We start from the raw sequence: 49,033 nt of genomic DNA on the forward strand, positions 1-49,033 counted from the left end.
ATCACGGTGACAGCGCCTGCGGACATCGTTCGACCGACAGTTGCCTTGTCAACCGAGGTAGAGCAGCACGACGGGAATGCTGAGGTGTCCCTACGTGCGCTCTTTTCGGAAACTGTGACAGGTTTTGCCGCCGCGGATGTTACCGTTGAAGGTGGTCTGGTGACCGGCGTCATAGGTAGTGGTGCTGCCTATGAAATCCGGGTGCAGCCAACAGATGAGACGCGAGACATCGTTGTCGCAATTCCCGAAGGGGTAGCGACAGACGGCTCTGGAAACCTGAACGAGGCGTCATCTCGGGTTATCATCCTCGGGCGGAGTGTCGAAGTTGCGCAGGAAGAAATCAAAGCTATGATGTCACAGCGGGTTCGCATGACTTCAAGAGCGCAACCGCGTCTGACAAAGTTCTTCGTCGACGGTGTTGGTTTCCTCAATGCTTCGGCCGTGCCGACGCGTGGGCAGCTCGCCTTTGGGACCGGTTCAGATGCGCCAGTCTGGGTGAATGCCACAGGTGTTTGGAGCGAAGAGAACGGCGATAAGCAGTCCTACACTCACCTTAGCTTTGGCTCGCATGTTGTGCGGACTGACAACTTGATTATCGGTGCAATGCTGCAAGTTGATCGTTCGGTCGCGACGCAAGACAATGCCGACATCACAGGCGAAGGCTATATGGTTGGTCCCTATTTCGTCGGAAAGCTGGCAGATCAACCGTTGACGTTCTACGCAAGCCATTTGCGCGGTGGCACCGACAACGAGATCACCCTTTCAGGCGCCGAGACCGATCGTTTCGACGGTGACCGTCACCTGACAACTTTGGGTGTCGAGGGGAGCGTGTCTCTCGATAGTGGTCTGGTTGTGAAACCGTCGGCTGATGTCGTTCACATTTACGAGCACCAGCAATCCTACATTGATAGCTTTGATAATGTTGTACCGGGGCAAAGCGTCACCTTTACCGAAGCGACATTGGGGCTGGGGCTTGAGTATCCGGTCAAATTGGACGCTGCGGATATCTTGCTGACATCTGGCGTGAATGCTGGGTTCTCTCGATCCAAGTCCGCAGACGCGACTGATCAAAACATGCAATGGGGCGTGGATCTGGGGGCGGTGGTTGCGCTGTCACCAAATGCATCGTTAACTGCAGATGTTTTCTACAGCGGTGTAGGCCAGTCAGATATCAAGACCTATGGCGGTAGCCTGACCTACGAAATGCGGTTCTAGTACCGCATTTCCAAAATAAGACCTAAGCGCCTCATGTATTCCGCATGGGGCGTTTTTTGTGGCGAGCATTTTCCCGTCACAGCGATCATGCAGCCTTAGTTGTTTATCTTACGCTTGAGGACGCTAGGGGAACACTGCGGTTTCAGACGTCACTGCAGCGCATTCATTGCATAGCGGTGAAGATTGGGTACAGGCGGGCGAGTTTTCGCCGGGGACGTGATAACTGACCGCGCGATGCTGCTACTTACCGTACTGGCAGTGCAGGTAGACGACACGCCGCAACTGGTGCACAATCTCGAAATTGGCGGAGCGCATACGTATTTCGCCGGAGATATGGCCGCGTGGGCGCATAATATAAGTCAGAGGAAACAGCGGCAGATGTGGAGCGACAGGTAACCCAATACCGCCCTCAACCGATAAATTTACACCTCCCGCAGATAGGGGCACACTTGAGCACAACTCGGCACAGTCGCGAGGTGGTAGGGATGGTTTTGGCCGAAATACTTGCTATTCTGGAAGGGAAAACTCTCGATATGGCAATCGGGATGAACAGAAACCGCCAAATCCGAACACCGAACTGTGGTGAAGAAGAATGAAACCCTCTGTTTTGATATGTGAGCACGTTAGGCGAGGAGAACGAATTATCCACATTGGAAATTCAGAGGGTGACCTTATTGCTTGTTGCAGTTGTGAAAAGCTTTTCAACGGCGGGGGTTTCAGCTTGCAAGACGATATTGTGTCGTTGGACTTTTTGGAGACAGATGAAGAGGCTATGGATATTATCCAAATGCTACCCGTTGACAGTGCCGCTTCTAGAACTCCCGACCTAGGCTGGACCGTTTCGCATTTTACCGGCTCATCTGCAGATATAGAGAGCGACGAATATCCGGTGGGCACACTGTTCACGCCCAAACAGATTGATTTCTTGCAGACTTATTCGGGTCGCGAATTATTTACAATTTGCGACGACGCTGATCGAGTTGTTATCGGTCGCTTCGTGAGCGGTTTGGCTTACATACCTGTTTTTTTGTCGACAAGTGATGCTTATGATGCAGCTAGGAGTAGCGATTTTTCCCTACGCGCCAAACCGCTGCTTAAACACCACATATTGGATGTCGCTAAAATAGCCTACTTTGCGGACATTCAAGACGAAGCACTACGCTATAAAACAGTTGTGCCCTTAGACTATCTTCGTAGATTATTGATATCGCCCTTGTCAGATTAATAATTATGTGAGCGCTAGGTGAAGTGCGACTCTTGTTAGCCTTAGGGTGGAGTGCTCATCGCATTTCCTCCATTATCTTGTAGCGGAAGACTTCGGCGGGTGTTTTCCACTCAAGGCATTTACGAAGAGCGTTATTGAGGCGATCGCATATCTCTTTCATGTCCTGATCCGTCATTCTCCGGATGTCACGCTTGCGCGGATGCCAGCGCCTGGCGCGACGGTTAGTGTTCTCGACGGCTACTTTTTGCCAGAGTGAGGAGGGATCGGAGAACCGAGTGGTGATCACAGGGGCCGTGGGGCGAATTTTGGGAGGTAGATTGATGGTTGTTAAGAGATTTAGACCGGCCGAAAGTCCGTGGGAAATCGAGGGTGGTATGGAGCGGCTTCGATATCTTTGTGACCATTTGGTTTGGTATGGTTCAATATTTCATGCATTAGTCGATAAATCGTGGCTAGTCGCCAAAAATGACTCTGGTGCGCAGGTAATACCGGTTTGGCCAGATCTAGCTTCGGCAAAAAAGTTTTAGGGCAAAGCCTAGAAAGCTATGAATGTGTAGAACTTAGGAAATCAAACTTATCCGACAGCGTAGCACAAAGCCACATGTGCGGCGTGGTGTTCGATAGTGGCGACCTTAGTGGGGTTATGGGGTGCCAATACACAAGAGCGATTTGGGGCGGTCTTGGCTTAATGTGCGCAGCATTGCATAGCCAGTGCCCGCCAGGCCAAGCATCAAGCTCGGCGGTTGATGCTGATTTCCGCCGCCGTAGGCGATTGGACGATCTTCGTCGATAAATGTCTTTCCTATCAGTTCTTGCGTCGCGCGGACCAACTGGGCGCGTCCGCAGTGATGCGCGTTCACGAAGAGCTCAACATCTCCGCAAACGCCGTGGCAAAGGCACATGTTCGTTTCAGGTCGCAGGCGTGACTGCATTGCGCGTTCGGTCAGCGCATAGGCTGTCTGCGCCTCAGTTAAGAAGCGCGCATCGCCTGTCAGCACATGTGCACGTTGACGCGCGAGGCCGATACCGCTTGCACCGTGACACCACGCGACCTCAGTCACGCCCTTGGCGTCTTGGTCGCCGTGATAGCGCAGGTCCGGCCAACAGTTGCGTGTTTGGTCGAACCAATGGCTTTCGTAGTCAAATGCGCGGTAGGCGGCATTGGTGAATTTTGACTCATTAAACGCGACGCCAAGTTCCAACAAAGCGAGCCCAATACCAGACGCGCCATGGCCATAGCCCAAAAGGTTTGGCTTGCGCATTTCGCCAGCTTGCATCCAGTCGGCGCCATCTGCGTTCACTTGCATTTCTGCTGTGGTGTCCCAGGATAGGCCCGCATCATTCTCATGGGCGCTGGCGATGATTTGTTCACCCCAATGCAACAGGGGGCCCTTAATCGCGTCACGGCCCAACGTGTCCTGAACTGAGATGATGGCAGGAATTGACGCAGAGACCCCCAGCATGACGTCCAAAATGCATTTGTCTTTGGTGTCAGTAGCGAGAACCTCGGTCAGGATGTCCACGCCTTTGGTGATAAACGTCGGACGGTCAAGGGCATGTCCAATCTCGATCGCGGCATAACCCACGCCAACGTGCCCCGTATAAAAAGACAACGAAACGGTTGGCGCACAATCTTGATATCGGTCGACAGCGTGATTGATCGCACCCAATGCCGTCTTTTTGATGATGGGGTCACCTGAGATTTGCCCCAAATGTGCGAGAAACAATGCGATCCCGGCTGTGCCGTCGTAGATGCTCGGGCCTAGGGCGCCGTAGCCCGACAGCATTGTTCCCATGAAACGATCATTTACAGGGCCAAGCCAATTGCACCGGTCTTGGTCCCAAATCGCGTCGCGCGATAGGCGTTTACCAATTGCTAGCGCTGCACGAAGGGCGATGTCATCGTTCATTATATCGCCTCATCTAGCATTTGTGGGAAATCATAGCTCTCGCGTGAACCGGGGTTGAGGTGCAGCCGTCTTACATCCAGCTTTTCTTGGTCGCAGATGCGCTGAAACGCGCTCCAAAAGGCATCAGGGCAGATCGTGCCATCTTGACAGGTTTGACCTATCGCACGCGCGATCATCCCGCTACGCGACGCGCCAAAACTAACGGCATCAGCAGGATCTTCGGCCAGACCGATTCCACGCGACAGTGGCTTGGTGAACATCGGTTGGTCGTCGCCAAGAAGGGGGTCAATCAACGAAATTTCAGATCCGAGCGCCATGGCTGCTATCTCGTAAAACCTTCGTGGCAAGTAGAGCACCGCGGTATCGGTGCGCGAATAGTCGCACAGCCGCACCGATGTTTTGTAGGTAAACGGAATCCCATAGGCATTTAGGGCAGTGGAAAGGTATTTTGCCAGTGGTGCAGCCCCGGTCGGTGCAGCAATGTTAAAATACAATCGAACGATCTGCGGAAGTTCAGCAAGATCGAGCTGCGCCTGGCCAAAGATGTGAAAGAAGCCGGGTTGTACCGTTTTTGAACCGGCAAGATGGATGGCTGTCACTTCGGATCCTGCCTGAATTGGTGCGCAGCCACCGTTCGCCATGAATTGACCGGGTATGAATTTGCGGGTCACCCCAAACCGTTCTGCGATGATGGCCCCATCTGGTTGCGGGGTACGAACGACCCAGCCACTTTGAACGGTTGGCTGCGTATTATTTGCCGCGATGAGCGCTGCAATCAACTCCTCATCAGGCGGCACCGCGCGAAAGGCGTCACCAATATCGCCTATTGGATGCGTGTACAGATATTTGTAGATCATCTCGGTTAATTGCAATTGTGCATCTGCGTTTGGTGTTGCCGATTGCTGTGCCGGTCGGCCGCGAAACATAATCTGGCCGCTGTCCAATAGGCGCAGGTCTGACACAAACTTTTGCAGCGCCATTTTCATGCTGCGCACCGCGTGTCATTGTCCAAAGCAGTCAAAAGAGTCGATCGCATTGGTGCGGAAATCAAATCTGCTGCTGCGTGGAATAGCTGTTTTGCAAGTGCAGGGGGCTGGTCCAGCCCATAACAATGCTCATACGCTGCCACCAGAAGTCTTGCGACCATCATATCAGCACATTTGCCAAAGAATGCGTTTCCGCGGTCAGGCGCACGCCCGGTGATATAGCTTTGCCAGAAAGGTTGCATTCGCTCAAAAACAGGCGTGAGGTCAAAGCGATCATCTGATTCTGGCCGACGCATCATGTCATGAATAACAAAAGCCGCCAGTCCACATCCCACGTCCCAAGCGGCATCTCCGATGTCTGCGCGTTCCCAATCCAACAGCCTGAGCGCACCTTTGGCATGTGGGTCCGATAGAAAATTCTCCCACTTAAAGTCAGCGTGGATCAGCGTATCAGTTTGCCATTCGGCTTTGCGTCTTGCGAGCAGATCACAAAGATCGGCGTGATCTAGCAACATATCAATAATCGTAGCGCTGGCTTGACTGCGGGCACGCAGCGAATCCAGCGGACTCGGGTCTTCACGCAGTCGGAATATCCAATGTGGTTTGCGTTCAAAGGCGACGTCGATGTGATCAATGTCATCGACTGCAACGCGATGGTAAAGCGCTGCGATTGCACCCATCTGTTTGGCGCAGCTTGTCGGCAGCGTTTCATGACGATGGGCGATTGCGCTCAGGTTCTCGGCATCCTTTATGAGTTCGAGCGTTAGCGTTGCACTAGCTTCGTCAAAGTGGCGTAGCTGTGGGATGATATCTCTGAGCGGCGCGAGGCTGTCATGCGACTGCACTGCCGTGTATATCCGTGCTTCGTTGGTGACTGACGCGGCGGTGCCGGGTTCGCCCTCATGGGCTTGCTTAATAAAGTACGAAGGCCCGTGAAGCTGTTTAAATACAAAGAAACGGTTGCGCTGTCGCCCCATCATGAACACGCTGGATCCGTCTACCAGTTCCTTACGCGACAAAAGATTTTGTGACATCAAAGTCTGGATAATATTGCGGGCGATGGGTTCCACGGTATGTCCCCTAAGCAAAAAGAGAAAAGAGGCAGCAGCGTCCTACTGCCTCTCTTGAATGGATTAGACGGTGCAAACAGCGGTCCAAGCTGTGCTGACGCAGCCCAGCTTAGATGCACCCAGCGCATCCATATGTTGTTGGGCTGCGGCTTGTGCTTCTTTGACGTCGCCAAAAGAGCAACCCGCTGTGAACAGAACGCTTACGCAGCCTTCGGATACTTCGACCGGCTTTTCAGCGGCTGCCTTTGTTGCTTCTTCGACGCTGCTGAAAGTACATCCTGCGGTAAAAGCTACACTTACACACATAATTTTGGTCCCTTTGTTGGTTGGTTGAAACGCGCGACGCATTGATCGCCGCGCAAACAGTGAAATAAGGGTAGGTAGGGGGTATTACTGTGCGCCAGAGCACGAGAATGCGAATATGGGGAATTTATTTGCAAAGTTGCGCGATTGGTCATCGGCAACACCCAAGACAAACGCGAGCAAAAGTACCATGTTAGGCCAAGACGTGGCGCATCAAAGGCACTAATCGCTTCATGCGCTTAATTGTGTAAAATACTCGCCTAAAAATCGTCCTAATTGGTTTCTATGCAGTTCTCACGAGGCAAAACTGCCTTGTTTTTGGGGATAGACGATCAAGGGTAATTTTCATGAGAGCAATTCTTGTTGCGGCTGTTGGCGGCGCTACGGCGGTCACGTTCTATGTGGCGTCCGTGCTGACCACGTCCAAGGTAGAAGCCATCACCGCGGATCAAGTGGCAACACAAGATTCGCTCAGCACCGAGATATCCGCACTGCAAAGCAGCAACACCACATTAGAAGATGAGGTTGGTTCACTGACGCAGTCATTGGCTTTTGCCAACGAAGAGCGGGATAGTTTGACTGCGGCGCTTGATGGCGCAAAATCAGAGCTACAATCGATTGGGGCGACATTTGAGGCGCAACTTGCCGAACGGGATGTCGCGTTAGAAGATGCGAACATTGTCATTGCAACACTGACCGAAACTGTCGAAACGACAGAAGGGGCATTGGAGAATGCAAACGGCCAGTTGACGGCCCTGCAACAAGGCGCGCTAAGCGCGGCAACACGTATTGCTGAGCTTGAAAGCGGTTTGCGTGCGGCTGGCGAAGATGCGGTCATTGATGTTGATGAGCGGGTCAGCGCGCTAGAGGCATCTCTTGCTGAACGGGATACATTGATCGAAGAGCTTCGTGCGGCGACACAAGTCGCAGCCGAAACCACAGAAACGGACGGCGCAGCAGATGAGCTGCGCGCCGAGATTGCCGCTCTGACCGAGACGATCGCTGAACGTGACGCACAAATTGCTTCATTCGAAGACCAATCAGCGGAAACCGTCGAGGCAAGTGCAGTAAATTCCGAAGAGATTGCAGCCCTGACTGCGGATATCGCTGCACGCGACGAAACAATCGCATCACTTGAGGGCGCGCTTGAAACCGCGGCCGCAGAGACCGCAGAATTTGCCGAAGCCGCCACAGAGGTCGAGAGCCTAACAGAAACTGTCGCCGCACGTGACGCAACAATTGCAGAGCTTGAAGCGCAATTGGCAGCGAATGCGCCTGCGGAAGATACCGCTGACTTGGATGGGCAAATCGCCGATCTGACAGCGCAATTGGCCAAGCAGGATCAAACGATTGAAATGCTGCGTCTGGGGATCGGCGACGATGCCATGCCTGCCGACGAATTGGCCGAGGTTTGCATGGGCTGGGCGCGTGGGTTGTTGGATAGTTCACAAATCACATTTGCCACCGGCACCACAACGATCAGCGATAGCTCTGTCCAAACGCTAGAGCGTCTGCGTGATCTGGCAATTGGATGTAAGAACGAAGGTCTGATGATCGAAATCGGCGGCCACACTGACAGCCAAGGCGGAGAAGCTGAAAACCAACGCCTCAGCGAGGCACGGGCGCAAGCGGTTCTAGACTATATGGTCGATTTGGGTGTTGAGGCATCTACGATGCAAGCCGTCGGATTTGGTGAAACGAACCCGGTCGCAACGAATGATACCCGTGAAGGGCGCGCCGCAAACCGTCGCATTACCTTTGAATGGAAGCTTCACAACGTCGCCGATGAAACCGCGCAAGACGAAGCCACCGACGAAACGACCGCTGACTCTGCCGAGGCCGAGACAGCAACAGTAGACGAATAAGGAGCATCCAATGTCTGTAGTATTGATCCAACTCTTCGGCTTTATGCTTGTGACCTTTGGGCTTGGTCTGCTCTTGGGGTGGGTGATCTGGCGCTATGATGATGGCACCGCACCGACGCAAGATTCCCACGAAACAGAGCTGGAATTCTGGCGCAGCAACCTAGAGCAATGCCGCTTTAAGCTAAACAACGAGCAAAACAAGGTTGAGACACTGCGCGAAGAAAAAGCGCGGCTCAAACGCCGGCTTGAGGCGCTCAGCAAATAGCAAATAGAAAAACACCCCATGACAGCGATGCCATGGGGTGTTTTTCGACCTAGGCCGAGGCCAGAACTTCGCCCGGTGCGTGGTATGGGCAAGCCACAAAATGTTCGTTACCCAAATTCTCCATCGCAGGGCGTGCGTCGGCGCAGCTGCTGACGGCTTTGGAGCAGCGCGTGCGAAAGACACATCCCGATGGCGGCGCAAGCGGAGAGGGGAGTTCCCCTTCGAGGATTGGACGCGCGCGTGCCTTTTCCAGTGCAGGATCAGGAATTGGGACCGATGAAATCAGCGCTTGGGTATAGGGGTGCTCTGGATCGGCGATCAGCGTGTTTGCCTCTGCGTGTTCCATTGTGCGGCCCAGATACAGCACCATGATCCGATCACTGATGTGTTTCACGACGCTTAGGTCATGCGCGATAAAGATCACAGATAGCCCCAAGTCACGCTGAAGCCCCATCAGAAGATTAACCACCTGCGCCTGTACAGAGACATCCAACGCAGACACAGGTTCATCGCAAATCAGCAGCTTGGGCTTAAGGATCAGCGCGCGGGCGATACCAATACGCTGACATTGCCCACCAGAAAATTCATGCGGGTAACGGTTAATCAGATTTGGCAATAAACCAACACGTTCCATCAACTCGGTAACGCGCTTTTTGACCTCGGCACGCGGCGTTTTGGGTTCATGCGTGATGAGCGGCTCTGCGATAATTTCGCCAACAGTCATTCTTGGGTTCAGCGCGGCAAGCGGATCTTGAAATATCATCTGTACGTCGCGCCGATGGACCCGGCGTTCAGCGGGCGTCATGCTGGCGAGGTCAGCGTCTTCGAACAATATCTCTCCACCAGACGATGGCACCGTGCCAACAATTGCCCGCGCGAGCGTGGACTTACCAGAGCCAGATTCCCCCACAATTCCCAGGCATTCACCCGCTTTCAGGTCAAAGCTGACCCCATTAACGGCATGCAGCTTTTGCGGGGGCGTCCAAGGCCATGCACCTTGGCGGCGGATATCAAAGGTGACCGTGAGATCTTTGACAGATAGAATGGTCGACATCATGCCACCTCTGCGATTGGTTTGTGACAGGCGCGGCGATGTCCGGCGTCAAGAGTTTCAAGCAGCGGGCGTTGGGCACCGCAGTTTTCCAGCGCAACTGCGCAACGTGGCGAAAACGGGCATCCCGCTGGCAAGCGCGACATGTCAGGTGGCTCGCCCGCGATCGTGGCGAGCTCGGCTTCGTCGCGATCCAAACGTGGTACCGCTTGCAGCAGGCCCAATGTGTAAGGATGTGTCGGATTGGCAAAGACAGTTTGGGTTTCGCCCTCTTCCATCACTTGCCCACCGTAAAGCACAAGTGTCCGATCACAGAACCCGGCAACAACACCCAGATCATGCGTAATCAAAATAATCGCAGTGCCGAATTCACGCCGAATATCGCCTAGCAATTGCATGATTTGGGCCTGAACTGTCACATCTAGCGCAGTGGTTGGTTCATCTGCGATCAGCAGCCGCGGCCGACACAAGAGCGACATGGCAATCATGATCCGCTGACGCATCCCACCCGAGAATTCATGCGGGTAATTTGTGACCCGGTTGCGTGCATCCGGAATACGCACAGCGTCTAGCATGCGCGCCGACTCTGCGATGGCGTCACGCTTGGACATGCCTTTGTGCAGCATGAGAACCTCGGCCATCTGATCGCTGATCCGCAGATAGGGGTTCAGCGAGGTCATCGGGTCTTGGAAGATCATACCGATGTGCTGGCTGCGGATTTTGTTCAGGGCTTTGGTCGACATGCCCAATAGGTTTTGCCCATCGAAGTTGATCTCGCCTGAGGCGGTACCATTTTTCGCAAGCAAGCCCATGGTCGCAAAGGCAGTTTGGCTTTTGCCAGAGCCGGATTCACCCACAACGGCCAGTGTTTCGCCCTCGTTTAGGCTGAGGTTCAGCCCGTTGACGGCGTTGACCTGTCCCTCGGGGGTCGAGAACGAGACTTTCAGGTCTTTGATGTTAAGCAGGCTCATATCAGCGGTCCTTTGGATCGAGCGCATCGCGCAGGCCGTCGCCAACAAAGAAGAAGGCGAAAATCGTCACGACAAAGAAGAATAGTGGGAATAGCAATTGCCACAACGTGCCGTACTGCATGGTTCCTGCGCCTTCGCTAATCAGCGCCCCTAAGCTGGTGTTCGGTTCTTGGACGCCCAGACCAAGGAAGCTGATGAAGCTTTCGAAAATGATCATGTTTGGGACCAAAAGGGTCGCATAGACCACAACGATACCCAGTAGGTTTGGGATGATGTGCCGCAAAATGATCCGCAAGGGATGCACACCGGTGGCGACTGCGACCTCGACGAATTCTTTGTTCTTGATGGTCAGCGTCTGACCCCGCGCGATACGGGCCATATCCAGCCAAGAAATAAGCCCGATCCCGATAAACAGCATCAGGATGGAACGGCCAAAAATGACAAGCATCAGGATCAAAACGAACATGAAGGGGATCGACATAAGAACATCGACAGTTCGCATCATGATCCCGTCAACACGGCCACCGAAATAGCCCGCAGTCGCCCCGTAAAGCGTACCGACCAAAACCGCGACCACCGCGCCAACTATCCCGACCATCAGCGAAATTCCTGTCCCTTGCACCGTCCGCGCAAAGAGGTCACGCCCGCTATTGTCGGTTCCGAAATAGTGGCCGGTTTCAAACGAAGGCACCCCAAGATGGGCGTTCCGTCCCATCAGTGAAAAGTCGACGAAATCGCGTTCCCATTGGGCAAAGAAACCGCCAAAGATTGCGAATGCCCCGACAAAGATAAGAACGATCAGCGAGACGACCGCGGCCTTGTTGCGCATGAAACGTGCGCGTGCCGTTGCCCACAGCGACCTGCCTTGTACCTCGGCGAGGGCGGCTGCGTTTTCGATTGTTTGGACGTCAGTTTGATTAGTGAACATCGCACAACCCCCTTAGTAACGGATTTTGGGGTCAATCCACGCGTAGAGGATATCAACCACCAAGTTAAAGAGAATGGTCAGCGCGCCCACCAAAATGGTGATGCCCATCATGACCGAATAATCGCGACTAAACGCTGAGTTCACAAAGAACGTGCCGATCCCGCCAGTCGAAAAGAAAGCGTCGATTACAACGGAGCCTGTGATCATGCCGACAAATGCAGGCCCCAAGTAGGACAGCAGGGGCAGCATTGCAGGCTTCATCGCATGACGTAATATGACACGGCGCATTGGGATGCCTTTGGCGCGGGCGGTGCGGATAAAGTTGGTATTCAACACCTCGAGCATCGAAGACCGCATAATCCGTGCAATCGACGCCATGTAAGATGTAGAAAGCGCAAGGACCGGCATGACCAGATAGGGCCATTCGCCGCCGTTCCAGCCGCCGCCGGGCAGCCATCCAAGCCATAGCGTAAAGACCAAGAGCAGAATTGGTGCCATGACAAAGTTTGGTAGAACTTGTGCCCCGACGCTAAATCCAACGGCAAGATAATCAAGCCAACTGTTTTGCTTGATGGCTGCGGCTGTGCCCAAGGTGACACCGACCACGGTGGCCACGACAAATGACCAGAAACCATAGGTCAATGTGACCGGGAAACCTTGCGCGATGATATCGTTGACCGAGCGATCTTTGAATTTGAACGATGGTCCAAAATCAAAATGCGCTACGACACCCCAGATGTAGTCGGCAATCCGTTTCCAGAACGGTTGATCGAGACCGTATTTGGCTTCGATATTGGCCAGTACTTCGGGGGGGAGGGGTCTTTCGGAATTGAAGGGGCCGCCGGGCGCTGCATACATCAGCACGAACGACAAGATCACGAGGATCAATAGGGTTGGAATCGCCACCATGAGGCGACGAACGACAAAGCTGAACATGTTGAATATTCCAAGCGATAAGCTGTGTGTGTCGCGCCCCGATTTGGTAAGGGGGCGCGACGAACGAGGTCGGCGAAGTAGAATTACTCGGCGACGATGTAAAGGTCGCGTGCGTACCAGTTCTGCTGGAAGTTATTATACGGCCAGCCTTTGACGTTGTGACGTAGCATTTTGTCAGCCGCATAGTGGTAGATCGGGATGATTGGCACATCCTGCGCGATCAGTTGCTCGGCAGCCGTGTAAGCCGCCTGCGGGTTATCTGACGTTTTGGCATCAGCCATTAGCGCGTCATATTCGGCGCTTGCGTATTTTGCGTCATTATAGCCAGACTCAGACTGCATCAGGTCGAGGAAAGTGGACGCCTCATTGTAGTCGGCACACCAACCAGCTCGGGCGACTTGGTAGTCTTGGTTGCCACGTGTTTCGAGGAAGACTTGCCATTCTTCGTTACCAAGCGTGGTCTCAACACCGAGTGTCTGTTTCCACATCTGGCTGATCGCCACAGCAACCGACTCATGTGAAGCAGAGCTGTTGTAGATCAGATCCAGTGACAATGGGTTGTCGCTGCCGTAACCGGCGGCTTCCATCAGCTCGACCGCTTTTTCATTGCGCTCGGCTTGGGTCATTGTCGAGATTGGGGTTTCGGGTGTCTCAAACCCAGCAGTCGCCCAGTGCGTAAAGGTGTAAGCAGGTTTTTGACCACCAGCCAGCACGTTGTGCACAATGATGTCACGGTCAATGGCCAGAGATAGCGCCTGACGCACGTTGACGTCCAGCAGGGCTGGGTTCGTCGTGTCGGTCAGGTTGAAGGTATAATAGTAGGAACATGCATTCGGCACGGACATCACGTCTTCGGGGTACTGTGCCTGGAGTGATGGGAATTGGCCCGCTGGGATATCGGTCCGATCCAGTTCACCAGCAAGGAATCGTGTTAGCGCAGTGTCTTCGTCATTGATGACCAGCGAAACTACTTTTTCGATGATGGTGTTTTCGTTATCCCAGTACATTTCGTTGCGTTCACGCACCAGCTTCTCTTGGGGGACGTGTTCGGTCAGGATGTATGCACCGTTTGAGACCATGTTGCCGGGCTTCGTCCAATCTGAACCGAGCTCTTCAACAACCTGCTCAGGCACGGGGAAGGTTGTGTAGTGGGTCAGCATCTGTGGGAAATAAGGCAGCGGCTGCGTGATCTTGACGACAACGGTTTTATCATCGGGTGCACTGATGCCCAAAGCATCTGTCGGCATATCGCCAGCAATGACCTCAGACACGTTTTCAATCGCCATCAGTTCTAGAAACCACGAATATGGCGATGCCAATTCTGGGGATGCCGCACGGCGCCATGCATAAACAAAGTCGCTTGCAAGTACGGGATCGCCATTCGACCATTTCGCATCACGCAGGGTGAATGTGTATGTCAGCAAGTCCTCGGAAACTTCGTAGCTTTCGGCAACGCCTGGAATGATGTTGCCGTCTGCATCTTGGTTCAGCAGGCCTTCGAACAAGTCACGGACGATGTCGCCGCCAGCACTGTCTTCAACCATACCCGGATCAATGGATGGGCTTTCGTCCAGATCGCGATAGGTAAAGGTCTGATCCGCTGCGAGCAGTTCACCAGTGACCGGATGGGTTGCGTGGTCATCTGCGAAAGCTGCGCCAGCAACGATTGAAAATGCGACAGCCGTCGAGGCCATCAGTGACGATTTACACTTCATAGTTTTTCCCTGTTTTTTGCCCGCTTGCCCAACGGGCTGTTAAAATTTTTCGTGCGCCTTTTGCGTCGATCCTTAATCCTTTGACCAGAGGGTCAAATTGGCAAGTAGCATCAGTCGTGACGTGACGACAATCCAAGCAACTTCCCAAATTTTAGGCGTTTTATGAAACGTGGTACTGTGAAATCGATTACCAACAGCGCGTTCGTGCTAAACGCTGCAAGAAAAGTCTAAGATTATTTTCTGCAAAAGTAACTGTAAATTCGCGCATTTTTGCAGGGTAACGCGATAAATTGCACGCATTTCGCCTTGGCGCAGAGGGCGGTGTCGAAAAATGATGATCGATGAAAAAATATACGAAAATTATTTTCGTAGTGCCTAATTTTTCTGCAAGGAACACGAAAACGTGATAAGTCTACTGCATTGTTTCTAAGCGCACAGACGATCACGACGTGACGTTGTTTAAGTGTATTGAATTACCACATTTCGCGTCAGAGTATTTCATGTGACTGTTACCGAACAATGAAAATCAAATGAATACACATTGCTATCAGGGGGTTAATTTATGAAACATTGGAGTTTGAGTAGGGGCGCACAGCGCCATTCATTTTCTTGGCCAAACTTTGAATTCGGAGGGCGTGGAGATGATTCTCTGACGGGTACCGGTCGGAGTGATTTCATCTTTGGTTTTGGTGGTGACGACACGATCGCGGCCTCTGCTGGATTGGATTTTATCGACGGCGGACGCGGTTTTGATACGATGACCTTCGCTGGGTCCATTTTGGATGCGAATATCTCGCAGTTTGGATTCTGGTGGTGCTCTACCGCGATTGTCACGATCTATGACGCCGCTGGTGGTGTGTCGGGTGTGTCGACGCTCACTGGGGTTGAGGCGCTATATTTCGCGGCCGACGACTATACCTATTACCTTGATGGTACGAACAATGCGGTCCTTGCTGGCGATGATATTCTGGCCGCTCTCGAGGACGAGACTGTCGTGATTGCGTCAGAAGATCTGTTGGCCAATGACAGCGAATTTGACGGCGATACAATCGCGATCACTGCTGTTGATGCGGTCTCTGCAATGGGCGCAGAAGTTAGTTTCGTAGATGGTGAAATAAGCTATATCGCAGGCACTGTATTCGATGCTCTGGCCGAAGGCGAAGTCGTCACCGATACCTTTACTTATACCGTCGATGACGGCAAGGGCGGCACTGATGTTGCCACCGTAACCGTGACAGTTACCGGTGTGAATGATGCGCCCGTTATTTCTGTTGATGATGCCGCGATTGTCCTGACGGAAAATACCACAGATTTTGACGCAGGGATTAGCGCGGCTGATGTCGATAATGGTGCGGTGCTGACCTACAGCCTGACTGGCGCGGATGCGCCGCTCTTTTCTGTGGATGCGGATACTGGGGTTGTCTCATTTATCTCCAGCCCGGATTTCGAAGCGCCAGCCGATGCGAATGGTGACAATGTCTACGAAATCACTGTTGTTGTGACTGATGAACATGGCGCGAGCGATAGTGCCGATTTGACGGTCTCTGTCGAAAACGTTTGGGAACCCATCTCGCTTACCCAAGGGTTTGAAACCGAAGCGTCAGGTTCAATCTATACTGCCGCTGATACGGACGGATCGCTGCTGCCTGATGGGGCAGAGGTCGATTTGGTCAACAACGGTCAGGCCGTTGTCGATAGCACAGACGCATCAGACGGTTTGCTTGGTTTTGATTTGTCGTGGGTCAACACCCGTGGCGGAACAGGTATTTCCGACGGCGATTTTATTGGTGTCACTGGCTACACTGGCGATGTTGGGCAATTCGCAGAAGGCACCCAAGGCTACGAGCTACAGGACGCAGACGGTCTGTTGCGACTGACCTTTGACACGATTGATCTGTCGCAGCGGGGTGATGCCTCGATTATTAAGCTGTCACTCGATGCCTTTGTGAATGAAACTGGCTGGGAAGCCGATGATCTGGTGCGCATTTATGTCGAAACTGATCAGGGCACGATTGATCTGCTGAATACAACGGGGTCTGATATCGACGACCTCGGCATCGAGGATAGCTGGCAAACCCTATCCACGACACTGGGTGCCGATATTAATGAAGCAACTCTGATCGTCGAACTCGACAGCAACGCATCTGCAGAGAGCCTCTATGTCGATAACATAGCTGTCCAAGAGGTGTTCTACATCGCCCAAAGCTTTGAGACCGAAGCGACCGGTGATCGGTATGACTTTGACGCGGCGGACGGGCGCATTTTGGAACTGGGCGAAACTGTCGATTTGCTGAACGTTGAAGGGCTATCCACGGTTGATAGCACTGACGCGTCCATGGGGCAGCTTGGGTTTGACCTGACATGGACTAACACGCGCGGCGGCACAGGGATCGCCGATGGTGATTTCGTTGGGGTACAAAACGACACGGTGACAGTTGGCGCTTATACCGATGGTCTGCAGGGGTATCAGTTATCTGACCCAGATGGTCTTTTGGTGATGTCCTTTGACGAGTTGGACCTAAGTGGCGTGGGCGAGGTGCATCTGTCACTTGATACTTTTGTCAAATGGACCGCGTGGGAAATTGACGATGTGGTCAATATCTATGTTGTCACCGATCAAGGAACGGTCACGCTGTTCGATACCACTGGACAGGATATAGACGATCTGGACGTCGAAAATACCTGGATGACGCTTTCGACCACATTGGGCGAAGATATCAATAGCGCACAATTGTTTGTGGAGCTGGATAGTAACGCTGCGAACGAAGCAATCTATATCGACAATATCGTTGTGACTTCTGATCCTGACATCGTCGTGGTCGAGCCAGAACCAGAACTGACGCTAATCTCTGAGATCCAAGGTGACGGTGATGTGGCTGCGCTGGACGGCGAAGAGGTTGCTGCAGAGGCGATTGTGACATTGGTCACTGATGATGGATTCTACATGCAAGAAGAAGACAGTGACGTAGATGATAATCCGCTCACCTCTGAGGGCATTTTTGTCTACACAGCGGGTTCCTATGCGGTCAACATCGGTGATCTGGTCCAAGTGAATGGCACCGTGACCGAATATTACGGGCTGACCGAAATCACCTCTGTGTCTTCGCTTGAGGTGACATATTCAGGGCTGGATCTACCTGAACTCACCACCGTGACGCTTTCGCCTGAAATTGCGCAAAACTACGAAGCGCTCGAAGGGATGCGCCTATCAGTGGTGTCGGGTACTGTTGACGCACTGACGGTGACGGAAAACTACAACCTTGATCGTTATGGGCAAATTTCCATTGCGTCGGGGACCTTGACCCAGCCAACACAGATCTACGACGCGCAGACGCAAGCCGATGAAATCGCAGCACTGGCAGAGGCAAACGAAAACGCGAGCCTGCTGTTGGATGACGGCTCATCGGTTCAGAACCCTGATGTCTATCCTTATCTATCGGGTGGCGCAGGCGACGATGGCGACGGCGTCTTGGACAGTGGCGATGATTTCTCGGATACTGGCACGACAGTGCGTCTTGGCGCTGAAATCGCTGATCCTGTCGAGGGCGTGCTGACGTTCTCATTCGATGAATGGACGCTGAATGTTACCGACACTATCGAATTCGTGGATGACACCAATACAGGTGCGCGCGACGCCGCCCCAGAAGATGTCGGTGGCACGTTACAGGTGGCGTCGTATAATGTGCTGAACTTCTTCACCACTTTCTCTGGTGGAACTGGCCCAAGCGGCGACCTTAGCCCGCGTGGCGCTGACAACACCGAAGAATTTGATCGGCAGGCGTCAAAACTGGCCGAGGGGATCATTGGCACCGGTGCCGAAGTCATTGCTCTTCAGGAAATCGAAAACAACGGAACCGAGGCAATTGGCGCATTGGTTGATGTGTTGAATGCCGAAGGCACTGGCGCGACCTACGCCTATGTGGACCCAACCGGGACAGGCGATTTCATCGGGACTGATGCGATCACAACAGGCATCATCTATGACAGTTCGGCTGTGACATTGGTCTATTCAGATTACATCGTATTTGATGAAACCTCTGCCGACGCGACATATGCAATTGCCTCTGAATTGGGCGGCTACGTCGGGGTGAGTTTTAACGACTATCAACGCAATCGGCCTTCTGTTGCGGCGACGTTTGTGGATGATGCAACGGGCGAAACCTTTACGGTTGTGTCGTCGCACTTCAAATCCAAAGGCGACAGCGATTTGCAAGACGTGGCTGATGCAGCAGAAAGCTGGCTGGCCAATAGCGCAAATGCCGGGTCTGCAGATTATGCGGTCGTGGCCGATTTGCTGGCTGATCTTTATGCCGATCCAAACTTTGACCAGTATGATGGTCAGGGGTTCTGGAATGCGGTGCGATTGGACGGCGCGGTTGAACTCGCTGATTGGATTGCCACCGAATATAACGGCGGTGGTGTGACCAACTATCTCTTGCTTGGTGATATGAACTCATACGCCCAAGAAGACGCGGTCCAATACCTTGACGAAGACGCGGGGCTAACCGATCTGATTGACAGCTTTATCGGGCAAGACGATGCGTATTCGTATGTCTTTAATGGCCAACAAGGGACCTTGGATCAGGGGCTGGGCGATAGCGAAATCACTGACCATGTGACCGGCGTAACAGAGTGGCACATCAACGCAGATGAGCCGGATCTGATTGGCTATGACACGGATTATAATGATCCTGGGTTCTATAACGATGGCGTTTATGCGTCGTCGGATCATGACCCGCTGATCATCGGCCTCGACTTTGATGCGCCTGATGATTTCGTCATGACCTAAGCAAAACACGCCAAGGGCGCGGCCGTCGCTGTGCCCTTGGTGATCTGCTAATTATTCGTCCAATATCCAGAAAAATAACTGGCCGCGCGACTGGCCCCTTTCTCGATCAGGTCTGCTTTGGCCTTGCGTACAAGGTCGCGCTCTGCCGCGAGCCAAACAAAGGTTTCATCCGCAATATGTGTAATTTGCGACAGGGATTTGGACAGGCTTTCGCTATTGGGGCGCAGTAGCCATTTGACCGATATGCCTTTTGGCTTTTGTAGTTCATGAATATCCGCAGCATCCCCGACTTCGATGATGGCCTGTCCTGTCGTTGTCTCGGGGGCGTTTTCCAGAATTCGCCGGATCGCAGGAAGCGCGGTTTCATCACCCGCAATGAGCAGGTCATCAGCCGTTGGAAAGTCACCGCCGCCGGGCCCCATCACCCCAACAATCGCGCCGGGAAGTGCGGATTGCGCCCATTGCATCGTGTGACCACCCGCGTGCTCAAAGATGTCAAAGCTAAAGCTGCCTGATCGGTGGTCGAACGCAACAAAGGTATAGGCCGCGCGATGCAATTGATCCTTACCCGTAGGCCAAACGGTACGCCGTTTTTCGTTCAACGTGGGCCAGACCGCTGGTCGATCATCTGGCGGGATCAACAGCGAAAAATGCATCGCACCTGACGCCAATTGGTCAAGGTTTGGACATTTGATCGTAACGCGTAGGAAATTCGCAGTGACGCGCCGGACTGATAGAACGCGGCCAATTTGGAAATTTGGTGGATATGGTGTGGGCAGGTCTTCGCCGCTCCAGACCATCTGCGCGCTGGCGTCAGGAAAGACATGATCCAGCAGGTAAATCACGGCCTCACGCGTTTGATATAGCGCCGTTGCATCGGGCGCAGCGATGACCACTTCGAATTGGCCAGAGGTCACCTGAAATTGTACCTTGGACTGAATGTAGTCGACCTGAAGGATCGCATCATGCTGTGTCACAGGCATGCCGTATTCTACGACATGTGCGCGAATATGGTTCAGTAATCCTTCGGGGATATCGCCCGCAAATATGCTGCGGCTGGTTTGTGCACCTGCGGGTATCACAGGCAAGGGCATCGGGGCATTCATGTGTCTGATCCGCGCAATGGGAACAGGTTATCGTGCCGAAAGACAGCTCTCGCTGGTGTGGGCATTAAACCTGAGTGATTTTATCGACATATATCGACGCGTCACCGCGAAATTGCAAGCCGCCAGTGGCCAGGTTCATATGTGACGGTGGCGCCGGGCATGACCCGGCACCACCTGCTTGTCAGATTGGATAGTGCACAGGGCCATCTTGCATCGTGATCCAGCGCAGTTCAGTGAATTCCTCAACGCCCCACAGCCCACCAAATCGACCATAGCCAGATGCTTTCACCCCGCCAAATGGCATTTGTGCTTCGTCGTGAACGGTTGGGCCATTGATATGGCAAATGCCGCTTTCGATACGCTTGGCAATTGATAGGGCGGCCATAACATCACGTCCAAAGACCGCAGCTGATAGCCCAAACTCGCTCTCGTTCGCGATACGAACCGCTTCGTCTTCGGAGGAGGCACGAATAATGGCGACCACAGGCCCAAAGCTTTCTTCGTGGTAGAGGCGCATATCAGGGGTAACGTTATCCAAGGCCGCAGCATTCATGATTGTGCCTTGGCCGCCGCCCGCGATCAGATCGGCCCCGTGATCAACAGCATCTGCGATCAACTCTCTGACACGGTCGGCGGCCCCCGCATTCACGAGCGATCCCAGAGGCGCTGTCCCTTCGCGTGGGTCACCCGCAGTTAGACTTTTGACCTTTTCGGAAAAGGCCGCGACGAATTTATCACCAGCGCTGCCCACGGTGATGATCCGTTCAGTGGACATGCAAATCTGCCCTTGGTTCATGTAGGCGGCGAACCCAGCGGCGGCGACAGCGGCGTCAATGTCGGCATCTTCGAGGATGATCATAGGCGCTTTGCCCCCCAGCTCGAGCAAGGCGGGTTTCAGGCTTCGCGCGGCGAGTTCGCTGATCACACGGCCGACACGGGTCGATCCGGTAAAGTTCACGCGGCGAATGGCAGGGTGAACAACCAGCGCTTCGACGACTTGTGGTGCCTCGTCTGGGGCGTTTGATACTGCGTTAACGACCCCTTTGGGAAATCCGGCCTCTGACACGGCTTCGATAATCAGCGCATGGACGCGCGGGCAAAGTTCCGAGGTCTTCATTACAACCGTATTGCCGCAAGCGAGCGGAGTCGCGATTGAGCGCACACCAAGGATCACAGGCGCATTCCAAGGTGCAATCGCAAGAACAACACCGGCAGGCTGGCGGATGGCCATCGCGGTCGATCCGGGGCGGTTTGTCGGAATGATATCACCCTTGATCTGCGTAGTGAGCGACGCCGCCTCGACCAGCATGTCTGATGCCAGCATGATGTTAAAACGCGCCCATGCTTCGGTTGCGCCGATTTCTTCTTGCATGGCGGCGACGATATCATCGCCGCGCGCTTTTAGGTTTTCGGCAGCTGCTAGCAATTTACGGCGACGTTCGCCGGGTCCTGTGCTTGACCATTCTGCGAATGCGCGTGCGGCTGCATCAACGGCGCGTTCGACATCCGCAAGTGATGCGGCGGCGGCCTCGGTCACCACGTCATTCGTGATCGGATTGCGATGTTGGAACACGCGGTCGCCTTCTGCGGGCACATATTCGCCGTCGATATAGAGATCGAGTTTCTTCATGATTTGCTCCTGTCAGTTTGGTTTGGCGACTGCGCCGCCAAGAAAGGCGCGTTCTACCGATGGGTTTGATTTGATTTCTTCAGCGGGGCCGGAGCCCGTAATGCGCCCGACCTCAACAAGGTAGACGTAATCAGCAAGCGCAAGCGTGGCCCGTGCGTTTTGTTCAACAATAACAATGGTCAGCCCGTTTGCGCGGATGCGTGCAAGGGCAGCAAAGACTTCTTTGACGACAATCGGCGCGAGCCCAAGCGAAGGCTCATCAAGCAGCAAGATATCTGGATTTGACATCAAGGCGCGCCCAATCGCGACCATCTGCTGTTCACCGCCTGACATCGTGCCAGCGATTTGGTTTTGGCGTTCAGCGAGTTTGGGGAATAGGGCATAGACTTCGGCAAGATTGCTTTCAGCTTTGTCGCGTGCACGTTCCGGAATCGCGCCGAGTTTCAGGTTTTCGGCGACACTGAGCGCTGGAAAGATGCCGCGCCCTTCGGGCACAAGCGCAATCCCAGCATCCGCGAGCCTATGTGCAGGCATATCGAGCAAGGATTTACCTTTGTAGGTAATCGCACCCGATGTTGGTGCAATGCGCCCGCCAACGGCCCCCAAGAGCGACGATTTGCCAGCGCCATTCGCGCCCAGGATTGCAACCATTTGGCCAGCCTCAACTTTGATCGAGGCGCCGTCCAGCGCGACATGCTTCCCGTATGTGACGGTCAGGTTTTCGACTTCAAGCATCGACATCTTCTCCGAGGTAGGCGTTCACAACTGCGGGGTCAGTGAGGGCCTTGTCTGTTGCTTCATCAGCAATGAGCTGGCCCGAGTTCATCACCACCACCCGTGGGCACAGCGCACGCACCGCGTCGATGATATGTTCGACCATCAGAATGGTCAGGCCGCTGTCACGTAGATCTGAGATCAGGGAAATACCTTCTTCTAGTTCGGTGGGGTTTAGCCCGGCGAGCCATTCATCGAGCAAAAGTAACTCAGGTTCGGCCGCCAAGGCACGCGCTAGCTCTAGCCGCTTTTGGTCGATATAGGTCAGGTCCCCGGCTGACATGGCAGCGCGCGCAGAAAGCCCTACTTTGTCCAACGCTTCAGCGGCCACCTGTTTTGCCGTGTCACCCCAATGGGCGTTCCGTCCAAACACGGCCGAGATCATCACATTTTCAGTCAGCGTCAGTGAGGGCAAGATGCGTACCAATTGAAACGTCCTGGCAACGCCGTGGCGGGCAATCTTGTCACGGGACAGGCCATTTAGTTTCTGACCATTGAGCGATATCTCTCCTGCTGTGGCAGGCAAAGCGCCGGAAATCAGGTTGATCAATGTCGTTTTGCCAGACCCATTTGGCCCCAGTAGACCGATGATTTCACCCTTTTCGACATGAAACGAAACGTTGTTTACTGCTTTAAGCCCGCCAAATTGTTTGACGGCATTGTTGATGCTGAGAAAGCTCATTGCGCGTCCTTCCGTCGTGATCTGAATTTTTCGATGCCAGCCAGCACCCCGTCCGGAAGCAGGAACACCACTGCGATGAATAGCAAGCCCATGAAGATCGGGTAGCTGTCCGGAAAGTTCGCAGAGAGCCATTCAAACACCAAGAACAGCGGAACCGCACCCAAGGCCGGACCCCAAAGCCGGTTCGCGCCACCCAGCAGGGCCATGATCACGGTCAAAAAGCTAACCGTCGGATTAAACACAATTGCAGGCTCTACATAGACATAGCGTGGTGACGTGATCGCGCCTGCCAATGTGAGGATGATCGCAGAGAGGACAAAGGCAATGAGCTTAACCTTAGCAAGGTTGATGCCCGCATGTGCGGCGACTGCTTCGTCGTCGCCAATCACCCGCAGCGCCATGCCCAGTCGAGACCGGTTGATCCACGCCGTCAGCCCGATGGTAATGACGCAAAGGCCAAGCATCTGCCAATAGATCCCACGCGCGGTGATATCCAGAAAGATGTAGCGCCCCAAGGTGCCAGTAACGTTGACCTCGTACCAAGTGATGAGCTGGCGAACTAATTCGGCCAGACCAAAGCTAAAGATGACGAAATACACACCCTGAAGACGCAATGTCGAAAGCCCAACCAGTGCGGCCATGATGCCGCCAATGGCGCCTGCGCTCAGCAATACGGCCCAATATGGCAGGGCTTCGTTCAGGACTGCCACCGTGTAAGCGCCAGTGCCATAAAACGCGACCGTTGCCAGCGAAACATAATGCGTGTGCCCCGAAAACAGGGCCCATGCTGATGCGAGCGTGACATAGGTCGCGACACCAATCAGCAGGCCCAAACCGTAGTCGGAAACAAATTGCGGGGCGACAGCCATGACAATCACGGCAACGATAGGAAAGATAAACTTGGTCATATCAGCGTGCTCCGAACAGCCCTTGGGGGCGCCACAGCAAGACGACCAAGAAAATCGCAAATGTCGCGGCAAGCGTCAGACCGGGATCAATTGCAGTCGCCACAAAGGTTTCCAGCAGGCCTAGGGCCACACCTGCGATCAGCGCGCCTTTTACATTGCCGACGCCGCCCATGATCACGATGACAAGTGCCTTCATCGTAAAGACGACCCCATCGGTCGCCGAAAAAGTTTGATACATCGCTACGGATGCACCTGCGGTCACAGCGAGCGCGGTGCCAATCGCAAAACCTTGGCGTGCGACCTTGTTGACGTCGATGCCGACCAGCGGTGCTGAACCGGGGGTCAGGGCCACGGCCCGCATCACGAGGCCCCAGCGAGTTTTGGCTAGTGCCAGCACCAATGCGCCGCCTGCGACAACACAAATTCCGAATGCAATCAATCGGTTAAGCGCGACCGACACGCCAAGCACGTTAATGCCGCGATCCAAGTAAGATATGGATGTGAAGTTCGCACCAAAGAACATCAACAGAAGGCCTTGTATGAGAAACAGCAGGCCAAAGGTCGCGAGAATGCTGTCCACCTCGAGCCGCCCAGCAGCGCCAGAGCGTTTCACCAAGGGCCGCATCATGACTTGATAAAGTGCCCAGCCCATCGCGTATCCGGCCGGCGCGATCAGCACCATCGCCAATAGCGGCGAGAGCGACAATTGCTGAAAAATGGCGACCAGAACAAAGGCGCCGACAAGCGTGAGCTCTCCGTAGGCCAGGTTCATGATCCTAGCGATGCCGTATTGTAAGGTAAGGCCCAAAGCGAGAAGCGCATAAGTGCTTCCCAGCACAAGGCCGAGGATAAGAGTCGTTAAGATCATGATATTTCTACTTACTTCGTCATGCACCACGGCGCATGAAGCGCCGCGGTACTTTGATTATATTACCACTCGGGCTTTGGGATGATCGGTGTGGATGCACCGTCGGCGTCTGCTGGATTAATCGCGCGGAAGGCGTCGCCTTGCCACTGACCGACCCACCACAGATCGCGCAGTTGGTTGCTTTCCAAGGTGACCTCGCCAATCACTGTGTCGAACGTGCCAGTGGAAATTTCCGCCGCCAGCGCCGCGTGGTCGAGTCCAACGCGCTCAATGGCTTGGGCCAGCATTTCGAGAGATGCATAGGTGATCGCTGAGGCCCAGCTATCTGGCGGATTACCGACAAACTCCGTGTGCTTGGCAAAGTATTCCTGAATTGCAGGGCTGTCAGCGTTTACACCACCAATGGCCATGACGCCCTCTGCCTTACCATCTGCGATACCCGGATAGATCGGGAATGCGCCGCCGACAGAAATGTAAAAGACCTTTGGGTTGTACCCCATCGACTGTGCCGTCTTGGTCATACCAAAGCTGCCGGGTGGGTAGGAAAAGGCGACAAAGCTGTCTGCGCCAGAACCCTGTGCCTCGCTCATGATGGCGGCAAAGTCTGACGTGCCAAGAGGATAGGTTTCGTCGTAGACCAATTCGAACCCTGCCTCTTCAAAGGCGGGCCGTGCCCCCGAGATCAGGTCGATGCCAAATCCATCGGCAACCGAGACAACGGCGACTTGGTTGTTGATTGTGCCGGCGTCGCGTGCTGCTGACAGAACATCAACCAGCCCGGCAGCGTAATCATGACCACCACCTAGCATCCAGAAACTGCGGTCCCAGCGTTCTGCAAATTCAGGGGCTTTGTCAGTAACCGCCGTTACGGCAAGCTGCGGGTAGCCAAAGCGCGCCATGAGTGGCGCAATCGCAAGGTTTGCGCCGGTGCCCCAAGGGGGCAGGATCAAATCCACCTCATCTTGCGACGCAAGCCGCTCAATGGAACGTACGAGATCTTGGTTCGAAGAGCGGTTGTCGTATTCAACGACTTCGATCAGGCGTTTCGACCCGTCAGGCATGGTCAGCCCGCCGGCTTTATTTACAGTATCGACCCACAGTTCATAATTGGGGATCGTGGTGATGCCTGCACCTGTCGCATTGGGCCCAGTGCGTGCGACGGCATAGCCGATGGATACAGTTTCGTCTTGGGCGAATGCCGGTGCGACGGACACAGCAACTGTTGATGCTGCAGCCAAAGACAGTGCGCGCAAGGATGCGCGCCGCGTAATACGTTTCATGATGTCCTCCCTTGTGGTCCGGTTTTCACCGAATCCATGTCTATCCAACCTCAGTTTTGATCGCGGAGGCCGAACTGGACAAAGCTTAGACTGTCGGATGATCCGCAATAAATGCACGTATGTGTTCAATATTTGTACTTTTGCTTGATCTGCCGGGCCGAATGCGGGACCAAGGCGACATGTTAGTCGCCTCAAAGAACCCACGCCGTGAACAACCCAGCGTACATCGGATCGAAAGCCCGTTGACGCGATCAGGCTATTCTCTGTTGTCCGGGCGCACACATATTATTCTGCTTTATGCTGGCATTGCGCAAATCGCGGACGATGATCAAATTTCCGCACGGCGCATCGTTTGGATGTCGGACGGCGGCAAAGAGCTTACTGTGGAATCTGGGGCGCGTGGCCGCATCCTGTCGATTCCGCAGGTGCTGTTGCTTCAGGCGCTGCCGACGACGCCGCTAGGCGATCAAATGCGGCAGACTATTGGTCGCGATTTGTCAGCGCCGCTAGAGATTGATGAAAAATTTACAGCTCTGATTGATGGATTTTCCAGCGAACGATTATCGTCAGAGCCAGGGTCGGAAATCGCACAGGCGCATTACTTGGGGCTGATCTTGGTGGAAATCTGGCGATTGGCGCGAACTCATATCGTGATGCGGGGTGGGGCACCCTATGGGTTGGCGGAACGATTTGTCCAATTGGCATCGCAACGTCTGCGCGAGCATTGGTCAATCGAACAATATGCCCATGCGCTAGACGTCAATCGTGACCGATTGGGGGCTGCGGTCAAGCGGTCAACAGGGCTGTCGCCGCAGGCCTATCTGCACCGCGCGCTGATCCGCGAGGCGATGGAGTTGCTGGCAAATACCGGGGCGACCGTCGGGCAAATCGCGTTTCGATTAGGCTTTGTCGATCCGGCATATTTCACGCGATTCTTTAAGCGGCAGGTTGGGGAAAACCCCGCAACATTCCGAAAAATACACAAAGTACAGGATGATGAGGCGCCGCAGTCGTTTGCCGCTTGGCCCTAAGTCAAACAGTATTGTGAACTGTTTCCGCGCAAAAGATAAATCCGATTAAAAAAGTCGGATTGACTTTGTTGATAAAATTGCTCAGGTAAGGTGGTGTCCCAATTTCAGAAAGTAGGGACGCGCCCGAAAAGGACCACCTGATGCGACAGGGATCAGAACAACCCAACACCAAATCCGCAGAGCGAGGGGCAAACCGCCCGGCACGCGCGGAGTTTGCAGACGTTCTGTATCAAACCTCTGCCTCTGAAGGTCTGAGTCTGGAATGGGTTTTTGATCGTTTTGAGCGCCAATGGGGACAAAGCTAATGTCTGTACATCCGTTACCACGCGCAAAAGCACCCGAGGCAAAGCAGCTACCGACCTACGCCGCAGAGGAACTGACCCAAGGCGAAGATCGTGCTCTGATTACGCTTGGTGATCAAACTTATATTTTGCGAATTACCCGCGCAGGCAAGCTGATCCTAACCAAATAGGCCAGCGATCGCCGTGGGCGGCGTTTCTACCTTTCTGTGACGACATGTTTTATCAAAGGAAAACTGTATGAAACCCCACTATCTGATTTCGACAGCGCTTGGGCTTGCTCTTGCGTCGCCTGCTTTGGCTGTTGAAAAGTCTGATGTCTTGAACACCTACGCGGATATCGCTGCGGCAAATTACGAAGACGCGCTTTTGACCGCCAAGACGCTGCAATCCGCTGTTGACGCATTGATTGCTGATCCGTCCGCCGAAGCATTGGAAGCCGCAAAATCTGCGTGGCTGGCTTCGCGTGTGCCTTATCAGCAGACAGAGGTTTTCCGCTTTGGCAACGCCATCGTCGACGACTGGGAAGGCAAAGTGAACGCTTGGCCGTTGGACGAGGGACTGATCGACTATGTTGATACGTCCTATGGTGGCGCGACAGACGAAAACGCATTTGCGGCGCTGAACGTTGTCGCCAATCCGACATTTACCCTGTCTGGTACTGAGATTGACGCAACAGCGATTACGCCAGAACTATTGGCAGAAACCCTGCACGAGGCAGATGGCGTCGAGGCAAACGTTGCCACAGGTTATCACGCGATTGAATTTTTGCTGTGGGGTCAGGATCTAAATGGTCATGATGCTGGTGCCGGCAGCCGCGCATGGACCGACTACGTCGCTGGCGACGACTGCACTGGCGGAAACTGTGATCGTCGCGGCGATTACCTAAAGGCGGCAACCGATTTGCTCGTCTCTGACCTAGAGTGGATGGCGGCGCAGTGGGTTGATGGTGGTGCAGCACGTGCTGAGCTGACAGAAACCGAAGCTGCTGGTATCTCGGCGATGTTGACTGGAATGGGTTCGCTTTCTTACGGCGAACAGGCGGGCGAGCGCATGCGCCTCGGTCTGATGCTGAATGACCCCGAAGAAGAGCACGACTGCTTCTCGGATAACACCCACAACAGCCACTACTACGACGGCCTAGGCGTACAGAACGTGTATCTGGGCGAATATGTCCGCGTAGATGGGTCTGTTGTGTCTGGGGCTTCACTATCTGATCTTGTGGCCGAAACTGATGCGGCGCTGGACGCAGAAGTGCAAAGCAAACTGTCTGCAACTATGCTCGCATTGGGCCGGATCAAGACCGCCGCTGAGGCAGGTTTCTCTTATGATCAAATGCTTGAGCGTGGTAACGACGCTGGCGAAGCGCTGGTTATGGGCGGCGTGAACGGTTTGATTGATCAAACGCGTTCGTTTGAACGTGTTGTCGCCGCATTGGGCGTTGATCAGATCGCATTCGAAGGTTCTGACAGTCTTGATAACCCGGATGCGGTTTTCGAATAGGAACTCGTTTTAAATCACATTAGAATAGGGCGGCGCTTCGATATGGGGCGCCGCCTTTTCTATGTCGGAGCCAAAATGCCAAAGACCCCTAGTCCCTGTATTGATGTGTGCAAGTTCAAGCGCGAAGGCCATTGTATCGGCTGTTCGATGACAAAGGCGCAAAAATCGATCTTTAAGAAGCTCAAGAAAGAAGACCAGCGCGCGGGTTTTGTCAAAATGCTGATGGCTCAGCAGGACGTAATGGGGAAATATGCGGGTTGGAAAATCGCCTACGCACGCAAGTGCAATAAAAAAGGCGCCGAAGCGCCTTTCGAACTCGTTACCAACTCAATGCCTTAGGCAAGGTGAGAACGCAGGAACCACGCGAATTTTTCGTGTGTTTGACCGCGGGCAATGCACAGATCTTCGGTCAGCGTGTCACCGTGTGACGCAGCCAGTTCGCCGCATCCCGCCAGTGTCGCGGCAAGTGTTTCCTGTGCGTCGAGCATCATTTTGATCATTTCCTTATCGGTAGCTTTGCCTTCGAATTCGGAAACTTTGGACCGCTTGATCATGCCTGCAAGTGTACCTTCGGCATGCGCGTCAATTGCTTTGATGCGCTCAGCAAGGTCGTCTTGGGCGACAAAGTGGTCTTCGTAGATTTTTTGGAACAGGTCGTGCAATGGGCCAAAAGCCATGCCTGTCACGTTCCAGTGAAAGTTCTGCGCAAGCATGGTTGTAACTGCAGTTTCGGCGACTGTCTGGTTCAGTGCTTCTGCGATTGCTGCTTTTGCGTCGGTGCTAAGAGTGATGGCAGTCTGTGTCATGTCAGTTCTTCCTGCGATACTAAAAATAAGTGCTGGCTGGCGAAAAGCTGGCTTGCTTATCACCTTATTTATAGCACTTTTTGTAAAAGCCAAGAACTTTTTAGAATTATTCTAAACTTGAGAGAATTGCTCGGAAATTCCCTTGATTAGAAAAGCTATATGACGTTGGTGTTCGCGCGGTACACGTGACCGAACGAGGAATGAAAAACTATCGCCGTCACCACGCTTAATCGCACTCAAAGCCTGTACGAGCCATGCTTCGTCAAAGGAAATCTCCTCGGTTCCGGGGCGGAAAAACGTGGTTGTCCGACTCGTTACCTGGCGCAGGCATTTGATCAGCGCGCGGGCATGGGCATCTCGTGCCGTTTCGGGTTGGGTCGAAAGCAAGGCGCAAGCCTTGAACAAGTCCATCTGTGCAGCGACCCGGCATTCCAATGCGATCACGCGCAACGCATTCAACACGTCACGCCATTGTGCTGCCATGTCAGGTTGTTTGGGTTCCGCAGAGGGCGTCGCATCAGCGATGGGACGTGCCACCATGTCGCAGATCAGGTTTGGTTTTGCCATCAAAAGTGACTCGCGCTTTCTGAATTCCGACTATAACTATCAGAAATCTCCGGGGTTAGAAAGACATCTCGTGCGCCGTTTTGCCATAAATCTGAGTTTAATTGTTGGTTTTTCACCCGTGGCGGGCCTTGCCGGGGTGCTGGATGAGCCGCATTTGAATATTATCCCGCGTACAGAGGCGGAAATTGCCCGAATCCAAGCAGTGACCATGTTGACGACGGATTTTTCAGCAGCGGCACGTTTTGAAGAACGCTCTGCTGGTGCCGCCACGGTCCGTGCGCGGGCGGACGCAGATGCATTTTCGCAGTCCTCGGCCAATATTAGCTTTGAAGACGAGCTGACCTTTAAGGTTGGAAATGGATTTTTCCGCAAATTATGGGTGTCCTCGCCGTCATCGACGTTGGCGTCGGATGGGTTGGGGCCGCTTTACAATGCGCGATCTTGCCAGCGTTGCCATCTCAAGGATGGGCGCGGGCATACTCCAGAAGGACCAGACGACAGCGCAGTTTCACTTTTCTTGCGGGTTTCGATCCCCGGTGACTTTGACGCCAAGCTTGCCGATATCGAAGATTACATCGCGACGCTTCCAGAACCGACCTATGGCGAGCAGCTTCAGGATTTTGCGATTCAGGGGCATAAAGCAGAGTATCGGCTGGATGTTTCCTACGAAGAAGAAATCGTGACGCTTTCAGAGGGCGAGACCGTCAGCCTGCGCCGCCCTACCTATCAGGCGGCTAATTTAGGCTACGGCCCCATGCATCCTGACACGATGTTCAGCCCGCGCATCGCGCCGCAGATGATTGGCCTCGGACTGCTCGAGGCGATCCCAGCGGCGGATATCGTGGCGCTCGCGGACCATGAAGATCTGGATGGGGATGGGATATCTGGCCGACCGAATATCGTTTGGTCTGTTGAATATGATCAGCCGATGCTGGGGCGTTTCGGATTAAAAGCAGGGACGCCGACCGTGCGCCATCAGTCTGCGGCTGCCTTTTCTGGGGATATCGGCATTTCATCGCCCCTGTTTCCCAATGGGGCAGGAGAGTGCACAACCAATCAGCCAGCTTGTCGTGATGCATTGCATGGTGATGGTGACCTGCGCGTGACTGAAGTCGATGACGAGGGGCTTGAATTGGTGACATTCTACAGCCGAAACCTTGGCGTGCCCGCCCGCAGGGACGTCTCGGACCCGCAGGTTTTGCGTGGTAAACAAGTCTTTTATGAAACTGGATGCGTATCGTGTCATCAACCGAGCTTTGTCACGCATCGCCTCGCGGACAGACCAGAGCAGAGCTTTCAACTGATATGGCCATACTCTGACATGCTGCTTCACGATATGGGCGAGGGGCTAGCGGATCACCGCCCCGAGGCGCGGGCAACAGGGCGCGAATGGCGGACGCCGCCCTTGTGGGGCATAGGTTTGACCGAGCAAGTCAGCGGGCACACCTATTTCTTGCATGATGGCCGCGCCCGCAGCCTGCTAGAGGCGATTATGTGGCACGGTGGCGAAGCTTCCAGCGCCCGCGATACTGTGGCTGAGATGTCCAAAGCCAAACGCGATGATCTTATTCGATTTTTGGAGAGCCTATGAAACGCTTCGTGATAAGTTTTTGTATTTCCATAGGTTTGGCAGTGCCAGTTGCCGCGCAGCCGCTTGCGACATTGACCAATGATGCCGTGAATAATCATGTGATCCCAGCCTACGATCAATTGGCGTTGACGTCCGGCGCGCTGGCTGCGGCGGCGGTTGAAGATTGCGATCCAGCGTCGGACGCGTTGCGTGCGGCATATCATTCTGCCTTTGATGCGTGGGTCGCGGTGAGCCATCTTCGCTTCGGCCCAAGCGAAGTTGATGACCGCGCGTTTGCCTTGGCTTTTTGGCCCGATAGTCGCGGTGTCACGCCTCGGGTGCTGATGGGCCTCATCGCGGACCAAGACCCAATCGGGCAAAGTGCCGCAGATTACGCCGAAATGTCTGTTGCAGCGCGCGGATATTATGCGCTTGAGTTCATGATGTTTGACGAGGCTATCAGCAATTCAGGTGATACAGGCTATCGTTGCCAATTGGTCCAAACCATTACCGCTGATATTGCGGCCACGACCGCTGCGATCAATGCGGATTGGAATGCCTATGCTGCTCTGCTCTTAACCCCGACGGCAGATGGTGTTTACCGCACAGATGAAGAGGCTGCCCAAGAACTGTTCAAAGCGCTGTCTACTGGGCTAGAATTTCTCTCCGATACGCGGTTGGGGCGACCGCTGGGCAGTTTCGATCGACCGCGCCCCAAACGTGCCGAGGTTTGGCGGTCTGGTCGTTCTGCACGTCATGTTCAGGTGGCGTTGAGTGCGCTTCATGATCTCGCGGGCCGGCTCGCTGGCGAAGATGAACAGCTATCAGATCGTTTGGATCGCGCATTTGGTGTCGCCCAAGATCGCCTATTAGAACTGGATGATCCGATCTTTGCGGGCGTTAGCGATCCGACACAGCGGTTTGCGATTGAGATATTACAACAGAACGTAAATGCCATTCGCACGATTGTCCGCGATGAGCTTGGTCCAAAATTGGGTGTCGCAGCGGGGTTCAACGCTTTGGATGGTGACTAAATGACCAATCGGCGACAGTTTTTAGCGGGGCTGTTGGCGACGGGCCTTGCGCCTAGCCCAACATGGGCCGATGCCGGATCACCAAGCTATCTATCAGCCGCCGCATTGCCCGAAGGGGGCTATGTACTCTGTGGTATTGGTGCGCAGGGCGATGTTCTGTTTCAAATCCCTCTCCCCGATCGGGGGCATGCCGCAGCGGCGCATCCTTCACGGCCAGAGGCAGTGGCCTTTGCGCGTCGCCCCGGCACATTTGCGGTGGTGATCGACTGCATTGGAGGAAAACCAAAGGCGGTCATGACTGCCCCAGAAGGGCGCCATTTCTACGGGCACGGTGCATTTTCCAAGGATGGAAATTGGCTCTATACGACGGAAAACGACTATGAGGCTGGCGCGGGGTGCATCGGTGTCTGGGATGTTCGCGCGGGCTATGTCCGCATCGACGAATTCGCGAGCGGTGGGATCGGCCCGCATGAAATTAAACGAATGCCGGGGCAAGACGTACTGGTGGTCGCGAATGGCGGCATTGATACGCATCCCGATAGTGGGCGCACAAAACTGAATATCGCGACGATGGCACCAAACCTCGCTTATGTCTCAGAGGGTGGGCTGCTGGAAATCGCGCAGTTCCCGCATGACATGCACAAGAACTCGATCCGGCACATTGATATCGCGCCTGATGGGCGGGTTGGATTTGGAATGCAATGGCAGGGCGACGGTGAGCCTGCGGCCTTGGTCGGGCTACACCAGCGCGGTGCCGATATCCAATTGCTTACGGCACCGGCCGAACGGCAAAGGGTGATGCAGGGCTACGTTGGCAGCGTCGCATTTGATCACAGCGCGACCAAAGTCGGGGTAACGTCGCCGCGTGGCGGCGTTGTTCAAATATTTGACGCCGCTGCGGGCGCGTTTGAACAAGAGTTCGTGATCAGTGATGCTGGCGGGATCGCAGCACACCGTGACGGGTTCATTGTGACGACGGGTCACGGCGAATTGGGTCAGGTCACAAACGACCAGCTTTCATTAGGTGTGCGACGGCCGCTGGCATGGGATAACCATGTTGTTCCGATCAAAGTTTAAACATGCTATAAATTCGACGGCTTCTTGCCATGATCGCAGCACGTGACTAGATCAGCGTTGCCGCCCAAGCCCTTATGTGGCATGAAACTGTAAAATACTGAACGAAAGAGTTTAGATCGTGACAGACTATGCACCCCGCCGGACAATGATGGTTGACACGCAAGTGCGCCCTTCTGACGTAACGAAGTTCCCAATCATTGATGCGATGCTTTCTGTTCCGCGCGAACAATTTGTTCCCGATAACCTGCGCGAAGCTGCTTATGTCGGTGAAAATCTCGATATTGGCGATGATCGTGTGCTGCTTGAACCGCGGACATTGGGCAAAATGCTGGACGCGCTTGATATCCAGCCTAATCACGTCGCATTGGATATTGGTTGCGGATTGGGCTATTCGACGGCAATTCTGGCAAACCTTTGTGATTTCGTCGTTGCGGTCGAAGATACCGAACAGCGCGCAGAAGAGGCACAAGCGCTTCTTTCAGGGCAGGGTGTCGATAATGCCGCAGTTATGACGGGTCCTTTGGCGGATGGGTCTGAAAAATCTGGCCCCTATGATATCATCATGATCGAAGGTGGTGTGCAGTCCGTGCCCGAGGCATTGCTTGGGCAGCTTCGTGAAGGCGGACGGATTGCATGTGTCTTTGCCGAGGGGAACCTTGGCGTTGTACGTGTCGGTCACAAGTTGGACGGTTCGATCCATTGGCGTTTTGCATTTAACGCAAGTGCGCCATTATTGGCAGGTTTTGAAAATACGGCAGAATTCGCACTCTAAAGCGTTGAAATTACAGGCGCAGTGCAAACCAAAAAGTGAGTGAGATAAAATGATCAAACGCAAAGGGTTCGCTGCAATTGCGGTGGTGGTCTCGATTATTACGGGGCAGGCGACACAGGCCGAGACGCTATCAAGCGCGCTGACGGCCGCCTATACTAACTCTGGGTTGCTGGAACAAAATCGCGCGCTGCTGCGTGCCGCGGACGAGGATGTCGCACAGGCAGTCGCCGCTACTTTGCCCGTCATTAACTGGTCCATTTCCGCATCGAGTTCGATCAACAACGCGTTGCCGCCCTCACAACGTGAGGCGACCAATAGCGCAATTGCGGCGATCAGCGGTAGTTTGACACTGTATGACGGCGGATCAAACCGTTTGGCCATTGATGCCCAAAAAGAATTGGTGCTGAGCACACGCCAATCCCTGCGCGGGGTAGAGCAAGACGTGCTGTTGCGCGCCGTGCAAGCCTATATGAACGTGCGCCGCAATCAGGAATTCGTGCAGCTACGCGAAAGCAATATTCGCGTGATCACCCAAGAATTCCGCGCCGCACAGGACCGTTTCGAAGTAGGCGAAGTCACCCGTACAGACGTTGCATCAGCAGAGGCACGTTTGGCTTCTGCACGTAGCTTGTTGGCGTCAGCACAGGGTGCGCTTGTGCAATCTATCGAAGAATACATCGCTGCGATTGGGCATGCGCCGTCCGGTCTGCCAGCCGTATCACCTGCGCCCGTCTCGCAAACAGTGGGTGATGCCAAAGACTTTGCCGTGCGCAATCACCCGAGCGTACTTGAGGTTCAACACTCTGTCTCAGCGGCCGAGCTGAACATCCGTCGTGGTGAAACTGCGGTCATTCCTTCGGTGTCGCTTGATGGGTCGATATCGACGAACCAAGACTCTGTCGAAGCTGCACAAATCGGTATTAGCGTCGGCGGTCCAATTTACGCAGGCGGCCAAATTGCCAGCGTCATGCGTCAGTTGATTGCAAGTCGTGACGCAGCGCGCGCTGGGCTGCATCTGACCATGTCATCTGTCGAGCAGCAGGTCGGTAACGCCTATGCCTCGCTTCAGATTGCACGTGCGGCGCGGTTGGCCTCTGATCGTCAGATCAGTGCGGCACGTGTCGCATTCGACGGTGTCCGCGAAGAGGCGACATTGGGATCACGAACAACGCTGGACGTTTTGAACGCCGAACAAGAATTGCTCGACGCCGAAGCAAACCGGATTTCTGGTCAAGCTGACGAAGTGATTGCATCATATGCTGTCTTGGCTTCGATGGGGCTATTGACGGCAGAGCACTTGAACCTGCCCGTCCAGCAATACGACCCGACCGCCTACTACAATATGGTCAAAGACTCGCCGCCATTGCTGTCAGAGCAGGGCCGTTCGCTGGATCGCGTGTTGCGCGCAATCGGCGAAGAATAAGCAACCTGTTGTTTACACCCTCGTTTTCCGCTACCCTTTTCGGTGTGGATGGCAAGCGAGGGACACATCATGTCGAACACGGCGCGAACAGGAAATGTTGACGACGCTTTGTTGAAATCGGTGCGCAACCTTGTGGCTGTGCGCCGAAACGAAGAAGAGGGTGAAACCCCAGATCGTTTGCTTTTGACACCTGCGTTGCGTGTTGACGTCGAAACGCATGAACAAGCGCCCGCAGAGCCTGAAATTACTGAGGAACCAGAGTTCCGTCACGCTGATGAAGTCAGCAAGATCCTTGTTCTCGAACCCACCAAACGCGCGGATCGCGCAGGGCTAGAGGCCACCATCGCAGAGCTGGAAGCTGCCGTCACATCCCAATCCGAAGACTGGGAAGCAGACGAAGGCGAGAATTTTGATGATACCGCTTGGGCCGCCAGCGCGTTCCAATCGCGCATTCTTGATTCGTCAGAAATTCAGAACACGCCGCCGCTGATCCTTGAAACCATCGAGGATGAGCAGGAAGTCGCTGACGAACAAAGCCCCTCTGTTGGTATCGACGAAGACGCATTGCGCGCCCTTGTAGTCGAGATCGTTCACCAAGAGCTAAGCGGTGAATTAGGCGAGCGGATTACGCGGAACGTGCGTAAACTTGTCCGTCGCGAAATTAACCGCGTGCTTGTGGCCAAGGGCCTCGATTAAGCTTGGATAGGGCTGGCAAGTGACAGCAGCTTATCTATATCCATATGTGTTTCCAGATGATCAGCGAGCGCGTCTAGCGTGTCTTCGACGCTGTCTGCGTAGTTGTGGGCGCTGACGGCCTTTCCTAGGCGCGACAGATAAGCTGTGCGGAACGCATCTGCATCAAATAGCCCATGCAGATAGCAACCCAAGATTTGCCCGTTCTTTGACGATGCTCCTTCGGTGCGGTCGCCAATAGAGAGCCACCCGTTTTCCGTATCTGGCCCGGTTGTTTCGCCAAGGTGGATTTCATAACCGCTGACTTCATCCCCAGTCGGCAGGTAGGTGGCGGTGGTCCGCGCGAGCCGTTTTTGGGGCTTCATCGTTGTCACAACATTTAGCAGGCCAAGTCCGGCAACGCGGCAAGGTGGCCCCTCGATCCCGTCGGTGTCTATCACTTCGGTGCCGAGCATTTGGTATCCACCGCATATGCCCAATACATGCCCGCCACGACGAACATGCGCGGTCAGGTCGATGTCCCAACCTTGGCGTCGAAAATCTGCGAGATCTGCGATGGTTGATTTAGAGCCGGGGATCACAATGAGATCCGCGCCGCCGGGCAGGGGGCGCCCAGGTTGAATAACTTCGACGCTAACACCGGGGGTCGCGGACAGCGGGTCGAGGTCGTCAAAATTCGCAATCCGGTTCAAACGCGGAACAGCGATTTTAATGTCGCCGCCTTTGTGGCTGGCGATATCCATCACATCCTCGGCAGGTAGACGCCACGCATCTGCGAACCATGGGATCACACCTAAGTCTGCCCAGCCGGTGCGTTCTGCGATGGTTTCCATTCCCTTCGCGAATAGGCTGGTATCCCCACGAAATTTGTTGACGGCGAACGCTTTGATCAAGGCGCGGTCATCGGCGGGCAAAACGGCATGCGTGCCAACAAGCTGCGCGATCACACCGCCTCGGTCGATATCGCCGATAAGTGCGACGGGTACGTTGGCGGCCTCGGCAAAGCCCATATTAGCGATATCGCCGTCGCGCAAGTTAACCTCCGCGGGGCTACCGGCACCTTCGATGAGCACCAGATCAGCGCCTTTCGCGATACGGTAAAAGCTGTCGAGTACAGCAGGCAGAAGCTGCCCCTTTTGCTTCCCGTAGTCGCGGGCCCTGAGCGTGGCAAAGCGTTGCCCCTGCACAATGACCTGAGCGCCTGTGTCGGTCTCGGGCTTTAGCAGTACAGGGTTCATATCGACGAGCGGCTCACGCCCACATGCGCGGGCTTGTAGTGCCTGTGCGCGCCCGATTTCACCACCGTCTGCTGTAACGGCTGCATTGTTCGACATGTTCTGCGGCTTGAACGGGGCGACTGATAGGCCACGCCGAACGCAAGCGCGCGCAATGCCGGCGACCAACATGGATTTACCCACGTTTGACCCAGCGCCTTGGATCATGATTGCTCTTGTCATCGGACCTCGCTTTTGGGCGACATTAGTGCCGCGAAAACGAAGGTAAAAGCACAAATGAAAACGCAGCCCCGAAGAGCTGCGTTTTCATCAAATTATTACGTTCTACCGCGCAAAGGTCACGCAGCGCGCGCTTCCTGTTCGGCCGCGTTGCGACGTTCGCTTTCTTCACGTGACAGGGCAACAGAGGTACGAACCCCCTTGCCAACGAACTCCATCAGGCCTTCGACAACGCGTTCGTTCGGGTCGATGCCAGCACAAGACAGTACCTCGCGACCATCGCGAGAACGCGCCCAACGTGCGATTTGTTCGGGGCCGTTACCGTATTTTTTGTCATCAGCAATGGCGTCATCAAGTGCGGCGAGTACGACAGCAGCAAACAACTTACGAGCACGGTTCCCTTGTTCGTTATTAAACGCGGTACCGTCGACGAAATCTCTCATCATGCTTCCTTCTTATTGCTCTTGTAGTCCCCGAGTGAACGGCAATATGCATATTTGAACCTGATTCGGGGGTTCTGTTTTGGAATGGCAGCCATGCATTTGATGCATAGCTGGCCGTTGTCTTTCGCATTCTTGCGTGATCTTGCCAGCTCACCACTGTGGATATATAGGCTTGGCCCAGCATCAATCAACCTTTTCTTTAACGCGAAACGAAATGACCCATGCCCAAAATCAACGGTAACGAAATTCGTCCAGGCAACGTACTGGAACACGAAGGTGGCCTATGGGCCGCAGTCAAAATTGATCATGTGAAGCCCGGTAAGGGTGGCGCCTTTGCACAGGTTGAACTTAAGAACCTGCGTGATGGTCGCAAGTTGAATGAACGCTTTCGGTCTGCCGACAAGGTTGAGCGCGTCACGCTAGAGCAAAAGGACCAGCAGTTCCTCTTTGAGGCGGACGATATGCTGACCTTTATGGATACGCAGACATTCGATCAGATCGCATTGCCCGCAGATATCCTGGGCGACCGCCGCCCATTCCTGCAAGACGGTATGACCGTGCAGATCGAATACTTTGGCGAAGAAGCGCTGAACGTGACCCTGCCACAAAAGGTCGTCTGCAAAGTGGCCGAGACCGAGCCTGTCGTGAAGGGTCAAACTGCTGCGAACAGCTTTAAACCAGCTATCTTGGATAACGGCGTGCGTGTGATGATCCCGCCTTTCGTTGGCCAAGACGAGAGCATCGTGGTGAATACCGAGATTTTCGAATACGTCGAACGCGCCTAAGTGCGATCCCGATAAAAGCAAAGGCCGCCATCCATGGCGGCCTTTTTTGTTTGATGTTAGTTTTCTTCGGCAACAAGAATTCCGGCTATATCGACACTCGTGCTGCCACCAGTTGCCGATCCGTCTGCTAAGCCGAGCAGACTATCTTCCAATAGCACTGCTTCGAAACTAGTTGCGATCGACGTTGTTGTACCCGAATTGATTCCAAACATTTCTGTGGACGGTGTCAGCGTTCCATTAAGTTCACCGACAATTTGCGCGTCTCCTGATCCGGCTGTGCGGTCGATGATACCGTCGTCAAGAGTTAGCTGACCTCTAACAGTTGGTAGATCCGCGTCTTCATCAGTTACCTGTTCTGCATAGACAAAATCGCCGACTTGGCCGGTAGCAGTGTTCGTCCCGAACGAGACATCGATGTTCGTTTGTCCAAATAGAACGCCAGTTTCCGCTTGGTCGACGAACAAAATGACCCCAGAGTATCGCGAGCTACCGGACGTTGGTATGTCGGCCGTGGCGATTGGGGTGTCATTATCGATGATCGCAGCGATGTTTTGCGCTTGAGAGGAAATATCTGCATATGACATCCCGCTTTCTGAGGAGCTACAACCTGTTATCCCGGTAAAAATAAGGAGTAGTCCTGCCGTGCGCTGAATGGCGTTTGTCATCTATTTGTCCCTTTAAATTTTAGACGAAATACAATTTTTTCAATAAGCTAACGTTAGCGACCTGATGCGTCTAGGTGTATTCTAGACTTTCCTTCACGTAAGTATGTTGTCGCTTAGTCGGTCGTATTAACCCTAGGCTCGTAGCTAAGCGGCACTTCATTTGCAAATAACGTCCCGCCACTTCGGTCGAAACGTAGGTATGCGATGGCTTGGTTGCCGGATTGGGTGTAGATGGTGCCGACCTCTTTGCCGTCGGCGTTCATAATTGGTGTTCCGCAGTCAATTGGACCATTTGTTGTCACCCGGGCCAGGCCTTTGCGCAGGGTTGTTTTGTGCTTCATCCGCGCGACGATTTCTTGCCCGACGTAGCAGCCTTTCTTGAAATCCACACCATTGAGCGCCTCGAATCCCGCCTCGAGAATATAGGTGTCGGCCGTCAGTTCGATGCCGGTTTCAGGGATCAAATGTGCGACACGCAGGGCATCCCAATCGGTATTATCGCTTTGATCGGTTTCCCCATAGTGACGCCAACCCATCTGTGCTGTGCGGGGGTCAGGTAATGCGCCAACGGGCGCAGTTCCTGTTCCGCGTGAGACGATGATCTGTGTTTCATCTATCGCGACATCCGCGCGCAGGCGGTACATGCCCAGCCGTTGAGCGAGGGTAGGGGCCAGTGACGCTGCAACATCAATCAGTAGACGGTCTTGCTGCCCGATGACAAAGAAGTCCGCGATATATTTGCCCTGCGGTGTCAGCAGCGCGGTGTAGACAATGCCTGACGCTGCTTTTTCGACGTCGTTCGTAACCAACCCCTGAAGAAACGAAACGCGGTCTTTGCCTGTGATCGATAGAACAGTGCGCTTAGTCATCAGTGTCACTTTCAGATTGCGAGAATTGGAGATTGTATAGATCGGCATAAAGGCCGCCGCGTTCAAGAAGAGCGTCGTGCGTGCCTTGGTCAACAACACGACCGTGGTCCATCACAACAATGGAGTCCGCATTGCGCACGGTCGATAGGCGGTGGGCAATCACAAGCGTTGTGCGCCCTTTCGCTAGCCGTTCAAGCGCATCTTGCACGATCGCTTCGGATTTCGTGTCGAGCGCACTGGTTGCTTCGTCAAGCAGCAGGATCGGCGTATCACGAAGAAGCGCGCGGGCGATGGCAACGCGCTGGCGTTGACCGCCGGACAGGTTGGAACCACGCGGCCCGGCAGGGCTATCTAGCCCATTTGATAGCTTTGGTAGGAAATCAGTGACGTGAGCAGCGTCGAGTACCTTCTTAAGCTGTTCGTCGCTGACATCGGTGCGTCCCAGCAAAATATTGTCGCGCAGTGTTTCATCAAACAATGCTGCGTCTTGGTTTACGACGGAAAACATGCCGCGCAAATCGCTTAGGGCGAAATCATTGATCGAGGTGCCGTTAATTGTCACTTGCCCAGAGGAGGGTTCGACTAACCGTGTTAGGACGTTAAAAATAGTGCTTTTCCCCGCACCAGATGCCCCAACCAGTGCGGTTGTCTGTCCTGCTTTTGCGACGAATTTCGTACTCCGCAGCACTGGCAAATCACCGTAGCTCATTTCGACTTGATCTAGTGCGATTTCAGGCGATCCTGCCGTGATTGGTTTCGGCTGAGCCGGAGATAGGATCGTGGGCTTGAGGTTTAGCACTTCTTGTAGACGCTCAACGCTAGCTGCAGCCATCTGCCATTGCCCGCTCATCTGTCCTAGGCGGCGCAAGGGATCAAATGCCAGAGACATGGCAGTAAAGAACGACATGAATTCGCCGTTTGTCTTTTCGCCAGAGATAATCTCGGCACCGCCGTAGAGCATAACGCCCATAAAGCCCAAGCCTGTCATAATATCAATCAGTGCGGGCACAGCGGCTTGGCCTGCGGCAGTCCGCATATTGGCTTTGACACCCTTGCGGATCAGATCATCGTAGCGCTCTGCTTGGTAGTCTTCCAAAGCGTTCAGCTTGATTGGGTTAATCCCATGGAACACTTCGTCCAAGCGGGTGGAAACCCGGCCAGCAATTTCGCGTGCATTGCGCGAACGCCGACGAATGTAGGCCTGCACAAGCAATGAAGGCATCACAAGAACCGGAATGCCGATGATCGCAATCAGCGTCCACCGCCAGTCGATCCACAGGGCCACGCCAAACAGACCGATGAGCGAAATCAAATCGCGGCCAAGGGCGGTTATGATGCTGCTCCAAACCGAGTTGATAGAGCCAACATCGCCCTGCACGCGTTCGATCAACTGCCCGGGCGGGTGCGATTGATAAAAGTTGCTATCGAGGGTCATCAAATGCCGCAACAGATGCTTGCGCATATCAGCCGAGGTCAGTTGCACAACCAAGTTCATAATGAGCCGCTGGCCGGATGATGTTACCGCACGAATGATAAAGATGGCCAAAATACCAAAGGCCACGATATAAAGTGCTTTCTGGTCTCCGGCGGCGAAAACATCATCAAACATGGGCTGCACCATGCGTGACAGCAGCGCGAGCATCGATCCTTCGATTGCCATGAAAAACAGCGCCGCAACCAAAAGCCACTTGTGCGGGCGCAGGTAATCCTTCCAGAGCCACCAAAACAATGTGACGGCGGATTGGGGTTTGTTTGATTTTCGCGTAGCGGATGGCGCAGGCATCGCGTTTCTTTCAATATGATTTTTCAACGGTCTAATCGCAAAACTGTGGCCGGGGCAAGTTTGCTACGCTTGACCTTGGCTTTCGGGGCGATACTGTCCGCTCGTAACCACTATCGAAAGCATACCAATGTCCTTGTCTCATGGTCGCCCTTATTTGGCGATTCCTGGCCCATCTGTCATTCCAGATGTGGTCTTGCAGGCGATGCATCGCGCCTCACCCAACATTTACGAAGGCGAATTGCACGCGGTCACCCAAAGCCTGATCCCTGATCTGAAATCTGTTGCGATGACTGATCATCATGTCGCGATTTATATCGGAAACGGTCATGCCGCGTGGGAGGCCGCACTATCGAATGTGATCGCGCCGGGGGATACGGTTCTTGTGCTGGCAACCGGTCGGTTTGGTATTGGCTGGGGGGAAATGGCCACCGGGCTGGGCGCTTCAGTTGAGACCATCGATCATGGCGCACAGTCGCCGATTGACCTTGGGCGGCTAGAGGAACACCTCAACGCGGATAAAGCCGGGCGGATCAAGGCTATCTTGGCCGTGCACGTCGATACCTCGACCAGCGTTAAGAGCGACATCGCGGGCGTACGCGCGGTTCTGGACCGAACAGGGCACAATGCTTTGTTGATGGCGGATTGTATTGCCTCGCTGGGCTGCGATCGGTTTGAAATGGACGCCTGGGGCGTGGACGTGATGGTGTCTGCCTGTCAAAAAGGCTTGATGACCCCAGCCGGCATTAGTTTCGTCTTTTTCAACGATAAGGCAGATGCAGCACAGCCAGCCAAAGTGTCACGTTATTGGGACTGGCGTCCGCGCAAAGACCCGGCAGTCTATTACCAATACTTCGCGGGAACAGCACCGACCCACCATCTTTATGGACTACGCGCAGCATTGGACTTGGTTAAATCCGAAGGGTTGGATGCGGTTTTCGCACGCCACGCGAAAATTGCCCAAACAGTGTGGGCGGCGATTGAAACCTGGGGCACGGCCGGTCCGATGGCATTGAATGTCGCAGATCCAGCACATCGTTCACATGCTGTGACGTCAATTGCTATGGGCTCTGCCGTTGGACAGCAATTGCGCGCATGGACCGAAGAAAAATGCGGCCTGACCCTAGGGATCGGGCTTGGTCGTGACCCAGAAGAGGCCTATTTCCGTATCGGCCACATGGGCCACGTCAGTGGTCACATGATGATGGGAGCACTGGGCGCGATCGACGCGGGGCTAAAAGCGCTCAACATTCCACACGGGCGCGGCGCGCTCGAGGCTGCATCAGAAGTAATCGCGTCTGCGTAAAAGCAGCTAACGAAGAGCGATGTAACGTCGCTCTTCGTGTCGTATGACTGGTGCGCGGATACGTTGGATCTCAGGGTGGTGTGCTGCGCCAGATGTATAGATTTTAGTCGCGTGCCTTTTGCAGCGCGACGGGGAGCGCTTTTGCGAGAGAATCCATTTGTTCGTCCGTACCGCAGCTCACGCGGATGCAGCGGTCTTGTGGCGCGACAAAAGGCATGCGGACGAATATGCCTGCTTCAACGAGGGCGGCCAGTACATGTCGCGCGAAATCGCCGGTTTGACCGCAGTCGATCGTGACAAAGTTCGTTGCTGAGGGCAGGCAGCTTAGCCCGTTATCGGCCGCAATCTTATTGATATGTTCGCGCGATTGGCTGACCTGAGATTTAATATGCGCGAGCCACTCTTGATCGTGTAGGGCCGCAAGCGCCCCAGCTTGACTTATCCGACACATGCCAAAGTGATTGCGGACCTTGTTGAAGCCGTTGATTACGTCCGCCTCACCAATGGCATAACCAACACGAGCGCCCGCCATGCCGTATCCTTTGGAAAAGGTGCGCATGCGGATTAAATTCGGATTGTCTACCTGCATTTCTGGGGCCGTGCCGTCGGGGGCCAATTCTATATATGCCTCGTCCAAAACAAGCATACAGCCATCGGGAATGCGGGCGATCATCCGGTTAATAACATCAGCCGTATGCCAAGTTCCCATCGGATTATCCGGGTTCGCAATGTAAATCAGCTTCGCGCCGACCTCGCGAGCCTTTTCGATGAGCGCGTCTGGGTCTTCGTGGTCATTAACATAGGGAACTTTGTGCAATTCGCCGCCAAACCCGGCGACGTGGTAGTTGAACGTCGGGTACGCACCGTCCGAGGTGACGACCGCATCGCCTTGCCCGACGTAGAGCCGCACCAAAACGCCCAAAAGCGTATCAATGCCTTCGCCGACCATGATGTTGTTTGGCGCAACGCCATGATGCGCGGCGAGCGCATGACGCAGATCGTGGCTCTCTGGGTCGCCGTACATCCATACATCGCAGGCCGCCGTTTGCATTGCGGCGATTGCCTTGGGCGAGGGGCCAAAGCTGTTTTCATTCGCACCAAGGCGGGCGATGAATGGCTTGCCGCTCGCGCGTTCCTGCGCCTCTGGTCCAACAAAGGGAACGGTGGCAGGTAAGGATTGGGCGAGGGGGGTAAGTACAGGCTTTGTCATGGCGGCTAGATAAGCCGGGCCTTGAAATTTATGCAATCGTGATTATTTGAGAATCATTCGCAACAGGAGGGTTTCGAATGAAGCTATCAAGACGTGGGTTCCTCGCTAGCACCAGTGCCGCGGTTGCAGTGCGTGCCGTACAACAAGTTGCCACCAAGACCGGTGGACGGCGTGTCTTGACCTTGGTCTACGACAAGGCATTGGGGATGATGCGCGCGGTTGAACGCGTGGTGCCTTAGGGCCGTATTCGAGTTAACTGAGTGATGGTTCTTCGGGCGCAAAAGTTCGAAAAATGCCCTGATAAATTCCTTTCAAGGGTGTACGTTCTGATGTGCCAATAATCAGTATGTAATTTGATTATTTTTGTCGGATTACGCGGTGGATCTCATAAACGATTTCGTGGTGCTGTATTATATTTTGCTGCACAACTATAGGTGTATTGAGTGTCAGGTCATTCGGTGAGGGAACCTATCCTTCCGTATATACTCATGTGTGCATAAATTCATGACTATCAGGTATAATGGTGCCTTATTGTTCGCATGAAAGTATAGGTTTTTTATTCATTTTTGTATAAAGTTATATGTTTTTCAACAGATTATAGTGAAATCTGATTGCTTGATAAAATTTATTTCCGATAGAAGTTATCGGAATACTATGCCGCATTAATGACATAATTGCCCAATTATTGCCATTTGAATTGCCTTTGAGCAGATGCAAAAACTCTCCTTAGGGAAGAAAATTGTCGCTCCATCTCAGTCACAGGTGTGAAATTTTTATCCCTCGGGAGGAGTGGATTTTGCAGAAATTTAGGGCCGGTTGTCCTTCTTAGTCTGCGATCAAATACCTCTCCCGTGTTGTAACGATTTTTGGGTATCCAACGACGCCCGTCTGCATATGAGAGAGTTGATGATTTATCGACGTGGCAACGAGTACTCCGAACTACAAGCGTTAGTTACGCGCGTGCAGTTGTGGAGCCCATTTACCAGTTGCCCCGTGTGTTCACACGCTGTCCCGATCACGCAGGATATGGTTAACGAGTACCTCTCATATAGACGCCCCAAGACACTGACCTTGCCGCCTGAGGCGCAGATGCCAAAGCGCCGACGGCGACGCCGACCAGAGGTCACCTCGAGATCCGACCAAGCCCGTCCCCAGCCAGCTATCCCCGTTTTCTTGAAAGAGTGCGTATCATGATGAAACTATCAAAATTGAGTGCCGTTCAGATGCTGCTTCACTCATGCGCCTCTGTTGTGAAATCTGCTCTTCGGGCAGTTTTTGTGTTTGTGCTGCTGTCATTTGTGTCTATCGCACTGCCCAATGATCCGACTGGGTTTGTATCTGCAGCCTTTGCGCAGAACGCAGACGGGGATGCGCTTTCCGATGTTTTTGATACCGACGACGATAATGACGGTATCCGGGATGGGGACGAAGGGGGCACAGCGACCGCTTATGTTTACGCCCCAAATGGCGGCGATATTCAGGCGATCCGGGACACAAATGCCAGCGGCGCGCCCGTGCTGCTCCCGCTGGCAATCGGTGGAAACGCTTCGTTGCCGGCTGGAGGGGTCAATCTGCGTTGGACCAGCGGTGGCGGTGGCTGGGACAATGGTTGGGGGCTCTTTTCTCCGCCAGTGAACCCAATGAATGTGAACCTGCTAGGTGTCGATACAACGATTCAAACGCCCTATATTGATATTGTTGGTGATCTACCGCGAACGTTCTCGCTCGACTTTGGCGCCTCGGCCCAAGCAATTAGTACCGGCACAAGTCAATTTGTCTATCTGTTAGGTGTCGCGGGCCTATCGGGGGAGGACGGTGGCCCCACTGAATTTATCACCGATGTTCAAATGACGACTGTCGCGTCTGGCGTTGCGTTTAACTGGTTGGCCCCGCCGCACCAGTATTCTCTTCTGAATGGCGTTGAATCGAACCAAACTGGTCTGACCGGCAATGTGATTTCTACAAATACGTTCAGTTCAGACGGCGACATCCGAAACAGCCCCATTGATCAATACACCTTCTACGCTTTGCCAACATCGACAAGCTTGGTAAACGTGACGATCAATCAGCCTAATCCGGCAAGCCGCGACCAGTTCGGCTTTATCTTTGCTGTTGTTGAGCTCTCTGCGCCCGACACCGACGGAGATAATATCGCGGACACACGCGATCTGGATTCCGACAACGACGGCATTAGCGACATCTACGAAGCAGGATCCGCCGCTGTTCTGGCACTTGACGCAAACGGTGACGGCACGATTTCTCCCTCCGAGAGCGCGGACACTGACAACGATGGTTTGGCCAACGGTGTCGAAGCAATATTCGGCTCGGATACAGGCGTGACGCCTGCCAATAGTGACGGTGACAACCCGGCCAACTTCCGCGACCTCGACAGCGATAACGACGGTATCCCAGATGCCGTCGAGGGGCGTGCGACTTCAGGCTACGTCGCTTACACCACACCCGTCGGAGATGCGAGCGACAGCGATAACGACGGTGTTCTCAATATCTTTGACACGTCCTTTGCATTTGGCGGGACGATTGCGACCTTCAACGCGCCCTATGATGACGCCGACGATAGCGATGGAATACCTGATTTCCTTGATGATGATAGTGACGGCGATACGGTGTTGGATAGCGCTGAATCTGGAACAATCGCGCCCCCGTCATATGCAGATCCGGATGGAGGCGTCACAACGACCTATGCAGATATGCAAAACGATCAGGGTAACCTGAACGAAGTCGATTTCCGCGCCCTAGAAGCTGCGGGCATCACGGTGACCAAGGCTGCGACATTTAATGATGGTGGCGATGGTCAAGCTGACGTGAACGATACAATCACCTACAGCTTTGTTGTCACTAACGTGGGCGATAGTAACCTGGCAAACGTCACGGTGACTGATCCCAACGCGTCAATGTCTGGCGGTCCGATCCCGTTGTTGACACCTGGTCAAAGCGATACGACAACGTTCACCGCAACATACTCTCTGCAACAAACCGACATTGACGCTGGCAGTTTTGCGAATACCGCGACGGCCTCGGCAACAACACCTTCTGGCGGTACCGTCAGCAGTTTGTCAGATGATCCAAATAATCCGGCTGATGTCGATGGAGATTTGGATGGCTACCCTGATGATGAGACAGTCGTAAACTTAACTGCGGCCCCTGCGATCAGCCTTGTGCTGACGGATGATACCTCTGGTCTGTCCAGCCCTGTGGCTGCGGGCGATGTGGTGAGCTACACTTACACTGCCACCAACGACGGCAATGTG

44 protein-coding genes and 1 pseudogene are annotated in these 49,033 nt (G+C 54.0%); 20 read left to right on the plus strand and 25 right to left on the minus strand.

Features of this window, described 5'->3' with window-relative positions:
- Both TW80_RS16600 and TW80_RS16605 read left to right on the plus strand, forming a co-directional pair.
- The coding region (locus TW80_RS16600; RefSeq protein WP_045998589.1) for an Ig-like domain-containing protein at nucleotides 1-1,215 on the plus strand (1,215 nt) is incomplete at its 5' end.
- 592 nt (nucleotides 1,216-1,807) lie between these two features.
- Complete coding sequence (locus TW80_RS16605; RefSeq protein ID WP_045998590.1) at nucleotides 1,808-2,440, plus strand: hypothetical protein; 633 nt, start codon at nucleotides 1,808-1,810, stop codon at nucleotides 2,438-2,440.
- A gap of 55 nt (nucleotides 2,441-2,495) precedes the next feature.
- Here TW80_RS16605 and TW80_RS18570 read toward each other — a convergent pair.
- From TW80_RS18570 to TW80_RS16630, 5 genes and pseudogenes are all read right to left on the minus strand, one after another.
- Nucleotides 2,496-2,717, minus strand: a pseudogene (locus TW80_RS18570) (IS30 family transposase); the annotation flags it as partial.
- A 364-nt stretch (nucleotides 2,718-3,081) separates the two neighbouring features.
- Entirely contained in the window at nucleotides 3,082-4,350 is a 1,269-nt protein-coding gene (locus TW80_RS16615) for a lanthionine synthetase LanC family protein (protein WP_045998592.1), read from the minus strand.
- A complete protein-coding gene (locus tag TW80_RS16620) occupies nucleotides 4,350-5,336 on the minus strand; it encodes a T3SS effector HopA1 family protein (protein ID WP_162197196.1) in 987 nt (328 codons plus the stop codon). The genes TW80_RS16615 and TW80_RS16620 overlap by 1 nt, the downstream gene beginning before the upstream one ends.
- Nucleotides 5,333-6,406, minus strand: a complete 1,074-nt coding sequence (locus TW80_RS16625; protein WP_157033320.1) for a phosphotransferase family protein — start codon at nucleotides 6,404-6,406, stop codon at nucleotides 5,333-5,335. The genes TW80_RS16620 and TW80_RS16625 overlap by 4 nt, the downstream gene beginning before the upstream one ends.
- Before the next feature lie 63 nt (nucleotides 6,407-6,469).
- On the minus strand, nucleotides 6,470-6,712 hold the full coding sequence (locus TW80_RS16630) for a hypothetical protein (protein ID WP_157033321.1): 243 nt from the start codon (nucleotides 6,710-6,712) through the stop codon (nucleotides 6,470-6,472).
- Between the two features lie 344 nt (nucleotides 6,713-7,056).
- On the opposite strand from TW80_RS16630, the gene TW80_RS17730 reads away from it, so the two are divergent.
- On the plus strand, nucleotides 7,057-8,574 hold the full coding sequence (locus TW80_RS17730; protein WP_052701041.1) for an OmpA family protein: 1,518 nt from the start codon (nucleotides 7,057-7,059) through the stop codon (nucleotides 8,572-8,574).
- 10 nt (nucleotides 8,575-8,584) lie between these two features.
- Nucleotides 8,585-8,839, plus strand: coding sequence for a hypothetical protein (locus TW80_RS16640; RefSeq protein WP_045998596.1), 255 nt, complete (start codon nucleotides 8,585-8,587; stop codon nucleotides 8,837-8,839).
- Between the two features lie 49 nt (nucleotides 8,840-8,888).
- Here TW80_RS16640 and TW80_RS16645 read toward each other — a convergent pair whose 3' ends face one another.
- From TW80_RS16645 to TW80_RS16665, 5 genes are all read right to left on the minus strand, one after another.
- Nucleotides 8,889-9,893: an oligopeptide/dipeptide ABC transporter ATP-binding protein gene (locus TW80_RS16645; RefSeq protein WP_045998625.1), complete on the minus strand. Its 1,005-nt coding sequence runs from the start codon at nucleotides 9,891-9,893 to the stop codon at nucleotides 8,889-8,891.
- Entirely contained in the window at nucleotides 9,893-10,861 is a 969-nt protein-coding gene (locus TW80_RS16650; RefSeq protein ID WP_045998597.1) for an oligopeptide/dipeptide ABC transporter ATP-binding protein, read from the minus strand. The genes TW80_RS16645 and TW80_RS16650 overlap by 1 nt, the downstream gene beginning before the upstream one ends.
- A 1-nt stretch (nucleotide 10,862) precedes the next feature.
- Nucleotides 10,863-11,789 carry an ABC transporter permease subunit gene (locus tag TW80_RS16655; RefSeq protein ID WP_045998598.1) on the minus strand — a complete coding sequence of 309 codons (927 nt, stop codon included), beginning with the start codon at nucleotides 11,787-11,789 and terminating at the stop codon, nucleotides 10,863-10,865.
- Nucleotides 11,790-11,801: 12 nt separating this feature from the next.
- Nucleotides 11,802-12,725, minus strand: a complete 924-nt coding sequence (gene oppB, locus TW80_RS16660) for an oligopeptide ABC transporter permease OppB (protein ID WP_045998599.1) — start codon at nucleotides 12,723-12,725, stop codon at nucleotides 11,802-11,804.
- Nucleotides 12,726-12,808: 83 nt separating this feature from the next.
- On the minus strand, nucleotides 12,809-14,440 hold the full coding sequence (locus TW80_RS16665) for a peptide ABC transporter substrate-binding protein (RefSeq protein WP_045998600.1): 1,632 nt from the start codon (nucleotides 14,438-14,440) through the stop codon (nucleotides 12,809-12,811).
- A 562-nt stretch (nucleotides 14,441-15,002) separates the two neighbouring features.
- Between TW80_RS16665 and TW80_RS16670 the strand changes: the two genes are divergently transcribed.
- Nucleotides 15,003-19,229, plus strand: a complete 4,227-nt coding sequence (locus tag TW80_RS16670; RefSeq protein WP_045998601.1) for an ExeM/NucH family extracellular endonuclease — start codon at nucleotides 15,003-15,005, stop codon at nucleotides 19,227-19,229.
- 47 nt (nucleotides 19,230-19,276) lie between these two features.
- On the opposite strand, the gene TW80_RS16675 is transcribed toward TW80_RS16670, so the two are convergent.
- From TW80_RS16675 to TW80_RS16705, 7 genes are all read right to left on the minus strand, one after another.
- The gene (locus TW80_RS16675; RefSeq protein ID WP_052701042.1) at nucleotides 19,277-20,335 is read right to left on the minus strand and encodes a siderophore-interacting protein; all 1,059 of its coding nucleotides are present in this window, start codon (nucleotides 20,333-20,335) and stop codon (nucleotides 19,277-19,279) included.
- Between the two features lie 181 nt (nucleotides 20,336-20,516).
- Nucleotides 20,517-21,965: an aldehyde dehydrogenase gene (locus tag TW80_RS16680; protein ID WP_045998602.1), complete on the minus strand. Its 1,449-nt coding sequence runs from the start codon at nucleotides 21,963-21,965 to the stop codon at nucleotides 20,517-20,519.
- Nucleotides 21,966-21,977: 12 nt separating this feature from the next.
- The gene (locus TW80_RS16685) at nucleotides 21,978-22,706 is read right to left on the minus strand and encodes an ABC transporter ATP-binding protein (protein WP_239450578.1); all 729 of its coding nucleotides are present in this window, start codon (nucleotides 22,704-22,706) and stop codon (nucleotides 21,978-21,980) included.
- Complete coding sequence (locus TW80_RS16690) at nucleotides 22,693-23,421, minus strand: ABC transporter ATP-binding protein (RefSeq protein ID WP_045998603.1); 729 nt, start codon at nucleotides 23,419-23,421, stop codon at nucleotides 22,693-22,695. The genes TW80_RS16685 and TW80_RS16690 overlap by 14 nt, the downstream gene beginning before the upstream one ends.
- Nucleotides 23,418-24,329 (minus strand): branched-chain amino acid ABC transporter permease, encoded by a 912-nt coding sequence (locus TW80_RS16695; RefSeq protein ID WP_045998604.1) that lies wholly within the window; start codon nucleotides 24,327-24,329, stop codon nucleotides 23,418-23,420. Before TW80_RS16695 ends, TW80_RS16690 begins: the two co-directional genes overlap by 4 nt.
- Nucleotide 24,330: 1 nt before the next feature.
- Nucleotides 24,331-25,197, minus strand: a complete 867-nt coding sequence (locus tag TW80_RS16700; RefSeq protein ID WP_045998605.1) for a branched-chain amino acid ABC transporter permease — start codon at nucleotides 25,195-25,197, stop codon at nucleotides 24,331-24,333.
- Between the two features lie 62 nt (nucleotides 25,198-25,259).
- The gene (locus TW80_RS16705; RefSeq protein ID WP_045998606.1) at nucleotides 25,260-26,477 is read right to left on the minus strand and encodes an amino acid ABC transporter substrate-binding protein; all 1,218 of its coding nucleotides are present in this window, start codon (nucleotides 26,475-26,477) and stop codon (nucleotides 25,260-25,262) included.
- Nucleotides 26,478-26,656: 179 nt separating this feature from the next.
- Between TW80_RS16705 and TW80_RS16710 the strand changes: the two genes are divergently transcribed.
- The 5 genes from TW80_RS16710 to TW80_RS16720 all read left to right on the plus strand — a co-directional run bounded on the left by TW80_RS16710 (nucleotide 26,657) and on the right by TW80_RS16720 (nucleotide 29,649).
- Nucleotides 26,657-27,508, plus strand: coding sequence for a helix-turn-helix domain-containing protein (locus TW80_RS16710; RefSeq protein ID WP_162197197.1), 852 nt, complete (start codon nucleotides 26,657-26,659; stop codon nucleotides 27,506-27,508).
- 140 nt (nucleotides 27,509-27,648) lie between these two features.
- A complete protein-coding gene (locus TW80_RS18180; protein WP_157033322.1) occupies nucleotides 27,649-27,813 on the plus strand; it encodes a hypothetical protein in 165 nt (54 codons plus the stop codon).
- On the plus strand, nucleotides 27,813-27,980 hold the full coding sequence (gene hemP / locus TW80_RS17800; RefSeq protein ID WP_071210186.1) for a hemin uptake protein HemP: 168 nt from the start codon (nucleotides 27,813-27,815) through the stop codon (nucleotides 27,978-27,980). The genes TW80_RS18180 and hemP overlap by 1 nt, the downstream gene beginning before the upstream one ends.
- Before the next feature lie 67 nt (nucleotides 27,981-28,047).
- On the plus strand, nucleotides 28,048-29,310 hold the full coding sequence (locus TW80_RS16715) for an imelysin family protein (protein WP_045998608.1): 1,263 nt from the start codon (nucleotides 28,048-28,050) through the stop codon (nucleotides 29,308-29,310).
- A 75-nt stretch (nucleotides 29,311-29,385) separates the two neighbouring features.
- The gene (locus TW80_RS16720) at nucleotides 29,386-29,649 is read left to right on the plus strand and encodes a DUF1289 domain-containing protein (RefSeq protein ID WP_045998628.1); all 264 of its coding nucleotides are present in this window, start codon (nucleotides 29,386-29,388) and stop codon (nucleotides 29,647-29,649) included.
- Here TW80_RS16720 and TW80_RS16725 read toward each other — a convergent pair.
- Nucleotides 29,646-30,116, minus strand: a complete 471-nt coding sequence (locus tag TW80_RS16725; protein WP_045998609.1) for a Dps family protein — start codon at nucleotides 30,114-30,116, stop codon at nucleotides 29,646-29,648. The genes TW80_RS16720 and TW80_RS16725 overlap by 4 nt on opposite strands.
- 111 nt (nucleotides 30,117-30,227) lie before the next feature.
- A complete protein-coding gene (locus TW80_RS16730) occupies nucleotides 30,228-30,683 on the minus strand; it encodes a hypothetical protein (protein WP_239450579.1) in 456 nt (151 codons plus the stop codon).
- 70 nt (nucleotides 30,684-30,753) lie between these two features.
- Between TW80_RS16730 and TW80_RS16735 the strand changes: the two genes are divergently transcribed.
- From TW80_RS16735 to TW80_RS16760, 6 genes are all read left to right on the plus strand, one after another.
- The gene (locus TW80_RS16735; protein WP_446720142.1) at nucleotides 30,754-32,274 is read left to right on the plus strand and encodes a di-heme oxidoreductase family protein; all 1,521 of its coding nucleotides are present in this window, start codon (nucleotides 30,754-30,756) and stop codon (nucleotides 32,272-32,274) included.
- A complete protein-coding gene (locus tag TW80_RS16740) occupies nucleotides 32,271-33,287 on the plus strand; it encodes an imelysin family protein (RefSeq protein ID WP_045998611.1) in 1,017 nt (338 codons plus the stop codon). The genes TW80_RS16735 and TW80_RS16740 overlap by 4 nt, the downstream gene beginning before the upstream one ends.
- A complete protein-coding gene (locus TW80_RS16745) occupies nucleotides 33,288-34,364 on the plus strand; it encodes a DUF1513 domain-containing protein (RefSeq protein WP_045998612.1) in 1,077 nt (358 codons plus the stop codon). It abuts the gene before it with no gap.
- Nucleotides 34,365-34,482: 118 nt separating this feature from the next.
- Nucleotides 34,483-35,136 carry a protein-L-isoaspartate O-methyltransferase family protein gene (locus tag TW80_RS16750; RefSeq protein WP_045998613.1) on the plus strand — a complete coding sequence of 218 codons (654 nt, stop codon included), beginning with the start codon at nucleotides 34,483-34,485 and terminating at the stop codon, nucleotides 35,134-35,136.
- A 49-nt stretch (nucleotides 35,137-35,185) separates the two neighbouring features.
- Nucleotides 35,186-36,559 carry a TolC family outer membrane protein gene (locus TW80_RS16755; RefSeq protein ID WP_045998614.1) on the plus strand — a complete coding sequence of 458 codons (1,374 nt, stop codon included), beginning with the start codon at nucleotides 35,186-35,188 and terminating at the stop codon, nucleotides 36,557-36,559.
- Between the two features lie 69 nt (nucleotides 36,560-36,628).
- Nucleotides 36,629-37,255 (plus strand): hypothetical protein, encoded by a 627-nt coding sequence (locus TW80_RS16760; RefSeq protein WP_045998615.1) that lies wholly within the window; start codon nucleotides 36,629-36,631, stop codon nucleotides 37,253-37,255.
- Here the strand turns inward: TW80_RS16760 and TW80_RS16765 are convergent.
- Nucleotides 37,252-38,709 carry a cobyric acid synthase gene (locus TW80_RS16765; RefSeq protein ID WP_045998616.1) on the minus strand — a complete coding sequence of 486 codons (1,458 nt, stop codon included), beginning with the start codon at nucleotides 38,707-38,709 and terminating at the stop codon, nucleotides 37,252-37,254. The two genes, TW80_RS16760 and TW80_RS16765, sit on opposite strands and share 4 nt — an antisense overlap.
- A gap of 116 nt (nucleotides 38,710-38,825) precedes the next feature.
- A complete protein-coding gene (locus TW80_RS16770; protein WP_045998630.1) occupies nucleotides 38,826-39,149 on the minus strand; it encodes a DUF6280 family protein in 324 nt (107 codons plus the stop codon).
- 221 nt (nucleotides 39,150-39,370) lie between these two features.
- On the opposite strand from TW80_RS16770, the gene efp reads away from it, so the two are divergent.
- The gene (gene efp, locus TW80_RS16775; RefSeq protein WP_045998617.1) at nucleotides 39,371-39,934 is read left to right on the plus strand and encodes an elongation factor P; all 564 of its coding nucleotides are present in this window, start codon (nucleotides 39,371-39,373) and stop codon (nucleotides 39,932-39,934) included.
- Between the two features lie 56 nt (nucleotides 39,935-39,990).
- Here the strand turns inward: efp and TW80_RS16780 are convergent, their stop codons facing one another.
- The 3 genes from TW80_RS16780 to TW80_RS16790 all read right to left on the minus strand — a co-directional run bounded on the left by TW80_RS16780 (nucleotide 39,991) and on the right by TW80_RS16790 (nucleotide 43,251).
- Complete coding sequence (locus TW80_RS16780; RefSeq protein WP_157033323.1) at nucleotides 39,991-40,599, minus strand: hypothetical protein; 609 nt, start codon at nucleotides 40,597-40,599, stop codon at nucleotides 39,991-39,993.
- 113 nt (nucleotides 40,600-40,712) lie between these two features.
- On the minus strand, nucleotides 40,713-41,468 hold the full coding sequence (ygfZ, locus tag TW80_RS16785) for a CAF17-like 4Fe-4S cluster assembly/insertion protein YgfZ (RefSeq protein WP_045998619.1): 756 nt from the start codon (nucleotides 41,466-41,468) through the stop codon (nucleotides 40,713-40,715).
- Nucleotides 41,461-43,251 carry an ABC transporter ATP-binding protein gene (locus tag TW80_RS16790; protein ID WP_045998620.1) on the minus strand — a complete coding sequence of 597 codons (1,791 nt, stop codon included), beginning with the start codon at nucleotides 43,249-43,251 and terminating at the stop codon, nucleotides 41,461-41,463. The genes ygfZ and TW80_RS16790 overlap by 8 nt, the downstream gene beginning before the upstream one ends.
- A gap of 127 nt (nucleotides 43,252-43,378) precedes the next feature.
- On the opposite strand from TW80_RS16790, the gene TW80_RS16795 reads away from it, so the two are divergent.
- On the plus strand, nucleotides 43,379-44,554 hold the full coding sequence (locus tag TW80_RS16795) for a pyridoxal-phosphate-dependent aminotransferase family protein (protein WP_045998621.1): 1,176 nt from the start codon (nucleotides 43,379-43,381) through the stop codon (nucleotides 44,552-44,554).
- A 103-nt stretch (nucleotides 44,555-44,657) separates the two neighbouring features.
- Here TW80_RS16795 and TW80_RS16800 read toward each other — a convergent pair whose 3' ends face one another.
- Nucleotides 44,658-45,764 carry a pyridoxal phosphate-dependent aminotransferase gene (locus TW80_RS16800; protein WP_045998631.1) on the minus strand — a complete coding sequence of 369 codons (1,107 nt, stop codon included), beginning with the start codon at nucleotides 45,762-45,764 and terminating at the stop codon, nucleotides 44,658-44,660.
- A gap of 77 nt (nucleotides 45,765-45,841) precedes the next feature.
- On the opposite strand from TW80_RS16800, the gene TW80_RS16805 reads away from it, so the two are divergent.
- Together TW80_RS16805 and TW80_RS16810 are read left to right on the plus strand one after the other, a co-directional pair.
- A complete protein-coding gene (locus TW80_RS16805) occupies nucleotides 45,842-46,003 on the plus strand; it encodes a hypothetical protein (RefSeq protein WP_045998622.1) in 162 nt (53 codons plus the stop codon).
- A 951-nt stretch (nucleotides 46,004-46,954) separates the two neighbouring features.
- Nucleotides 46,955-49,033: DUF7507 domain-containing protein (locus TW80_RS16810; RefSeq protein ID WP_045998623.1), on the plus strand; the 2,079-nt coding region annotated here is incomplete at its 3' end.

The organism is Loktanella sp. S4079, assembly GCF_000967725.1.
GTDB lineage: Bacteria > Pseudomonadota > Alphaproteobacteria > Rhodobacterales > Rhodobacteraceae > Yoonia.

Coding starts and splice junctions, on each gene's coding strand:
- TW80_RS16605 (WP_045998590.1), top strand. CDS start 1,808: ATGAAACCCTCTGTTTTGATATGTGAGCACGTTAGGCGAGGAGAACGA.
- TW80_RS16615 (WP_045998592.1), bottom strand. CDS start 4,350: ATGAACGATGACATCGCCCTTCGTGCAGCGCTAGCAATTGGTAAACGC.
- TW80_RS16620 (WP_162197196.1), bottom strand. CDS start 5,336: ATGAAAATGGCGCTGCAAAAGTTTGTGTCAGACCTGCGCCTATTGGAC.
- TW80_RS16630 (WP_157033321.1), bottom strand. CDS start 6,712: ATGTGTGTAAGTGTAGCTTTTACCGCAGGATGTACTTTCAGCAGCGTC.
- TW80_RS17730 (WP_052701041.1), top strand. CDS start 7,057: ATGAGAGCAATTCTTGTTGCGGCTGTTGGCGGCGCTACGGCGGTCACG.
- TW80_RS16640 (WP_045998596.1), top strand. CDS start 8,585: ATGTCTGTAGTATTGATCCAACTCTTCGGCTTTATGCTTGTGACCTTT.
- TW80_RS16645 (WP_045998625.1), bottom strand. CDS start 9,893: ATGTCGACCATTCTATCTGTCAAAGATCTCACGGTCACCTTTGATATC.
- TW80_RS16650 (WP_045998597.1), bottom strand. CDS start 10,861: ATGAGCCTGCTTAACATCAAAGACCTGAAAGTCTCGTTCTCGACCCCC.
- TW80_RS16655 (WP_045998598.1), bottom strand. CDS start 11,789: ATGTTCACTAATCAAACTGACGTCCAAACAATCGAAAACGCAGCCGCC.
- oppB (WP_045998599.1), bottom strand. CDS start 12,725: ATGTTCAGCTTTGTCGTTCGTCGCCTCATGGTGGCGATTCCAACCCTA.
- TW80_RS16665 (WP_045998600.1), bottom strand. CDS start 14,440: ATGAAGTGTAAATCGTCACTGATGGCCTCGACGGCTGTCGCATTTTCA.
- TW80_RS16670 (WP_045998601.1), top strand. CDS start 15,003: ATGAAACATTGGAGTTTGAGTAGGGGCGCACAGCGCCATTCATTTTCT.
- TW80_RS16675 (WP_052701042.1), bottom strand. CDS start 20,335: ATGAATGCCCCGATGCCCTTGCCTGTGATACCCGCAGGTGCACAAACC.
- TW80_RS16680 (WP_045998602.1), bottom strand. CDS start 21,965: ATGAAGAAACTCGATCTCTATATCGACGGCGAATATGTGCCCGCAGAA.
- TW80_RS16685 (WP_239450578.1), bottom strand. CDS start 22,706: ATGTCGATGCTTGAAGTCGAAAACCTGACCGTCACATACGGGAAGCAT.
- TW80_RS16690 (WP_045998603.1), bottom strand. CDS start 23,421: ATGAGCTTTCTCAGCATCAACAATGCCGTCAAACAATTTGGCGGGCTT.
- TW80_RS16695 (WP_045998604.1), bottom strand. CDS start 24,329: ATGACCAAGTTTATCTTTCCTATCGTTGCCGTGATTGTCATGGCTGTC.
- TW80_RS16700 (WP_045998605.1), bottom strand. CDS start 25,197: ATGATCTTAACGACTCTTATCCTCGGCCTTGTGCTGGGAAGCACTTAT.
- TW80_RS16705 (WP_045998606.1), bottom strand. CDS start 26,477: ATGAAACGTATTACGCGGCGCGCATCCTTGCGCGCACTGTCTTTGGCT.
- TW80_RS16710 (WP_162197197.1), top strand. CDS start 26,657: ATGTTAGTCGCCTCAAAGAACCCACGCCGTGAACAACCCAGCGTACAT.
- TW80_RS18180 (WP_157033322.1), top strand. CDS start 27,649: ATGCGACAGGGATCAGAACAACCCAACACCAAATCCGCAGAGCGAGGG.
- hemP (WP_071210186.1), top strand. CDS start 27,813: ATGTCTGTACATCCGTTACCACGCGCAAAAGCACCCGAGGCAAAGCAG.
- TW80_RS16715 (WP_045998608.1), top strand. CDS start 28,048: ATGAAACCCCACTATCTGATTTCGACAGCGCTTGGGCTTGCTCTTGCG.
- TW80_RS16720 (WP_045998628.1), top strand. CDS start 29,386: ATGCCAAAGACCCCTAGTCCCTGTATTGATGTGTGCAAGTTCAAGCGC.
- TW80_RS16725 (WP_045998609.1), bottom strand. CDS start 30,116: ATGACACAGACTGCCATCACTCTTAGCACCGACGCAAAAGCAGCAATC.
- TW80_RS16730 (WP_239450579.1), bottom strand. CDS start 30,683: ATGGCAAAACCAAACCTGATCTGCGACATGGTGGCACGTCCCATCGCT.
- TW80_RS16740 (WP_045998611.1), top strand. CDS start 32,271: ATGAAACGCTTCGTGATAAGTTTTTGTATTTCCATAGGTTTGGCAGTG.
- TW80_RS16745 (WP_045998612.1), top strand. CDS start 33,288: ATGACCAATCGGCGACAGTTTTTAGCGGGGCTGTTGGCGACGGGCCTT.
- TW80_RS16755 (WP_045998614.1), top strand. CDS start 35,186: ATGATCAAACGCAAAGGGTTCGCTGCAATTGCGGTGGTGGTCTCGATT.
- TW80_RS16760 (WP_045998615.1), top strand. CDS start 36,629: ATGTCGAACACGGCGCGAACAGGAAATGTTGACGACGCTTTGTTGAAA.
- TW80_RS16765 (WP_045998616.1), bottom strand. CDS start 38,709: ATGACAAGAGCAATCATGATCCAAGGCGCTGGGTCAAACGTGGGTAAA.
- TW80_RS16770 (WP_045998630.1), bottom strand. CDS start 39,149: ATGAGAGATTTCGTCGACGGTACCGCGTTTAATAACGAACAAGGGAAC.
- efp (WP_045998617.1), top strand. CDS start 39,371: ATGCCCAAAATCAACGGTAACGAAATTCGTCCAGGCAACGTACTGGAA.
- TW80_RS16780 (WP_157033323.1), bottom strand. CDS start 40,599: ATGACAAACGCCATTCAGCGCACGGCAGGACTACTCCTTATTTTTACC.
- ygfZ (WP_045998619.1), bottom strand. CDS start 41,468: ATGACTAAGCGCACTGTTCTATCGATCACAGGCAAAGACCGCGTTTCG.
- TW80_RS16790 (WP_045998620.1), bottom strand. CDS start 43,251: ATGCCTGCGCCATCCGCTACGCGAAAATCAAACAAACCCCAATCCGCC.
- TW80_RS16795 (WP_045998621.1), top strand. CDS start 43,379: ATGTCCTTGTCTCATGGTCGCCCTTATTTGGCGATTCCTGGCCCATCT.
- TW80_RS16800 (WP_045998631.1), bottom strand. CDS start 45,764: ATGACAAAGCCTGTACTTACCCCCCTCGCCCAATCCTTACCTGCCACC.
- TW80_RS16805 (WP_045998622.1), top strand. CDS start 45,842: ATGAAGCTATCAAGACGTGGGTTCCTCGCTAGCACCAGTGCCGCGGTT.